Here is a 57,671-nt window from a genome sequence, read left to right on the forward strand (position 1 = left end):
ACAGGCCCTCCGAGGCCAGGCTCCGCTTGAGCTTCTCCAGCCGGGCCAGCAGCTCGCCGATGCCCACGGGCCGTATCTCGGTGGCCCGCAGCGACAGCTGGCCGCGCGGTGCGTACCACTCCGGCTTCGCGAGGAGGACCACCCGGGCGCCCTCCGACACCACGTCCGCGACCTCGTCGAACACCTGCCGGAAGCAGGTCACGCTCACCGAGATGTCGTGCGAGGGGTCGCGCAGCGTCAGGAAGACCACGCCCGCCCCCGGCCGCCGCGACAGCTGGGTGATCTGCCCCTCCACCCACACCTGGCCGAGCCGGTCGATCCAGCCCCCGATGAGCCGGGACACCTGGCCGACGGGCAGCGGCGCCTCGGCCGACGTATTCAGACCCATGCATGCAGGCTAACGGGCGACGCTGACAGGGCCTCAGGACGGCGCGTCGTCCGCCACCCGGGGTCCCGCCCCGAACCCGGCGCGTCGTCCGCGTCCCGGGGTTCTGCCCCCGAACCCGGCGCGTCGTCCGCGTCCCGGGGCTCTGCTCCCGGACTCGGCGCCGCGTCCGTCACGCCGTCCCCCGCCGCCGCTGCACCGCCAGGACGCCCAGCCCCACGGCCAGCCACACCGCCCCCACCACCTGCGCCGTGCCCGAGGCCTCGGCGATCACCGCCACCGTCACCGCCGCCCCCAGCAGCGGTGCGGCCAGGTGCCGCCACCAGTGCGGGCGCCCCGCCATCCGCCGTACGGCGAACCAGCCCACGACCGACGCGTGCAGCAGCGTGAAGGCCGTCAGCGCCCCGATGTCGACCACGGACACCAGCCGGTCCAGCCCGTCGTCCCGCCGGGCCGCCCAGACCGCCGCCGCCAGCGTCACCGCCGCCGCCACCAGCAGCGCCGGCCGCGGGGTGCCCGAGCGGGTGTGCCCCAGTGCCCGCGGCAGCCGCCCCTCCCGGGCCATCGCGAACAGCAGCCGCCCGGCCGCCGCCTGCCCGGCCAGCGCGGCGAAGGCCGCCCCCACCGCCTTGCTCAGCGCGATCAGATCGTGCAGCCAGCCGCCCACCGAGGCCTCCACCGCGTCGTAGAAGGCCGGGCCCTGCTTCGCCGGATCGGCGGCCAGCTCCGCCGCCGACACCGGCTCCAGCAGCGCCGCGAGGTACGTCTGCGCCAGGAACAGCACCCCCGTCAGGGCCAGGCAGAACAGCACCGCCCGGGCCACCCGCGCACTGCCCCCGGTCACCTCCTCCGCGAACGAGGCGATCGCGTCGAACCCCAGGTACGACAGCACCGCCACCGACACCGCCCCGACCACGGCACCGAGGGAGAAGCCCATCGAGCCGTCCCCGGTCAGCGGCGAGAGCCAGCCGCGCTGCGCCCCGTCCCGGACCAGTACGGTCACCGCCGCCACCAGGAACACCGCCAGCACCAGCACCTCCAGCACCAGCACGGCGAAGCCGACCCGCGCGGCCGCCCGTACCCCCCAGAGGTTCAGCGCCGTGGTCACCGCCACCGCCAGCGCCGTCCACACCCACCGCGAGACCTCCGGCACCAGGGCGTGCAGGGCGATCCCGGAGAACAGGTACGCCACCGCCGGGATCAGCAGGTAGTCGAGCATCGCCATCCAGCCGGCGATCATCCCCGCGCCCTCGCCCAGCCCCTTGCGGGCGTACGTGAACACCGAACCGGCCTGCGGGGCCACCCGGACCATCTGGGCGTAGCTCAGGGCCGTGAGGGCCATCGCCGCCGTGGCGAGCACGTAGACGAGGGCGACCGCGCCGTGCGAGCGGGCGTCGAGGGTGCCGAAGATCCCGACCGGGGCCATGGGCGCGATGAACAGCAGCCCGTAGACGACCAGGTCGCGGAAGCCGAGGTTCCGTCGCAGTCGGCCGGCCTCCCGGCCCGCCGTGGCCGTGTCGGCCGCCATACCGCCCCCTCGGGTCCCGGGTACGTGTTTTCGACCCAGTCTGCGGGTCGGACGCGATCTTCGGCGGTCCGGAGACGGCCGTACGATGGACGGCATGACTGCTCCCGCCTCCCGCCGTGTCCTCCTCGCCGCCCCGCGCGGCTACTGCGCGGGCGTGGACCGTGCCGTGATCGCTGTCGAGAAGGCCCTCGAGCAGTACGGCGCACCGGTCTACGTCCGGCACGAGATCGTGCACAACAAGTACGTGGTCCAGACCCTGGAGAAGAAGGGCGCGATCTTCGTCGAGCGGACCGAGGAGGTCCCGCCCGGCAGCATCGTGATGTTCTCCGCGCACGGCGTGGCCCCCGTCGTCCACGAGGAGGCCGCCCGCGGCCGGCTCGCGACCATCGATGCGACCTGCCCGCTGGTCACCAAGGTGCACAAGGAAGCGATCCGCTACGCCAACGAGGACTTCGACATCCTCCTCATCGGCCACGAGGGCCACGAGGAGGTCATCGGCACCTCCGGCGAGGCCCCGGACCACATCACGATCGTGGACGGCCCGCACGACGTGGACAAGGTGACCGTCCGCGACGAGTCGAAGGTCGTCTGGCTCTCGCAGACCACGCTCTCCGTGGACGAGACGATGGAGACGGTCGACGCACTGAAGACCAAGTTCCCGCTGCTGGTCTCGCCGCCGAGCGACGACATCTGCTACGCCACCTCCAACCGCCAGGCGGCGGTCAAGGCCATGGGCTCCGACTCGGACCTGGTCATCGTGGTCGGCTCCAAGAACTCCTCGAACTCCATCCGGCTCGTCGAGGTCGCCCTCGACGCCGGCGCGCGCGCCGCGTACCTGGTGGACTTCGCCAGCGAGATCGACGAGGCCTGGCTGGAGGGCGTCACCACGATCGGCCTGACCTCGGGCGCCTCGGTGCCGGAGGTGCTGGTCGAGGAGGTGCTGGAATGGCTCGCGGAGCGCGGTTACGCGGACGTGGAGATCGTCAAGACCGCCGAGGAGTCCATCACCTTCTCGCTGCCCAAGGAGCTCCGCCGGGACCTGCGGGCGGAAGCCGCCGCACTGGTCGCCGGGGAGTAGCCGCCCCGGGCGGTGGTCTCGCCGGGGAGTGGTCCTTTTCGTACGGTGTGTCCATGCAGATCTTCGGTGTGGACATCGGCGGTTCCGGCATCAAGGGCGCTCCCGTGGACCTGGACCGCGGCGACCTGGCGCAGGAGCGCCACAAGGTCCTGACCCCGCAGCCGGCCACCCCCGACGGGGTGGCCGGCTGCGTCGCAGAGGTCGTGCGGCACTTCGACTGGCAGGGGCCGGTCGGCATCACCTTCCCCGGCGTGGTCGCGGGCGGGGTCACCCGTTCCGCGGCCAACGTGGACGCCGGCTGGATCGGGCTGGACGCGCGGGCCCTGCTCGCGGAGCGGCTGGGCGGGCTGCCGGTGACGGTCCTGAACGACGCGGACGCGGCGGGCGTGGCGGAGATGACGTACGGGGCCGGGCGCGGCCGGGCCGGCACGGTCATCCTGCTCACGCTGGGCACGGGCATCGGCAGCGCGCTCTTCACGGACGGCCGGCTGGTGCCGAACACCGAGCTCGGCCACCTGGAGCTGCGCGGGCACGACGCGGAGACCAAGGCCTCGGTGAAGGCGAAGGAGGACGGGGACCTCAGCTGGGAGCGGTGGGCGAAGCGGGTCCGGCGCTACCTGGCGCACGTGGAGATGCTGTTCTCGCCGGACCTGTTCATCATCGGCGGCGGCGTCAGCCGCAAGGCCGACCGCTTCCTCCCGCTCCTGGACGGCATCCGCGCCGAGATCGTCCCCGCCCGGCTCCAGAACAACGCGGGCATCGTGGGGGCGGCGATGGCGGCACGGGGCCCGGCGTAGGGTCGGGTAGCCGGTCGGTCAGGCGGTCGGGGGCGGGGACGGGTGGCCGGTCGGTCAGGCGGTCAGGGGCAGGGACGGGCGGCCGGCGGTCAGGCGGTCATGGGCAGGGACGGGTGGCCGGTCAGGCGGTCCGGCGGTCGGGGGTGGGGACGGGCGGCCGGTCAGGCGGTCCGGCGGGGCATGCGCCGCTTCCCGATCAGGACCGCCTTGCGGACGATGACGATCAGGGACGCGATGAGCGTCCCCCCGTACAGCCACCCGGCATGCAGGGACAGGGCGGTCACCACTCCCATCAGCTGGCCGCCGAAGCCGCCCGTACCGCCGGCGATGGGCCACACCCCGGCGGCGAAGGCGATCGGCACCGAGACCGGGGCGGTCACCAGGTCCGCCGGCCGCACCCAGAGCGCGGTGGCGGCGGCCACGGGCAGGAACAGCACCCCGTACGCGAGCAGCGAGCCGTCGAAGAGCAGCCAGGCGAGCCCGGCGGCCAGCACCATCGCCACGCAGGCGAACAGTCCGCCGCCCAGCCCGGTCAGCCGGGGTTCGGGCAGCCGGCGCAGCAGCGGCGCCGGCCGGGCCGCCCCCGGGCGGGGGCGCGGCCGGGCGACCCGGGCCCCGCGGGCCGCGGCCTGCGCGGGCAGCGCCGGACGGGCGCCCGGCGGCCGGCGTCTCGGAGGGTGATGCGGTGAACGCGTCCTGTATTGCTCCACGCGACCAAAGTAGGTCCGCAAACGCCCCGGACGGCCTCCGGACACGCGTTTCGGCGTACTTGGCCGGTTCTGGACGCCATGTGCCGCGGCAGGCGGCCCCGGGCGGCCGCACGGGCGGCGGGGGCCGCGGGCAGGGCCCCGTAAACTGGGGGGTGGCCTGACCTCGGGCCGCCCCACCTCCAGCTCACGGGAAGTCGCCAACGTGTCGCTCACGATCGGAATCGTCGGCCTGCCGAATGTCGGCAAGTCGACCCTGTTCAACGCCCTGACCAAGAACGACGTGCTGGCGGCCAACTACCCGTTCGCCACCATCGAGCCGAACGTCGGCGTCGTCGGCGTCCCGGACCCGCGCCTCGCGGTCCTCGCGGGCATCTTCGGCTCCCAGAAGATCCTGCCCGCCACGGTCGACTTCGTGGACATCGCCGGCATCGTCCGCGGCGCCTCCGAGGGCGAGGGCCTGGGCAACAAGTTCCTCGCGAACATCCGCGAGTCGGACGCGATCTGCCAGGTCATCCGCGCGTTCAAGGACGAGAACGTCGTCCACGTCGACGGCAAGGTCTCGCCGAAGGACGACATCGAGACGATCAACACCGAGCTGATCCTCGCCGACCTCCAGTCCGTCGAGAAGGCCATCCCGCGCCTGACGAAGGAGTCCCGCCTCCAGAAGGACAAGGTCGCCGTCCTCGCCGCCGTCGAGGCCGCGCAGAAGATCCTGGAGGGCGGCGAGACCCTCTTCTCGAAGGGCATCACCAAGGGCACCGAGCAGGGCGACCTCCTGCACGAGCTGCACCTGCTGACGACCAAGCCCTTCCTGTACGTCTTCAACGTGGACGAGGACGAGCTGACGGACGACGCGTTCAAGGCCGAGCAGTCGGCCCTGGTCGCCCCGGCCGAGGCGATCTTCCTCAACGCCAAGCTGGAGGCGGACCTGGCGGAGCTGGACGACGAGGAGGCCCTCGAACTCCTCCAGTCCGTCGGCCAGGACGAGCCGGGCCTGGCCACCCTGGGCCGCGTCGGCTTCGACACCCTCGGCCTCCAGACCTACCTGACGGCCGGCCCGAAGGAAACCCGCGCCTGGACCATCAAGAAGGGCGCCACGGCCCCCGAGGCGGCCGGCGTCATCCACACCGACTTCCAGCGCGGCTTCATCAAGGCCGAGGTCATCTCCTTCGCCGACCTGGTCGAATGCGGCTCGGTCACCGAGGCCCGCGCCAAGGGCAAGGCCCGCATGGAGGGCAAGGACTACGTCATGCAGGACGGCGACGTGGTCGAATTCCGCTTCAACGTGTGAGCGGACACCCCGCCTGCCCCGAAGGGGCCGGCCTCTGCGGAGGGCGGCCCCTTCGGGGTGTCCGTGGCGGGTTCAGGTGGTGCGCGGTGGGGTGAGATTGTCGAGGTCCAGGGTGATCTCGAAGGGCACCGGGCGTTCGAGGGTGCCGCGGAAGATGCCGGCGGGTGCGGAGGCGCAGGTCGGGTGGTCGAGCTCGTACGCGTGGACCACCGGCGCCCCGTCCTCGTCCTCGATGCACCAGTAGTGCGGGATCCCGGCCTCCGCGTACTTGCGGAGCTTCACGGTGCGGTCCCGGTGGGCGGGCTCGGGGGAGACGACCTCGATGACGAGCTGGACGTCCTCGGGGGCGTACCAGGTGCGGTCGGGGTCGTAGGGCAGCTCCGTCAGCAGGAGGTCCGGCTCGGGACGGTTGCGGGCATCGAGGCGGATGGTCATCTCCCGTTCGACTTCGAAGCCGGGCGGTGCCTGCGCCATGAGCGTCGTGGTGAGGGCGGTGACGAGGCGGCCGTGCCAGGACCGTTGGGGCGACATCCTGAAGACGAGTGCTCCGTCGATGAGCTCGGTGTGGCGGGGTGCCTCGGGGAGGCGTCCAGGTCCTCCGCGAACCAGCCTTCCGCGCGCGGCGGGCGCATCCAGTCGGGCAGCGCGCTCATGGCTTCACGGTAGCGGCCCGCGACCCGCGCCGGAGAGCCGGCGGTCCGGGTCACGGGGTTTCGGCAGACTGCGCTCCACGGCCGGACTCGCGCCCGGGTCCGGCCATGGAGTCCCCGGACGGCTCAGACGGTCGCGAGGGCGGCGGCCGTGCGGGCCAGCTCGCGCAGTTTCCCGCGGGTTTCGGCGTCGGTCGAGTAGACCACCGTGCCGATCATCCCCCGGGTCAGCAGCACCTTGTACGTGTTGCGGATCAGGCGGTCCACATCCGCGTCCGGGACCGACTTCTTGAAGACCGGGTCCTTGGAAGCCGTACGGTCGGTGATCCAGCGGTCGCCGCGCCACACCAGGTCGGGGCCGATGATGACACCGCTCCAGTCGTACTCGAACCCCTGTGCCGTGTACACGCAGCCGACCTGGCCGAAGCCGGCCGGGTCCGTCGCCCACAGCGCGGCCGGGGGAGCACCCCCGACGGCCCGGTCGCCGAAGACGTTCCAGGGCCGCTCCCAGTCGTCGATGACGACGTCCGCGGGCAGCGCCTGACCGGCGGGGACCTTCTTGGTCCACTTCCAGCAGTAGCCGGCCGACATGCGCGCCCCGTATCCCTGCGCCCGGCGGCCTTCGAGGAACGCCTCCATCTCACGGGGGCTGTCCGCGACCGCGAGCTGCATCCTGCCGTCGGGCTCCCACTCCACCGGGCCGCCCGGTTCGAGTCCCAGCAGCCGCACCACCCAGCGCAGGTACGCGTCACTGCCGCCGCACCGGAACTGGCTGTCCAGAGAGACCACCCGGCAGCCGAGACCCTTTGCCGCGGCGGCCGCCCTGATGTCCGCGACGGTCCCCATTTCGCCGGGCCGGACGACCTGGTGTTCGTCGAGCAGGAAGACCGGGACGCGTGCCGCGTCGATGAGCTCCTCGATCTGGGCCTTTCCGGTGCGGTGGGACGCAGGCGTGTACCGGTTGGCCGAGGTCTCCCGGATGCGGTGGGCCTCGTCGCAGATCAGGACGTCGAGGCCGTTGCGCTCCGCGGTCATGAAGCCGTTGAAGTACTTGAAGAGCTCCTTCACCTCGCGCTTGCGGGCGCCGGCGACCTTCCTCATGGTCGTGGTGAACGAGCTGGAGCCGGTGGCGTGCAGCGCGGTCGTGCCCTGCCGGTACAGCGCGCCGAGCAGGGACAGGGCGATGACGCTCTTTCCCGTGCCGGGCCCGCCGGTGACGACCACGACCTCCTTGTGGTCGGACCGGCCGGCACGCCGGACGGCGTTGAGGACCGTGCGGTAGGCGACCTTCTGTTCGTCGAGGAGGACGAACTGCTCGCGCTCACGGACCTCCTGGGCGGCCACCGCCATGAGCTGCCGTGAGGGGCCGACCTTGCCGTCCACGAGCTCGTCCGCGGCGGCGGCGCCGGGCCCGGCGCCCAGTCTCGAGCGGAGGAACTCGATGAACTCCCCGCGCCTCGCGCCGACGAAGAGCCGGCCGTACGGGCCCTGCTCCGCCTCGAAGAGGCCGCTGACGCCGAACTCGGTGGCGTTGTGCAGGTATGCGGCGCCGCTGAGGCGCTCCGGGTGCGCCGCCAGCGTCCCGTTGAAGGAGACCAGGTATTCGCAGTAGCCGCGCACCTGGTCGACCGGGTTCAGCACGGCCCGGGCGTACGCGTCGACGCGGCACAGCGACGGATCGTCGTCGTCCGGCTCGGCACTGCTCCACTGCTTCAGCTCCACGACGACGTACGAGGGCAGGCCGGTCTCGGGGTGCACCCCCGCCAGCACGGCATCGGCACGCTTGCTGTTCAGCGGCAGTCCGTACTCGAGGAGCATCTCCACCCGGCCGAGCCCCGCATCGTTGAGTGCGCTCGCGAGGACCGGGATGCTCCGCTCCCACGAACGGACTTCGGACGTGGACGGCTTGTGGCCGTGCACGTGCACGAACTGCTCCGTCAGACGGAGGAAGAGGGCACCGGAGAAACACTCGGCGGCGACCGCGGCAGCGGAGTCGCGGAACAGCAAGGGATGCCCTCCAGGCAGCACGAAGGAACTCGTGCGGGTGGGGGCATGTCCTTCGGTGACTCCGTGCAGCGGAGTGGAAGCCCGGCGGGCCGCAGCTACGTCGGGATCAAGGCTACCTGTGGCGTGTGCGGTGAGCGGGCGGCAGGTGGGCCCCTTCCGCGGTGAGCTTGGGCCGGTCCCCGTCGTAGTGCTGCATGCCGATGGTGCCGGGGACGAGCCTGCGCAGTGCGTTCTGGGTCTCGGGGTCGACCGCGTAGACCACGGTGCCGACCACACCGCGGGTCAGGAGCACGTGGTAGGCGTTGAGGACGCACCGGGCGACGATCGCGTCGTCCACCGAGTCGTGGAACGCGGGATCGCAGGAAGCGGCCCGGTCCACCGTGAACTTCCCGTCGCGGAACAGGAGATCGGGGCCGATGATCACGGCGTTCCAGTCGTACTCGAAGGTCTGGGCCGTGTAGACGCAGCCGATCTGCCCGACCCCGCGGTGGTCGGTCGCCCACAGGTCCGACCTGGGCGCGCCTGGGAAGCTGTGTGCCGGCTTGACGTTCCACGGCGAGCTCCAGTCGCCGATCCGCACGTCGTCGACGAGCCGGTCTCCGCCCGGGTTGCTCCACGGCCAGCAGAAGCCGGCGGTGATGCGCGCCGTGGCCCCCTCGTGGTGGCGTTCCAGGATGAACTGCTGCATCTGACCGGGGGAGTCCGCGACCGCGAGGGTCATCCGCCCGTCCGGCTGCCAGGCCGCCGGGTCGGAGGCGTCGAACCCCAGCAGCTGCTGGACCCAGCGCTGGTACCGCTTGCTTCCACCGGCCCGGAACGTGCCCTCGAGGTCGGTCACTTCGACCGCGCAGCCCATGCTCTCGGCGAGCTCCCTGAGGTAGGCGGCAGTGCCCACCTCGTCCGGGCGGATCGACTGGTGGTCGTCGAGCAGGAAGATCGGCACCTTGGCGGCCCTGATCACCTCGGTCGCCTGGGGCCGGTCGTCGTCCCGCAGCTCCGTGGGCATCCAGCGGTGGGTGGAGCTGCGCCGCATGCGGTGCGCCTCGTCGCAGATGAGGACGTCGATCCCGTCCGGAGGTGAGTCGGTGAAGCTGTTGAAGTACCGGTACATGCGGTGCGCCGCACGGCGCTTGCCCGCCACCTGTCCTGGGCGGGCCGTGCCGATCATGATGTCCCGCAGGGTCTCCGTGTAGGCGTGCGAGCCGCTGGCCAGCACGGCCTCCTGGCCCTTCAGTCCGAGGGAGCGTTGCAGCTCCAGGGCCACGGCGCTCTTGCCGCTGCCGGGCCCGCCGCGCAGGATGTGGACGCGTTTGGCGTCCCTCCGGCGGGCCGGGGCGTGTGCCGTCTCCGCGTTGTAGAACAGCCCGACGTTGAAACCGCCGAAGCCCGAGGACCTCTCCAGGTGGCGGGTGATCCGGTCGAAGGCCACGTACTGCTCGTCGAGGAGCGTGAGACCACCGCCGGTGACGGAGCGCTGCCGGGCGACGTCGGTGACCTTGCGCAACGGCTCCCGTCGGGCGTGCCGGAGAGCGTCCGCGGCCCGCTTTCCGGACGCCGCCGAGAAGCGCGAGGTGAGCACCCGGCGGAAGCGGTCCAGGTCGTCGAGCGTGTAGAGGAAGCCGTGGTCGGTCTCGGGGAGGTCGAACAGGGCCTCCACGTCGGCATCGCGCGCGTTGTGGAGCAGGGCCACCCCCATCAGCTGGTCTTCGGCCTCGCGCAGGTGGGGCAGGTAGCGCAGCATGTAGTCGCAGTAGAGCTGGACCTGCCGCACCGGATGCAACTTGTTCTTCCCGCTGCCGAACCCGAGGTCGACGGCGATCGGGCACAGGGGGTCGACCGTGGCGTGGCGCACTTGCTTCAGCTCGACGGCGAGGTACGAGTCCCTGTCCGTGCCGGGATGCCGGCCGCAGAGGACCAGGTCCACTGCGGAGTTGGTGTGCGGCAGGCCGACTTCCACCTGGATCTCGACCGCGCCGAGCCCGCATTCCAGCAGGGCCTGGACCACCACCGGGATGCTGTTGTTCCAGGACGCGACGTCCCCTTGACCGGCCGGCACCCCCTTGACCCGCAGGTGCTCGCGGATCAGCCGGTCCGTGAGCGGGAGGCGCGGCGATCCGGCCGGGGCGGCGAGCAGCCCGAGTTCGGCCGCGGACAGTTGCAGGAGCACGAGGATTCCCCAGGCACGAGATGACTCGTGCGGGTGGGGGCATGTCCTTCGTGACCCCGCCGGAGCGGAGCGGAAGCCCGGCGGGCCGCAATGACAGTGCGTAGGGTAACCCGCCGGTGGGAAATGAGGGCGGGCCCCTGGAGGCCCGCCCGCCGCCCCGGCTCAGCCGAGGCGGTGCACCACGGCCTGCGCCAGCGCCCACATCAGGTTCGAGCCGAAGCCCGCCGTGATGCCCACCAGGACGTCACGGACCCAGGTGCGGTGCTTGGGCGTGTACTCGACGTCGTCAGTCACAGGACGCGTCCCCTTCGGTTGTGACCGGTGACGGTGCCGGGTGGCTCCCGCCGGGAGCGCACCAGTGGCCGACCGCACCGAACCGAAGGGCTGACGACCCGCCCAGGTCACGTCGCGTACATCCTCCGGGGAGGACATTGCGGTGCAGGCCAACGCTAACGCACGTACGGACGTCCCGGCCCGGGTTTCCGGACGGGACATCACCCCCCTGCCCGGCCGGCTGCTCCGCATGCCCCCGCCCCGTGTGGCATTCGGAGGGTCGTCGGGGTGGGGGTGGGAGGGGCGGCATGCCTCGTTGATCTTTGGGTGGGGGTGAGTACGTTCTCTCGGAGCGCGCGGTCTCGACGGCAGACGCGGGGGGCGCGACGGCTCTCGGGAGGCTCAGGCCGTGACCAGATGGCGATGGCGCAGCAGACTGGCGACCGTAGTGACCGCGACGAGCCTGCTGGTGGCGCTCGCCCCCGCGGTGGCCCCGGCGCTCGCCGCGGGGCCCGGGGATCCGGCGGTGCGGCGGGATCCCGCGACCGGGCACGCGCGGATGGTGTTCCGGTCCGGGGGCTACCTCACCGAGCCCTCCAAGGCGGCGCCCGAGCGGATCGCGCTGGGTTACGTGCGTGCGCACCGCGAGGCCTTCGGGCTGTCGGAGGAGCAGGCCGGGCAGCTGGTCGTGGTCGGCACCTACCCCACGCGGCACAACGGGGTCCGGCAGGTGGCGATCGGTCAGGAGGTGGACGGCATGCGGGTGTACGGCGGGCTGCTGACCGCCGCCGTGGACCGCCGGGGACGGCTGGTGCTCGTCGGCGGCCTCGCCGCCACCGGGACCCCGGCCGGCCGTGTCGAGCTCACCGCGCAGGACGCCCTCGACGAGGCCGCCCGTTCGCAGGGGGCCCGGCCGCACCAGCAGCTCAGCGGGGCCGACAACCACCACAAGGGCCGGCAGAGGTTCAAGAACGTCTACGCCGAGCGGCTGAAGAAGCCCGCGGACGTCACCGCCGAGCTGGTGTGGTTCCCCGCGGACGCCGGCCGCGAGCTGCGCCCGGCCTGGCTGACCGACATCGAGACCTCGGGCACCTCCTGGGACCAGACCGTGGTCGATGCCGAGGACGGCCGGATCCTCAGCCGGGACAGCCGCTTCAGCCACTCCGGTCCCGAGGGCACCGTGTTCACCACCCAGCACCCGGACGTGGCCGGCGCGGCCCGCACGGTCACCCCGTTCAGCGGGCGGGACGGCTCCTGGGTGGCGGGCCGCCTCACCGAGGGCAACAACGTCAACGCCTACCGGGACGAGGACAACGACAACAATCCGGACGCCGGCCGGCCGCAGTCCCCGGCGAGCGGGGACCCGGCGTTCCAGCACTTCAATTACGCGTTCGGCGACGTGTGGCGGACCAACCGGAGCCACACCCAGGCCAACCTGGACGCCGACGTCGACGCGAGCGTGACGCAGCTCTTCCACTACGTCAACGTGATGCACGACTACCTCTACGGACTCGGCTTCGACGAGGCCTCGCGCAACTTCCAGACCGCCAACTTCGGCCGCGGCGGCACCGGCGGGGACGCCGTGCTCGCCGAGGCCCAGGACGGCTGGAACTTCGGCTGCAAGAACAAGGCCGGGGCGAAGATCCGCTGCCTCAACAACGCCAACTTCCTGACCCTGCCCGAGGGCACCGCGCCGCGCATGCAGATGTACATGTGGGACGACTCCACCGGGTTCGACTGGCGCGACGGCTCCTTCGACGGGGACGTCATCGCGCACGAGTACGGGCACGGGCTCTCCGAACGCCTCGTCGGCAACGGGGACTTCGGCAGCGGCCCGCAGACCGACTCCCTCGGCGAGGGCTGGGCCGACGCCGTCTCCTTCCTCAAGTGGGGGGACGCGGTGGTCGGGGAGTACGACTCCGGCAACACCTTCTCCGGGCTGCGCTCCCAGCCGTACGACTCCCACACGGGCACGTACGCGGACTACGACGCGGCGGTCGACGTGCACGCGAACGGGGAGATCTGGGCCGCGGCCGTGTACGACGTACGCGCCGCCAAGGGCATCGCCTACACCCAGCAGCTGCTGGTCGACGGCCTGAAGAACACCCCCCGCAGCCCGAGCTTCCTCGATGCCCGCGACGGCCTGCTGGCCGCCGACATGACCAACACGGGCGGGGCCAACCAGTGCCTGCTGTGGCGGGTGTTCGCCGCCCGCGGGATGGGCGAGGGCGCCACCTCCAGCGCGGACCAGAAGACCGTCACGGTCAGCAGTACCGTCCCGGCGGCCTGCCTGCCCACCGCCGCGGCCGGCGGCCCGTACACCACCGACGAGGGCACCGACGCCACCCTCGACGCCTCCGGGTCGGCCCCGGGCACGGCTTCCTCGGCCGGCGCCCTGGTCAGGTACGAGTGGGACCTGGACGACGACGGCCGGTACGACGACGCCACCGGCCGTACCACTGCCTTCCGCGAGGTCGGCCGGGACGGGGTCTTCACGGTCGGCCTGCGGGTCACCGACGCCGCGGGGAACACGGACACCGACACGACGACCGTCACCGTCCGCAACGCCGCGCCCGTACCGGCCCCCGACCCGGTCGCCCCGGGCCCCGAGAACACCGCCGTCTCCCTCACCGGCAAGATCACCGACCCGGGCTGGGAGGACCCGCTGACCGCCACCGTCGACTGGGGTGACGGCAACGGCCCGCAGCCGCTCGACGGCACCCCGGAGAACGGCCGGCCCGACGCGACCCTGTCCTTCGCCACCACCCACACCTACGGGGACGACGGGACCTTCCGGATCGAGGTCTGCGGCAGCGACGACGACACCCGGACCTGCGCCACGACCGACGCCGTGATCGGCAACGTCCGCCCGACGGCCGCGATCTCGGCGGACGGGCAGACGGTGTTCAACGGGCAGAAGGCCTTCATCGCGCACGCCGGGGTGCCGGTGGCCGTCACGGGCTCCACCGCCGACCCGGGCAGCGACGACCTGACCCTCACCTGGGCCTGGGGCGACGGGGCCGCGGACTCCCTGGTCTCGCTGGTGAACCCGCCGGCCGCCGACCCCGACCCGAGCCCGTCGGTCCAGCCGCGCTCGCTCACGGAGACCAGGGCCCACGCCTACGCGCAGGCCTGCCTGTCCACGCTGACCTTCACCAGCGCGGACGACGACGCGGGCAGCGCCTCCGACACCGCCGCCGTGATCATCACGGGCAACGCGAAGCTCGCGCACAACCAGGCGTACTGGATGAACCAGTACGCCGGGCGGGCGCCGACCGGGCAGCTCACCCAGGCGCAGCTGAAGTGCCTGCTGGGCGTGGCCTCGTTCATGAGCGCGGTGTACGGGCCGCTCACCCCGGCCCAGGCGTACGCGATCCTCTCCTCGGGCTCCCCGCAGCCGCGGGCCCTGATGTCCACCCAGCTGCTCGCCGCCTGGCTCAACTTCGCCAACGGCGCGTACGACCTGGGCACGCGGGTGGACACCGACGGGGACTGGGTCAAGGACTCGACCTTCGGGGCGGCGGTCGCCGCGGCCGAGGCGGTCTACAACAACCCCGCCTCGACCGGTCTCCAGCTGGACCGGCAGACGCGGATGCTGCTCTCGTTCAACGTGCGGGACGGTGGCTGACCGCCGCCTGGCCTGCCTCGCCGCCCTCGCACTCTTCACCGGGTGCGGGGGCGGCCTGCCGCAGGCCCCCGAACCGCCGCGGCCGCCGGCCGCGACGGGCACGGCCTCCGCGGGGTCCCCGGTTTCTCCGGGCTCGCCGGCTGTTTCCGACCCGGCTGCGACGGCCCCGGCAACGGCCCCCTCCGCCTCCCGCACCGGTTTCGGAGCCCCGGCGCGCGGGCGGCTGTTCACGGCGGCGGACGACGGTTTCGCCGGGTGGCTCGCGGTGGGGGAGACGGCGCTGCTGCGCGTGCCGGAGCCCGCGGGCGGGGCCGGGGAGGAGCCCGGCACCCGCGGGGGTTCGGTGCTGCTGGGCCGGATCAGGCAGGTGCGGGGGAGCGGGTGGCGGGAGTGGGAGCTCCGGGCGGTGCGGCCGGGGACCACCCGGGTGCTGGTGCCCCGGGCGGGCGGCCCGCGGGCCGTGCTGACCTTCCTCGTGCCGTGAGGCCCGCGCCCCCCGGGGGCTGGGGCGCCGCGGTGTTCAGGGGCGCAGGTCCGTGCGGTCCAGCCAGGTGAAGGTGACGGTGACGGCCTCGCCGGCCGGCACCTTGGCCGCCTGGCGCAGGGTCCGCGTACGGGCCGATTCCACGAGGTCGTTCCAGGGGGCGGTCCAGTCGGGGGGCTGGCCCGGGGGAGCGGGCACGCTGTGCAGTGCGGACGTGCGGCCGTCCTCGGTGCGCCAGAACTGGGTGCCGAGGATCAGCTGCCCGTGGTCGGCGAACTCGTCGACCAGCTCGCCGAAGTGGACGGCGGGCCAGGCGGGGCAGTCCCCGTGCCGGCCGGTCTGGAGCCGGGCCGCGCGCGGGGGCACGAAGGGGGTGCGGGCGCCGAGCCGGGTGAGGGCCCAGCGGATGCCGGCGGGCTCGGTCCGGTCCGGCGGGAGGTTGCGCTCCAGGCAGGCCCGGTAGGCGCGGCGCAGGGGCTCGGCCGCCTCGCCGATGCCGAGTTCGCCGAGGGCGAGGGCGGCCCATTCGCGGACGGTGGCGTTGCCGCCGGAGAGCAGTGCGATCAGGGCGGGGCCGCAGCGGGGGTCGGCGAGTTCGCCGAAGACCTCGATGGCGGTGAGCTGCCCGAAGCCGCCGAGGGAGGGCAGCGCGGCGACGAGCGCGGGTACGCAGTCGGGCCCGGCGGCGATGAGTCCGGCGCGGGCGTCCATCGCATCGGCCGCCCCGCCGTCGAGCCGCCGGACGAGTTCCTCGATGTGCGATGTCCCCGAAGTCATACGGGCGTCCCTCACGGCGCAGTCGGCGGGCAGTTCCGGCGTGCGCAGTGTTGCGGAACCGGCCCGCAGATCGCCATGGAGCTGCGGTGGGCCGCCACGACTTTGTGACAAAGGCGCCGGGGCCACGGCAGCGGCCGGGCCCGATACCGCGTGGGCGGTATGGAAATCGGGGGCGATTCGCACGGATTGTGAGGTGCCCCGGCGGCCGTTTCCCGTGGTCGGAGGGGGTTCTTGAGCGCTCCTCAAGGGCTGGAACTCGCCGATGAATCCGAAGAAATAGGAACGTAGAGGAACATTTCGAAGGCCTTGAGTCGATCGGAACGGCTGATTCCGGGCCGACTTAGGCATCACTAACGGCGAAAACAAGCCAGTCGGAATAAAGGATTCCAATCCAATGGAATAAGAGGTTCCGGTCTGTTCTGTGATGATCATGGCCTCCGCCCGGATCCGCATGGTCCTGGCGGCGCCCGCGGTCACCCGCTCCGCCCCAGGTCGGAAGGGGTTTCCGGCGGTCTGCCCGGCCGCAGCGAAGCAGCTCCGCCCGCCCCGCCCGGATGTCACGGACCGTAACGGCGAGCGGCCCCGGGCCCTGTCTCGATGACTTCTGTCGAGCCCCCCTGCCTGCTGATTCAGTGGTCCGCGTTCGAGCCGGACCGAGCTGAGGAGGCCTACATGGCCGAGATTCGGAAGATCGAGAAGCCCGCGGCCACCGCGGGCCCGCGCCCCTGCGCCTTCGTGTCGCAGGACAAGGGCAACGCCCCCACCATCGTCCCCGCGCACAAGCACCTCGCGGAGGACACGGAGGCCGCCGAGCAGCAGAAGCACGACGCCGAGGCCTGACACCTCGCTGCCGGAAGCCGGGGCCCGGTCCCAGCCGGGCCCCGTCTCCGACAACCCCCCCACGGACCCTTTGGGGCCACTGCGGGCCGCACGCGTCCGCGCCCGAATCCCCCGTCGAATTTCCGGATGCCGCGAGAGCAGGGACATCACCATGTCGAATTCCGTCTACCAGTCCTCCCGTTACGTTCGTACGCTCCGCTCGGGGCAGGACCGCGACTTCACGCGGTTCGGCGGCCGTATCGACGCATTCGACTTCGATTCCCGCGGTGAGACCATCGCCTTCCACTCCCTCTTCGGGAACGCCCGCCTCGTGGACCCGGAGACCATCGCCCTCCTCAACGAGGCCTCCGCCGGCATGGGGATCGAGCAGCTCCGCGACCGGGTGAGCGAGGCCTCGCTGCGCGACCTCATCGAGTCCCGCTACCTCGTCGAGGCCGGGCACGACGAGAGCACCGAGATCGCCGCCCTCCTCGACAGCCGCGAAGAGGTGCTGGGCACCGGGGTGTTCCACTCCTCGATCCAGCTCGTGCTCACCAACGCCTGCAACTTCTCCTGCCAGGGCTGCTTCGCGTACAACTTCGACGGCGGCGTGGAGGAGCGCAACACCTCCGGCGAGTCCGTCAAGCCCGGCCCCGTCCTCGTCGAGCTGCGCACCGCCCGCCAGGACACCGGCCCCACCTTCGCCAAGGGCGACTGGAACAAGGGCGACAGCGAGTCCCGCAACCCCTCCATGCACATGTCCAAGGAGGTCGCGGAGAAGACCATCCGCGAGGCCATCGCCCTGCGCAAGGCCAACGGCGGCGGCCACCTGACCGTCTCCTTCTTCGGCGGCGAGCCCACCCTCGCCCGCGGCACGATCCTGCACGTCCTGCGCACCTTCGGCGACAGCTACGACGGGGTCACCCTCTCCTACGACCTCACGTCCAACGGCTCCCGCATCGACAAGGAGCTGCTCGCCGCCCTCGCCCGCCACAAGGTCGACACCACCGTCTCCATCGACTACCTGGTCCCCGAGACCGGCGAGTTCCGCGGCGGCCAGCAGCAGCGCACCCCCTGGGGCGTGGTCCGGCAGGCGATCCTCGACATGAAGGCGGCCGGGGTCCCGGTCAACATCACCACCGTGCTCTCCCAGTACACCTGGGACAAGTGGGGCACCCCGCTCATCGACTTCGTCGCCGAGGCCGGCATCCCGGTCCTCGACGTGATCGTCTCCTTCCAGGCCAACGAGTTCTTCGCGCAGCACAAGCCGAGCGACGTGGCGCAGCGCCTGCTGGAGGCCGTCGACTACGGCCGCTCCGTCGGCGTCCAGCTCAGCGGCTACTGGTACCAGACCTTCCAGATGATCATCGACGAGTCCACCTGGGCCGAGCACGCCGACTACAAGACCTGCCCGGCCGTCGGCCGCCAGCTCTCCATCGAGCCCAACGGCTCCGTGTTCGCCTGCAAGGCCACCGCCCGCAAGCTCGGCTCGATCGACGACTGGAAGGGCATCTTCACCTCCCCCGCCTACAAGGACTACGGCATGCGGGCCTACACCAACGGCCCCGGCTGCCAGGGCTGCGAGCTCCAGGGCACCTGCTCGGGCGGCTCGGCCGGCGCGCTGGAGGAGGAGAACGGCTCCATCCACCTGATGTCCCCCGGCTACTGCAGCTACATGCGCGAGGTCGTGCAGGGCCTGCTGGAGCGCCACCACGCCCAGGTCGCGGCGGCGTACGTCTGAGAACAGAAGGTCACCAAGGGTCATGGCAACGATAGGAATGCACTTCGGGCACGACGCCGCCGTCGCGCTCACCGACGCGGGCGGGTTCCACGTCATCGAGGCCGAGCGCCGGGTGGGGCAGCGGCACGTCTGCGGGGGCAGCACCGAGGTCGCCGGATCCGTCGCCGACTGGGCGGCCGAGCTGGCCGCCGCGGCGGGCACCGCGGTCACCCGGGTCGCGGTCGCCGACTGGTACACGCCCGTGTGCCCGGTGCTGCCCCCGGCGCTGGTGGACCTCGTGAACCTGGACCCGGCCTGGTCCGCCCCGGGCCGGGACCTGGCCGACGCCGTCGTCCGCCGCATCTCCGCGGAGGACTGGCCCGTCGACCTGACGGCCGCCACCCGGGGCGCCCCGGCGGGCGCCCCCGAGCTGGTCGCCGTACGCCACCACTACGCCCACGCGGCGCTGGCCTACTACGCCTCGGGGGCCGAGCGGGCCCTCGTCGTCGCCCTCGACGGCACCGGTGCGTACGCCGAGTGCGGCATGGTCTGCCTCGGCGACGGGGACCTGCTGACGCCGGTCATGTCCTTCAACAACCGCACCGGGCCCCGCTTCGGCCTGGTCGCCGAGGGCCTGGCCCGCCGCATCCACGGCAGCCAGTTCCACACCGGCAAGCTGATGGGCCTCGCCGCGACCGGCGACCCGCACCGCGGGGTGCTGCCGATCCTGCGGGCCATGATGGTCCCGCAGCAGGCCCGGCGGGCCGCCCCCGACCTGTACGCGCCGCTGGACGACCTGTGGCTGGCCGGCACCGCGCTGCGGTACGAGGACGACTGGTGGGAGTTCGACCCGGACAGCGGGGGCTACCTCGACGGGGGCCTGGCCGACTCCTCGGACGACGACGTGGTGCACTCGTACGCCACCGTGTTCCCCGACGCCTTCCGCACCGCCGAGGGCGAGGTCGTCGAGGTCGGGCACGGCCCGTACGAGCGCAACTGCCGCCACCTCGCCGCCACCTTCCAGGCCGCCCTGGAACTCGACCTGGTGGGCCTGATCACCGGCCTCAGCCGCCGCTACCCCGGCTACCGGGCCCTCTGCTACGCGGGCAGCTGCGCCCTCAACATCAACGCGAACACGGCCCTCGCCGAGTCCGGCCGCTTCGACTGGGTGTACGTGCCCACCTGCTGCGACGACTCCGGAGTGGCGCTCGGCGCGGCACTCGCCGCCGCCGAGCCCGAGGACCGGCCCCGGCTCACCGGCCTGGTCTGGCCCGCCCTCGCGTACGCCGGGCCGCCGCTGGCCCTGCCCGGGGCCGGGGTGCGGAAGGCCGGCGAGGCGGCCGGGCACGAGGTGCGGACCCTGTCCGGCCGGCCGGAGGTCGTCGAAGAGGTGGCCCGGATGCTGGCCGAGGAGAAGGCCGTGGCCTGGCTCGAAGGGGACCTGGAGACCGGCCCCCGCGGGCTCGGCCACCGGGTGCTGCTGGTCTCCCCGCACTGGCTGGGCGCCCGCCGGCACCTGTCCCGCACCGTCAAGGGCCGCGAGTGGTACCACCCGGTGGCACCCGTCTGCCCCGAGGAGCTGGCCGACCGGTACTTCACCGGGCCCCTCGACCACACCGACACCATGCTCTTCACCGCCCGGGTCCGGGACGAGCACGCCGAACTCCTCTCCCAGGCACGGCACATCGACGGCACCGCCCGGGTGCAGACCGTACGCGCCGAGGTGCAGCCCGACCTGCACCGGCTGTGCCACCGGGTGGGGGAGCTCACCGGGCTGCCGATGCTGATCAGCGCGAGCGCCAACGACAACGGCAGGCCCATCCTCAACGGCCTGGACGAGGCGCTGGACCTGCTGGCCGGCACCGTGCTGGACGCCGTCGTCCTGCCCGAACACCACACGATCATCGAAGCGAGGGAGCCCCGTGGCTAGCGTCCAGTTGAGAGACATCCGCAAGACCCTGCCGCTGCGGGCCATGACCCCCGCCGAGTGGGAGCAGTGGATCACCGAGGGCTACGTGATCATCCGCGAGGCGGTCCCGGAGCAGAACGCCGAGAACCTGCGCAACGCCCTCATGGAATTCCTCGACATGCGTCCGGACGACCCGTCGACCTGGACCTCCCCGCACACCGGCAACGACCGGCTGCCCGGCCACAGCGGCCTCGTCGAGATGTACAACCACCAGGCCCAGTGGGACAACCGGCAGACCCGGCGGGTCTACGACGCCTTCGTGGACATCTGGGACCGCCCCGACCTGTGGGTGACCATCGACTTCGCGAACGTCAACCCGCCCAACCACGGCGAGCGCGAGTTCGACGGCTTCATCCATTGGGACGTGGACACCTCCACCGACCCGCTGCCGCTCAGCTGCCAGTCCGTGCTCTCCCTCACCGAGGGCAACGAGAAGATCGGCGGCTTCCAGTGCGTGCCGGAGATCTTCACCCACTGGAAGGACTGGGTGGCCGCACAGCCCGCCGACCGCGACCCGTACACCCCCGACATCACCGGCTACGAGATCACCACGCCGAGCGTGAACCCGGGCGACCTGATCATCTTCAACAGCCTGCTCCCGCACGGGGTGCACCCCAACATCACCGAGGACCAGGTGCGGATGGCCCAGTACCTCACCATGGCCCCCGCCCGCCCCGACATCGAGGGCATGGCCGAGGCCCGGGTCCGCTTCTGGCGGGACCGGGTGCCCCCGCACCCGCCGGAGGGCGGGGTCCGCAAGGAGGAGCACCTGCTGTGGGGGCCCGCCGAACTCAGCCCGCTCGGCGAGCGGCTGCTGGGTTCGCGGGGCTGGGACGAGGAGTGAGCCGGTCCCATGGCTAGCGCCGCCACCGCCGAGAAGGCGCCGTCGTCCGCCGCCGCCCCGCCCCTCGGCCGCCCGTTCGGGTGGCTGTGGGGCTCGTCGGCCGCGTCCAACGCCGGCGACGGCATCACCCGTACCCTGCTCCCGCTGCTCGTGGTCTCCGGACACCCGGACCCGGCGGCGGTGGCGGGGCTGACGGCCGTCAACATGCTGCCCTGGCTGCTGTTCGCGCTGCCCGCGGGCGTGCTCGCCGACCGCTGGGACCGGCGCCGCATCGTGCTGTACAGCAACCTGCTGCGCGCCGCCGCCCTGCTGGCCGCCGTACCGCTGTTCGCCGCCCGGCCGCCCCTCGCCGTGCTGTACGTGCTCGCCTTCCTGCTGGGCATCGCCGAGACCCTCGCCGACACCGCGGCCCCCGCGATGCTCCCGGGACTCGTCGACGACCGGAACCTGGAACGGGCCAACGGCCGGCTCCAGACCGCGCAGACCGTGCTCAACGAGATGGTCGGACCCCCGCTCGCGGGCCTGCTCATCGGGGTGGCCGCGACCGTGGCCCTGGGCGTCGGCGGCTCCCTGTACGCGATCGCCGCCGTGCTCCTCGCCGGGCTGGCCACCGCCGGCGCGGGCCGCCGCCGCACGGGCGGTCCGGCGGAACCGGACGGCACCGGCGAGGGCGTGCAGGAGGGCGGGCAGGAGGGAACGGCGGCAGCCGGCACCCCCGGCGGACCCGCCCCCGAGACCGTCCTCCAGGGCATCCGCGCCGGCCTGCGCTTCGTCCTCGGCCACCCCGTCCTGCGCCTGACCCTGGCCGCCAGCGCCCTGTACGGCCTGGCCTTCTCCGCGACCTTCTCGCTGCTCGTCCTCCTCGGCGAACAGCGCCTGGGCCTCGGAGCCACAGGCTACGGACTCCTGATGGCCGCCGGCTCCCTGGGCGCCGTGGCCGGCAGCTGGCTGGTCCCCTGGGGCACCGACCGGCTGGGCACCGGACGGCTGGCCTGCTGGTCGCTGGCCCTCTCCGGGGCCGCCTACGCGGCCGTGGGCCTGTCCCGCACCGCCTGGCAGGCCGGACTCGCGCTGTTCCTGAACGGCATCGTGATGATGGGCTGGAACATCCCCGTCGTCTCCCTGCGCCAGCGGCTCACCCCCGAGGCCTTCCAGGGCCGGGTGATGAGCGTGTCCCGGCTGTGCGCCTGGGGCGCCATGCCGGTCGGCGCCGCCCTCGGCGGAGCGCTGGCCCGGATCACGTCCGTCCCGGCCGTCTTCGTCACCGCCGGCCTGGCCCTCACGGCCGGCTCCCTGCTGCTGTTCGCGCCCCTGGGCCCGCGGACACCCCGTACCGAAGCTTCCGACAAGGAGTGACCATGACCACCGACCTCTACGACACCATCATCGTCGGAGGCGGCCCGGCCGGCCTGAACGGCGCCCTGTACCTGGGCCGTTCCCGCCGACGGGTCCTGGTCGTCGACTCCGGCGACGCCCGCAACATGGCCGCCGGCACGATGCACAACCTCATCACCAACGACGGCGTCACCATCGCCGACTTCCGCTCCCGCGCCCGGGCCGAACTCGGCGCCTACGACGTGTCGTTCCGGGACGACGAGGTCGTGTCCGTGCTGCCCGGCGACACCTTCGTCGAGGTCACCACCAAGGAGTCCGGCACCTTCCGCGCCCGCACCCTGCTCTACGCGGCCGGCGTCCGCTCCCAGCTGCCTCCCGTCCCCGGCATCGAGGAGCTGTGGGGCAAGGCCGTCTTCGAGTGCCCGTACTGCCACGGCTGGGAGGTGCGCGGCAAGAGCTTCGGCGTCTACGGCGGCACCGTGCCCAGCGAGTGCCTGGCCACCACCCTCACCGCCTGGACCGACTCCATCACCTACCTCTCCGACGGCCGCGAGCTCCCGGCGGACGAGCAGGGCCGCCTCGACGCCGCCGCCATCCCCACCCTCGCCGACAAGGTGACCCGCCTGTCCGCACACGAGGACGGGGTGGCCGTGCACTTCGACGGCGGCGGCAGCGCCGTCTTCGGCGCGCTCTTCCTCCACATGGACACCGAGCCCCGGGTGGAGCCGCTGCGCCCCTGGCTGGAGGCCCCCGACCTGGAGTCCGTACAGACCGACGAGCGCGGCCGCACCAGCCTGCCGCGCCTGTACGTGGCCGGAGACCTCGGCAACAACATGCAGCAGGGCGCCATGGCCGCGGCCAGCGGCGGACTCGCCGCCATGGCCGTCAACTCCGACCTGATCCGCGAGGACCTGCCCGGCGCGCTGTACGACCTGCCGCCGGCCGCCCACTGACCCCTGATCCCCGACCCACCCCGCACACCAGGACCGGGAGGCCCCGCGGCATGTCATCGCCCCGCGCCGAACTCACCCCGCACATGGAGCACTACACCTTCGACCTGGAGGACCAGCCCTACATCGGCTTCTTCCAGCACGGAGACGAGAAGACCCCCGTCTCCACGACGGACGCCCACGGATTCCGGTACACCCGGGGCCCGGCGGACGCCCTCGCCACCGTCGCCGGCGACCGCCCGGCCGGACCGGTACGCGTCCTCGCCGGCAGCTCCGCGATGTACGGGGTCGGCGCCACGGGTGATGCCGCCACCGTGGCCTCCCGGCTGTGGACCGCGCACGCCCCCCGGCTGCCCTGGCTCAACTTCACCGGCCAGAGCCACAATTCGGTCCAGGAGCTGATGCTCGCCACCCTCTTCCGGCAGCTGCTGCCGCAGGTCGAGGACATCGTGCTCTGCTCCGGGGTCAACAACCTCGTGCTCAGCCGGCTGCCCGCCGAACAGCAGGGCCGGCACGGCGCCTTCTTCGACTGCGGCGCCGCCCCCGAAACCGTCCCGAGCGCAGCCGAACGCATCGCGCACGCCGCTGAACTGACCGTCCGCCACCTCGGCACGTGGAAGGCGCTGGCCGACGGCATCGGCGCCCGGCTCCACTACGTCCTCCAGCCCCTCGCCCCCTGGGTGCGGGAGACGCCCACCGAGGAGGAGCAGGCCCTCTTCGACGAGCTGGACGGAGTGTCCAACTTCCTGCGCTACCACAACGACATCTCCACCATGGCCGTCGGCCGCGCCTACGCGGACGCGATCGCCGCGGGCTGCGCCGAGGCCGCAGTGCCCTTCCTCGACCTGAACCCGCTGCTGGGTGCGGCCGCCGCGCCCACCGACTGGCTGTTCATCGACCGGGTGCACTGCACGGACCTCGGCTACGACACGGCGGCCCGGCTGATCGCCGAGCACCTCGACCTCGACTGAGACCCGGAAACAGGAGCAGGAGCACCCATGTCCGTACTGAAGGGACTGCCGGACCGGCTGCTGCGCCGCACCGCGGACCGCCGGCCCGAGGAGGCGGCCGGGACCGGCCCCGAGGCGGAGGACGCGGCCGGAGCCGAAGCCGGAGCCCCCGCGGCCGGCGCCCGGCGCGGCGGCGGCCGCATGCGCCGCCAGCCCGACGACGACGCCTCGGTCTACCCCCTGTTCTGAGGCCCGCGGGGCAGGACGAGGCACCACGAAACGAGACGAGGAGGAGGTCCGCCCGTGCCGGAACTGATCCTGGGCATCTCGGCGTACTACCACGACAGCGCCGCCGCCCTCGTGGCCGACGGCGTGCCGCTGGCCGCCGCGCAGGAGGAGCGCTTCACGCGCCGCCGCCACACGCCCGAGTTCCCCGCCCGGGCGGTCGACTACTGCCTGCGCGAGGCCGGGGCCGGCTTCGGCGACCTGGCCGGGATCGCGTTCTACGAGGACCCGGCGCTCAAGTTCCGCCGGGTGCTGGCCACCTGGCTGGCCGCCTCGCCCGGCGGCCGGCAGGTGTTCGGCGACACCCTCCCCCAGTGGCTGCGCTGGAAGCGGAAGGCCGGCGAGGAGGTGGCCCGGACCCTGCGGGAGCAGTCCGGCGGGCTGCACCTCCCGCCGGTGTCCGTGCACCGCCACCACTTCACCCACGCGGCCTCCGCCTTCTTCCCCAGCCCGTACGAGTCGGCGGCCGTGCTGTGCATCGACGGGGTGGGGGAGTGGGCCACCACCACCATGTGGCACGGCAGCGGACGGCGGCTGCGCCCGCTGGGCGAGCTGCGCTTCCCGCACTCGCTGGGCCTGCTGTACTCCGCGTTCACCTACTTCTGCGGGTTCAAGGTCGACTCCGGCGAGTACAAGCTGATGGGCCTCGCCCCGTACGGCACCCCGCGCTACGCCAAGCTGATCCGCGAGAAGCTCGTCCACGTGAAACCGGACGGCTCCTTCCGGCTCAACATGCGCCACTTCACCTTCCTGCACGGCCGCACCATGGTCGGCGCCGGCTTCGAGGAGCTGTTCGGCGGCCCCCGCCGGGAACCCGAAGGACCGCTCACCGACCGCGAGTTCGACCTCGCGGCCTCGGTGCAGCAGGTCACCGAGGAAATCGCCTTGAAGCTGGCCCGCACGGTACGGGAGCGGACCGGCGAGCGGCGGCTGTGCCTGGCCGGCGGGGTGGCCCTCAACTGCGTGGCCAACGGCCGGATCGTCGCCGAGGGCCTCTTCGACGAGGTGTGGATCCAGCCCGCCGCGGGCGATGCGGGCGGCGCCCTGGGCGCGGCCCTGGCCGAGTCGCACCGCCGCGGCGCCCCCCGGCCGCACGTGGCGCGGGGCACGGACGCCATGGCGGGCTCCCTCCTCGGCCCGGAGTACGGGCCCGAGGAGATCGAGGCCTTCCTGACCGGCCGCGGGATCCCGTACACCCGGCTCCCCGCCCGGGAGGTCCCCGGGCGGGTGGCGGCCGAGCTGGCCGCGGGCCGGGTGGTCGGCTGGTTCCAGGGCCGGATGGAGTTCGGGCCCCGGGCCCTGGGCGCCCGCTCGATCCTGGCCGACCCGCGCGATCCGCGGATGCACTCCACGCTCAACCTCAAGACGAAGTTCCGGGAGTCCTTCCGGCCCTTCGCCCCGGCGGTGCTCGCGGAGGACGCCAAGGACTGGTTCGACCTGCCGCAGGAGAGCCCGTACATGCTGATCACGGCTCCGGTGGCGGAGGCCCGGCGGCTGGCGCAGCCCGGCACCGGGCACCTGCGGGGGATGGACCTGCTGCGGGTGCCGAGGTCCGAGGTGCCGGCCGTGACCCACGTGGACCTGTCCTCGCGGGTGCAGACCGTGGGGGCGGACCGCAACCCGCGCTTCCACCGGCTGCTCACCGAGTTCCGCGAGCGCACGGGCTGCCCGGTCCTCGTGAACACCTCCTTCAACGTGCGCGGCGAGCCCATCGTGAACACGCCGGAGGAGGCCTACACCTGCTTCATGCGCACCCACATCGACCTGCTGGTGCTCGGCGACTTCCTGCTGGAGAAGCCGGCCCAGCCCGAATGGCGCGAGGAGGGGGACTGGCGTGCGTCCATCCCCATGGACTGAACCGGCACGGCGGGCGGGGCTGGCCCTGCTCTACCACCTGGTGGTCGTCCCGGCCGGGGCCCTGCTGCGGCTGGTGCACGATCCGCTGACCCGGGCCCGCGACGACCGGGTGCCGAGCTACTGGCGGCACTGAGCGGCGGGCGCGAGTGAGACTCCGGTCATGTTCCGGGCGGGATTGCAACCCTTTGGGCGCAGATCGCATCAGGTAGGGCGGGGATGCCCAGCCGATCTGTCCCGTGGGGGGCAGGCATGACCGTTCGGAGCGAGTTCCGTGCACCAGTACCCGCCAGGCCCGCGGCCCGATGACCAGCCGTACCCGAATTCCCACGGGGACCAGGGGCAGGGCCACGAGCCGCAGCAGCAGTGGTACGGGCAGCAGCCGCAGGCGCCGGCCGGGCCTCCGCAGCAGCCGCGGCAGCCGCAGGGCGCGCCCTGGCCCGGCGGGCCGCAGTCCGGCCCCCCGCAGGCACCGCCGCCGTACGGCCACCCGTACCAGCAGCAGGGGTACGGGCAGCAGGCCGCGCCGCGCCCGTACGCGGACCGGCCCGGGCCGGTCCCGCAGCCGTACGGGGAGCAGGCCTACGCGGACCGTCCGTACGGCGGGCAGGCCTACGCGGACCGCCCGTACGGCGGGCAGGCCTCCGCGGACCGTCCGTACGGGGAGCAGGCCTACGCGGACCGTCCGTACGGCGGGCAGCCGTACCCCGCGCCGCCGCAGTACGCCGGGCCGCCGCAGCCGCCCCGCGGCGGGGCCGCCCCCTACGGCGGGCAGCCCGGGCACCCCGCCGCGCCCGCCCCCGCGGGCGGCGGCGAGGAGCCGCCCGCCCCGCGCCGGGGTTCGCGCCGCCGGATCTGGATCAGTGCGGTGCTCGCCGCGGCGGTGCTCGCGGGCGTCGGCTTCACCGGCTGGAAGCTCGACTGGTTCAACGACAACGGGGAGCCGGTCACCTTCGGCCGGCCCCCCGCCGCAGCGGGCGGGGACGGCGCGGGCGCGACGGGCAGGGCCAAGGAGGAGGACAAGGCCTCCGGGGTCTCCATGCCCACCGGCCCGGCCGCCGAGTTCCGGCGCACCACCCGCCTGGACGACGGCACCTCCATAGCCAAGACCCGGCTCACCGGCGCGAAGTCCGGGTTCACCGGCGACGTGTGGGTCTGGGTCCCCAAGGAGTACGACGACCCGAAGTACGCGAAGAGCGCCTTCCCGGTCCTGATCTCCCTCCCCGGCGGCAACGGCTACCCGACGAACTACTGGGCGGACCGCAGCCTCGGCCTCCAGAAGGCCGTCACGGAGGGGGTCAAGGACGGCACCAGCCTGCCCTTCATCCTGATCATGCCGGTGCTCAACCCGGACGAGAAGAACTACTACGACGGCTCCGACATCCCGGGCCAGCCCAAGATGGGCACCTGGATGGCCGAGGACGTCCCCGCCTTCACCAAGGCCAACTTCCGCACCTTCACCTCGCGCGACGGCTGGGCCTTCATGGGCAACTCCTCCGGCGCGTTCGTCGGCCTGAAGATGGTCATGCAGCACCCCGACCGCTTCAAGGCGGTCATCGCGAGCGGCGGCGAGACCGCCCCCGACTCCCCGCTGTGGCGCGGGGACAAGAAGCTGATGGACGCCAACGACCCCGGCAAGCTCGCCGAGAAGCTCAGCCGCGGCACCGGCCCCGAGGTGTACGTCAACTTCCAGATCGGTACCAAGGAGGGCAGCCAGGACCTCGCCCGCCTGAAGAAGTTCGAGAAGGACTACGGCAAGGGCCCGGTGAAGATCACCACCCGCGTCATCCAGAACGGCGACCACAACGGCTGGGACTACGTCCGGGGCATGAAGGAAGGCTCCCTGGAGTGGATCAGCAAGGTCATGGCCAAGCCCGTACCGGACGCGGGGTGACCGCCGTGCCCCCGTACCCCCCGTACACCGGCCACGGCCACCCCGCCCCGCCGCCGCCCGCCCCCCGGCGGCGGCGCGCCCGGCGCCTGCTGCTGGTCTGCGGGGTGCTCGTCGGCGCCCTGCTCGCCTCCGGCGGCGCGGCCTGGAAGCTCGGCCTGCTCTCCGAGAACGGCCGGCCCATCTCCTTCGGCCGCCCCGACCCCGCGCAGGAGCCGCTGCCCGGGCGTCCGGGCGTGAGCATGCCCAAGGGCCCCTCCGCCGACTTCGTACGGGCCTCGCGGCTCTCGGACGGGACGGAGATCGGGCGCACCACCCTCGTCGGGGCGAAGTCCGGGTTCACCGGCGACGTGTGGGTGTGGGTGCCCAAGGAGTACGAGGACCCGCGGTACGCGCGCAGCGCCTTCCCGGTGCTGATCTCGCTGCCCGGCGGCCGCGGCTACCCGAAGAACTACTGGATGGGCACCGGCCTCGGCCTCCAGAAGGCCGTCACGGACGGGGTCCGCAACGGCACCAGCCTGCCGTTCATCCTCGTCATGCCGGTGCTGAACCCCGACAAGAAGTTCTACTACGACGGTTCGGACATCCCGGGGCAGCCCAAGATGGGCACCTGGATGGCCGAAGACGTCCCGGATTTCGTGAAGGCCAACTTCCGGACCTTCGAGTCCCGCGACGGGTGGGCCTTCATGGGCTCCTCCTCGGGCGGGTTCGTGGCCCTCAAACAGGTCATGAAGTACCCCGAGCGCTTCAAGGCGGTCATCGCCTCCGGCCCGGAGACGGCACCGGACTCCCCGCTGTGGAAGGGCCACCGCAGGGAGATGGACGCCAACAATCCGGAGCTGCTCGCCCGCCGGCTGATCGCGGCGAAGGGCCCGGCCGTCTACGTGAACTTCCAGATCGGCACCCGCGAGACCGGGCGCGCCAAGCTGGAGCGCTTCATGCGCCTGTACGGACGCGGTCCCGTGCACACCCGCCTCCAGGTGATCGAGGATGGGGAGCACAACGGGAAGTCCTACGTCCGCGGCATGAGGGAGGGTTCCTTGGAGTGGATCAGCAGGGTGCTGCTCGCCCCGACCCCCGACCCGGTTCCGGCCGCCGGCCGTGAAGACGCACCCGACGTCTGATGGGCACCTGGTTCAAGGGCCTGGCCGCGGCCGCGGCCGGCACCGCCACCCTGTTCGCCGTGGCCGTGCTCAAGTACGACGAGACGGCCCCGCTCGCCTTCCCCACCGTCGGCGTGCTCATGGCCGACGGGGAGCACTGGTGCACGGCGAGCGTGGTCGACAGCCCGAAGGGCAACGTGGTCGCCACCGCCGCGCACTGTGTGAGCCCCGCCGGGGAGGACGGCGAGCCGGGGGAGCTGGCGCACGACGGGCTGGCCATCGGCAAGCTCTCCTTCGCCCCCGGCTTCTCCGGTGAGGGGGCCGGGCGGCGGCCGCTGGGCACCTGGAAGGTGGCCTCGGTGCACGTGGACGACCGCTGGCGGCTCTACGGGGACGACACGGCCGACTTCGCCTTCCTCACCATCGAGCCCGACGGGGACGGCCGCAGCGTCCAGGACGCGGTCGGCCACGGGGCCGCCCCCTCGCCCGACTGGGACTCGGCGGCCGAGCGGGACGTCACGGTGGTCGGCTACCCGCAGGAGGAGCACAACCCGGAGAACCGGCCGGTGTCCTGCACCACGCAGACCTCCGAGGACGAGGACGAGGAGGGCATGCTCTACATCAACTGCGCCGGTTTCTGGACGGGCACCAGCGGCAGCCCCTGGGTGGCCGACCGGGGGGCCAAGGGCAGCGCCGGCCGCCTGATCGCCGTGCTGAGCGGCGGGGACACCGATGCGGACTCCACCGCCGCCCGCTTCGACGACCGGGCCAAGGCCCTGTACGAGGCGGCCGCGAAGGGCTGACCGCCCGCACGGGGGCGGACCCGGCGGCGCGCGCCGGGCCGGACCGGGATCGGCCTGGCGCCGGGCCTTTTGCGGTCACCGCACTAGCCGCGCCGCTCGGTGCTCACGATCACGCAGACCCCGGCCACCACGATCGCGCCGCCGACCAGGATCGGCCAGGTCAGCGCCTCGTTCAGGACCAGCGCCCCGAGGAAGACGGCCACGACCGGGTTCACGTACGCGTACGTGGACACCAGTGACAGCGGGGCCGACTGGAGCAGCCAGGCGTACGCGGTGAAAGCCACGAGGGAGCCGACGAGCACCAGGGCGGCCAGGGCCACCCAGGAGCGGGCGGAGAAGTCCCCCGGGTGCAGGCCGTGGTGCTCGCCCCGGACCAGCCCGGTCAGCAGGGCCGCGATCCCGCCGAACACCATCTCGTACGCGCTCGCCGTGAACGGGTTGCCCGGCATCGGCAGCTTGCCCGCGGAGAAGGAGCCGAGCGACCACAGCAGGGCGGCGACCAGGATCATCAGCACACCGGACAGCCGCACCTCGCCGCTGAGCCCCGGCAGGGTCAGCACCGCCAGCCCCGCCATGCCGACGACCACCCCGCCCAGGGTGGGCAGCGGCGGCCGGTCCCCGGTGGCCGTCCGCATCAGCACCACCCACATCGGCACGGCGGCCACCAGCAGGGCCGCCAGCCCCGAGGGCACCGACTGCTCGGCGAGCACCACCAGCCCGTTGCCGCCGAGGATCAGCATCAGGCCCACCAGGGCCGCCGAGCCGAGCTGCGCCCGCGTGACGCGGAGGGCCGCCGGGCCCTGCCGCCAGGCCACCAGCCCGGCGAGCAGCAGGCCCGCCGTGACGAAGCGGGCACCCGCGGAGAGGAACGGGGGCATGGTCTCGACGACGATCCGGATGCCCAGGTACGTCGAGCCCCAGACCACGTAGACGATGCCGAGGGCGGCCCAGACGGCTCCGGTGACCCGGCGCGCAGGGGCGCCCGGGACGGGGTCCGTCCTCGGGGACGGCTGGTCCGTTTCCGCGGGTTTTGATATGCGCATGATCCAAGATCCTAGGGACCGGAGGGTCTTCGGGCCAGGATCCTGCCCGCTTTCGGGCAGGATCCCCGGGAAACCCTTCTGGAGCCGGGCGGCAGGGGGGCGGCGCAGGGGCCGCCGGAGGGGGGCGGCTCCCCTCTTCTCAGCCCTTCAGCAGCCCGTTCAATTCCCCGTACGGCACCCCGTCCTCGACCGCCGTGTAGGTGCCCGCGGTCAGCAGCTCCCGGGTGGCCCGCGCGGCCACCGCGTACGCGGCCGAGGCCACGGCCGAACCCAGGGTGATCCGGGCCGCGCCCAGGGCGGCGAGTTCGGCCACGCCCGGGTCCCCGGGGCCGACCAGCAGGTTCAGCGGGGCGTCGATGCCCTTGGCCAGCGCGGCCACGGTGTCCGGGTCGGTGGTGCCGGGCACGAAGATGCCGCTGGCCCCGGCGGCGAGGTAGCGCTCGGCGCGCGCCAGGGTCTCGCGCAGCCGGGCGGGGCCCGGCTCGCCGAGCCCGAACAGGTAGGTGTCCGTGCGGGCGTTGATGTAGAGCGGGATCCCGCTCGCGTCGGCGGCCGCCCGGGCCGCGGCGATCCGGTCGGCGAGCTCGGCCGGGTCCCGGTCGGCGTCCTCGATGTTGATGCCGACCGCGCCGGCGGCGATCACCTGGGCCACGGTCTCCCCGACGGCCGCCGCGTCCGCGCCGTGCCCGCCCTCGATGTCGGCGGTCACCGGCACCCACACGGCGGCGGCCACCCGGGCCACCAGCTCCACCGCCCGGTCCCGGGCGATCGCGTCCCCGTCCGGGGAGCCCAGGCTCCAGGCCACTCCGGCACTGGTCGTGGCCACGGCCGGGGCCCCGGCGGACTCGACGACCCGGGCGCTGGCCACGTCCCAGGCGTTGGCGAGGGCGAGCGGGGTTCCGGGGACGTGCAAGGAGCGGAAGGTCTCGGCGAGTTCGGCCTGGGTGCGCTGCTGCGGGCGGTGAGTGGTCATGGGGGCAGTCCATCACCCCGGGGGCCCGGTGCGCGCGCGAAAATCCGACACCTGCGTGGCGGGCGGGGCGGTCCGACTTCGGGGAGTAGCCGCATCTTCGCGCTGCGGGGACCCGGGGGGCGGCCGGGCGGGGCGATCTTCCGGGTGCGGGCTGCGGCGGCGGAGGCCCAGTTCATGGCGGCTGCGAGCCGGGTGCGGGTGCCCGGCCGCCGGTCCGGGGCCTTTCGTGACCGCCGTGTGGCGTGCCTGTGAAGCGTCGGCTGTCCTCTTGTGGGATCTCGGTGAGGTGGGTCAACCTTTCGGATGCAGGCGGGAGTTGGCCGCACAGCGTTGTCATGTCCATGCCTGCATCACCCCCCGCAGCGCACCACCTATGAGGAGGACCCCTCACATGACCGTGATGCGTCCATCACGCCGGAAGATCGCCGGCCTCAGCGCGACCGCCGTCGTCGCGCTCGTGCTCGGCGCGGCCTCCGCGCTCCCCGCCTCGGCCGCCCCCGGCGCCGCGGCGGAAGGCGTCATCGAGAACGCCGGCGCCCCCGGATCCGTCCCCAACAGCTACATCGTGACCCTGGACGGGGCCGTCGCCGACTCCGCCGCCGGCCGGGCCCTGGCCCGCGAGTACGGGGCGCAGATCCGCCGGACGTACAAGACGGCCCTCAACGGCTACTCGGTGCAGGTCTCCGAGGCGCAGGCCCGCAAGCTGGCCGCGGACCCCGCGGTCAAGTCGGTCGTCCAGAACCGCAAGTTCACGATCGACGGCACCCAGCCCAGCCCGCCGTCCTGGGGCCTGGACCGGATCGACCAGAAGGCGCTGCCCCTCAACTCCAGCTACACCTACCCGGACAAGGCCGGCGAGGGCGTCACCGCGTACATCATCGACACCGGTGTGCGCATCACGCACTCGGACTTCGGCGGCCGGGCCTCGTACGGCTACGACGCGATCGACAACGACAACACGGCGCAGGACGGCCACGGCCACGGCACGCACGTGGCCGGCACGGTCGCGGGCACCTCGTACGGCGTCGCGAAGAAGGCGAAGATCGTGGGCGTCCGCGTCCTCGACAACTCCGGCTCCGGGACCACCGAGCAGGTCGTCGCGGGCATCGACTGGGTCACCCGGAACGCGGTGAAGCCGGCGGTGGCGAACATGTCCCTCGGCGGCGGCGCCGACTCGGCACTGGACACGGCGGTGCGCAACTCCATCGCGAGCGGCATCACGTACGCGGTGGCGGCGGGCAACGAGTCCACCAACGCGAACACCAAGTCCCCGGCCCGGGTCACCGAGGCGATCACGGTGGGTGCGACCACCAGCAGCGACGCCAAGGCCAGCTACTCCAACTACGGCACCGTGCTCGACCTGTTCGCCCCCGGCTCCTCCATCACCTCGTCCTGGAACAGCGGGGACTCGGCGACGAACACCATCTCCGGCACCTCGATGGCCTCCCCGCACGTCGCGGGCGCGGCGGCCGTCTACCTGTCGCAGAACCCCTCCAGCACCCCGGCCCAGGTGAGCACCGCCCTGGTGAACGCGGCCACCCCGAACGTGGTCGGCAGCCCCGGCACCGGCTCCCCGAACCGCCTGCTGTTCGTGGGCGGCGGCACCACCGTCCCGCCCGGCCCGCGGTTCGAGAACACCGGCGACTACGCGATCAACGACAACGCCACGGTGGAGTCCCCGATCACGGTCAGCGGGGTCCCGGGCAACGCGCCGGCCACCCTCAGCGTCGCGGTCGACATCAAGCACACCTACATCGGCGACCTGAAGGTGGACCTGGTCGCGCCGGACGGCTCCGTCTACACCCTGCACAACCGCAGCGGCGGCAGCGCGGACAACATCCTCCAGACCTACTCGGTCAACGCCTCCTCCGAGGTGGCGAACGGGACCTGGAAGCTCCGCGTGAACGACAACGCCAACGTCGACACCGGCAAGATCGACTCCTGGGCCCTGCAGTTCTGAGCCCCGGGGCCGGTTCCCCGGCGTCGCGAAGGTCCTGAACGTCCTGCGCATCCCGGACGTCCGGAAAGCTCCGGAGTGAAGGGGCGGCCGCCCTCCGCGGCCGCCCCTTTGCGCTGCTCCCGGCCCCGCTGCTCCGTACGGGCCTCTTCGGCCATCACATCGGGTGAAGCCATGGCCTTTGCTTGCGGTCTTCAACCGTAGGTTGCCAGGCTGTCGCTGTCTGTCAACCTGATGGGAGTGGCCCGTGACTTTCGGTGAGCAGCCGGCCTATCTGCGTGTCGCAGGGGATCTGCGGCGGAAGATCGTCGATGGGTCCCTGCCCCCGCATACCCGGCTGCCCTCGCAGGCCCGGATCCGCGAGGAGTACGGGGTCTCCGACACGGTCGCCCTGGAGGCCCGCAAGGTCCTCATGGCGGAGGGGCTCGTGGAGGGCCGCTCGGGCTCCGGAACCTACGTGCGCGAGCAGCCGGTGCCGCGCCGGGTGGCCCGCTCCGGGTACCGCACCGGGGGGGTCTCGACCCCGTTCCGGCAGGAGCAGGCCGACGCGGCCGCGCGCGGCACCTGGGAGTCGCGCAGCGAGCAGACGACGGCCGGGGCCGAGGTGGCCCAGCGGCTCGGCATCGAGCCCGGGGACAAGGTCATGTGCACCCGGTACGTCTTCCGCGACGCGGGCGAGGCCATGATGCTGTCCACGTCCTGGGAGCCGCTCGCCGTCACGGGCCGCACCCCCGTGATGCTGCCCGAGGAGGGCCCGCTGGGCGGCTGCGGGGTGGTGGACCGGATGGCCGCCATCGACGTGGTCGTGGACAACGTCGCCGAGGAGGTCGGCGCCCGTCCCGGCCTCGCGGAGGAGATCCTCACCCTGGGCGGGGTCCCCGGGCACGTGGTGCTGGTCATCAGCCGCACGTACTACGCCTCGGGCCGGGCCGTGGAGACGGCCGACGTGGTGGTCCCGGCGGACCGCTACCGGGTCTCGTACCACCTTCCGGTCCGGTAGCGCGGCCGCCGGGCCCGGCCCTCCCCCTTTCCCTCTCCTTCACTCCCGTCGCGGCGCCGGCGTGCGCCCGGGGGGTGCGTGCACGGCGCGTCCGTACGCATGGCCGGATGCGTACGCCGTGGGGTACCTCTTCGTGAAAACCCGTATCCGCTCCGTGAAGGTCGGGCGTAAGCTCAGGCATATGCGTATTGCGGTTTCCTGGGCGAGGACGTCAGCGGAGGGTGAAGCGCGATGAACGACAGCGGTGCCGAGCTCCCGTGGCTGGTCATACGGCAGGACGACAACGGCAACCGCTACCGGGTGGGCAGGTACCCGAGCCAGGCCGAGGCCGAGAAGGTGGCGGCCAGCCTGGAGGACCACGGGCACCGGCAGCTCTACTGGGTCGAGCGGATCGGTCAGACCGCCACGACGAACTGAAGGACCCCAACGGGGGGTGCCATAGGCTCCGTCCATGACTGTACGAGTGGTCGTGGGCGGAGCCGTCTGCCATGAGGGGCGGCTGCTCGCCGCCCGCCGCAGCGCCCCGCCCGAGCTGGCAGGCCGCTGGGAGCTCCCCGGGGGCAAGGCCGAACCGGGCGAGACCGTGCCCCAGGCCCTGGTGCGCGAGCTGCGCGAGGAACTGGGCGTGGAGACCGAGGCCCTGGAGAGGATCCCGGGGGAGTGGCCGCTGAGGCCCGGACTGGTCCTGCACGTGTGGACCGCCCGCCTGCTCTCCGGGGAGCCGCAGCCGCTGGAGGACCACGACGAGCTGCGCTGGCTGGGCCCGGACGAACTCGATGCCGTGGACTGGCTCGACCAGGACCGCCCCGCGGTCGCCGAGGCCGGCCGCCGGCTGCGCGCCGCCGCTCCGACCGCCGCCCCGACCGCCGACTGAGACCGGCGACTCGGACCGCCCGGCCGCGACCGCCGACGCACGCTGCTGCGACCGCCGACCGCCGACCGCCGACCGCCGACCGCCGACCGCCGACCGCCGACCGCCGACCGCCGACCGGCGCCGCCCCGGCCGCGACCGCCGACCGGCAGCGCCCCGGCGCCGCCCGCCGGCTGCGGGCCGGGCGGGGACCGCGCCCCGGGGTGCTCCCGTGCGCCGCGCTCGGGCGGGCGCACGGCTGCCGCCGTGTACGCCGCACGGGGCGCATGGGGCCGGGGGTGTACGCCGTTCGTGCCACAGTGCGCCGGTGGGTGGGTGGCGGGGCGGTACGACGCCCCGGATATCGGGTATGTCGCTATTAATCCACATCTCATCCCCCTGACGAACCGGACTGGGGTCCCCCTGCTGGCCCGGGAAGTGATCGGCGTGATCGATTCCGAATCCGACTGCGCCGACAGCGCCGAATGGGCTTTCCCCGCCGAGCCCGGCGCCGTACGCACCGCCCGGCACGCCGTGCGCGGCGCCCTCCGCTCGTGGGGCCTCGACGCGGTCGGCGACGTGACCGTCCTGCTGGTCAGCGAGCTGGTGACCAACTCGCTGCGCTACGCGTCCGGGCCCATCGGCGTCCGGCTGGTACGGCAGAATCCGGCCACGGGCCAGGTCGCGCACGGCCCCGCCCTGCTCGTGGAAGTCTCCGATCCGCTTCCGGATCCGCCCCGGGAGCGGGTCGCCTCGCCCGAGGACGAGGGCGGCCGCGGGCTGCACCTGGTCGCCGTCTCCGCGCAGCGCTGGGGGACCCGGCACGGGAAGACGGGCAAGACCGTGTGGTTCGAGTTGGCCCTGCCTGGTGAGTAACAGTGTGAGGACAAGCCGACGATCACCGGACCGCGGAAGGCCGCGGCGGGGCGCCCGGGGCCCGGTGCATCACAGGCGGAAAACGAACGAGACCTTGCTGTGATCGTGAACGCCGTGCCGTCCGTGGCCGTGGTGCTGAATACTTCGTCCAAGGCCGGTCCGGTTGCGGTGAGCTGGAGGGGACGGTCGCGTGAGCGAAATACCTGCGCAGGCACAGCACGTAGAAGTGCCCGGAGCGCCGTGGCGCGAAGCCGTGTGGCACAGCAGTCCGCCTGGCTCGATCTATGACCACATACGCGTTGCGTCCTTCTCGATCGGCCCCGACGGGCTGGTCGACCAGTGGAGCCGGCGCGCCGAGGAGCTCTTCGGCCTGCCCGCCTCCCAAGTGGTCGGCCGGGACCCCGTGGAGGCCTTCATCCCCGCGGAACTGCGCCCCGGCGGCCGCCGCAGGATGTCCGAGATCCTCGACGGCAAGGAATGGACCGGCCTGGTTCCGTTCCGGATGCCTTCCGGCACGGACGGGGTCCACGGCCCCGAGGCCGTGGCCGAGATCTATGTGATGCCCACCGAGACCGAGCTCGGCGAGCGGGCCGCGCTCTGCGTCGTCGTCGACGTACAGGCCCTGCGGCGGATCGAATCCGACCTCGCCGCCTCGCAGGCGATATTCGGCCAATCTCCCTTCGGCTTTCTTCTCTTCGGTACCGACCTCACCGTCCAGCGCGCCAACCGCCGCTTCGCCACCGTCTTCGGCGGGGCCGCCGAGGACCACCGCGGCCGCACCGTCCACGACTACCTCCCCCGCCGCGAGGCCGACCGGATGGCCGCCGCCCTCCGCCGGGTCCTCGAAACCGGCGAGGCCGTCACCGACCTCCAGATCAGCGGCGCCGCCCCCGGCAGCCGCGAACACCGCCACTGGTCCATCAACCTCTACCGCGTCCACGGCGCCTCCGGCCGCCCCGTCGGAGTCGCCGGCCTCGGCACCGACGTCACCCGCCGCCACCTCGCCGCCCGCGAGGCCGCCGGGGTCCGCCGCAACCTGGCCCTCCTGAACGAGGCCGGCGCCCGCATCGGCAGCTCCCTGGACCTGGAGACCACCGCGCGCGAACTCCTCGACGTCACCGTCCCCGGCTTCTGCGACCTCGCCGCCGTGGACCTGTACCACGGGCTGCTGCTCGGCGACGACGACCGGCCGGTGCGCACCGCGGGCGCCCCCGCCCGGCCCTCGGCCGCGGGCGGCGGCGGGCTGCGGATGCCCTCCGCGAAACTCCGCCGGGTCGCCTTCGCCAGCGCGGTCTCCGACGCCCCGCTGTCCGGGCCCGGCAGCGTGGGCCCCGTCGCCGTCGGCGAGACCCACCGCTACCCGGCCACCTCGCCCGCCGCCCTCGCCCTGCGCACCGCCCGGCCCCGCCTCGTCCTGGGCGGCGGACCCGACGACCTCGTGCAGTCCACCCTCGTCGTGCCGATGGTCGCCCACGACACCGTGGTCGGCCTCGCCCAGTTCTCCCGCACCAAGGGCAGCGAGCCCTTCGGGGAGCGGGACCGCGCCGTGGCCGTGGAGCTGGCCGCCCGGGCCGCCGTCTCCATCGACAACGCCCGGCTCTACCGGCGCGAGCACGAACGGGCCCTGATCCTCCAGCGCAGCCTGCTGCCCCCCGGCGACCCGGAGGCGGCCGGTCTGGACATCGCGTGCCGCTACCTGCCCGGGAACGCGGCCACCGAGGTCGGCGGGGACTGGTTCGACGTCATCGAGCTGCCCGGGCACCGCACCGCACTCGTCGTCGGCGACGTGATGGGCCGCGGCCTGCGCGCCGCCGTGGCCATGGGCGAGCTGCGCACCGCCGTCCGCACCCTGGCCCTGCTCGACCTGGAGCCGGCCGAGGTGCTCGCCGCCCTCGACGAGGTGGCCCGCGGCCTCGGCGCCTCCGGCAGCCGGCAGTCCCGCAGCCGCGAACGCGAGGCCGACCTCTCCGAGGTCTACCTCGCCACCTGCGTCTACGCCGTCTACGACCCCGTGACCCGGCGCTGCACCATCGCCAACGCCGGCCACATGCCGCCCGTGCTCGTCGAACCCGGCGGCGAGGGCCCGCTGCTGCTGGAGATACCGCCCGGCATGCCGCTCGGGGTGGGCGGCGAGCCCTTCGAGGAGACCGAGGTGGAACTCCCCGAGGGCGCCCTGCTGGCCCTCTACACCGACGGGCTGGTCGAGTCCCGCGACCACACCCTCGACGAGGGGCTGCGCGGCCTGCGCGAGGCGCTCACCGACCCGGTCCGCCCGCTGGAGGACGTCTGCGACCACGTCCTCGGCAGCCTGGAGACCCGGCACGGGGAGGACGACATCGCCCTGCTCATGGCGAGGGTCCAGGGGCTGCCGGCGGACGCCGTCGGCGACTGGCAGCTGTCCCGCGAGGCCCGCTCGGTCGGCCGGGCCCGCGAACTGGCCCGCGCCAAGCTGGTCGCCTGGGGCCTGGAGGCCCTGGTGGACACCACCGAGCTGCTCGTGAGCGAACTGGTCACCAACGCCCTGCGGTACGGGGAGGGCGAGATCCGGCTGCGCCTGCTGCTGGACCGGACCCTGGTCTGCGAGGTCTGGGACGCCGGCCTGGTGCAGCCCCGGCGGCGGCGCGCCCGCGACACCGACGAGGGCGGCCGCGGACTCCAGCTCGTCGGGCTGCTCTCGGCGGGCTGGGGCTCCCGGCGCACCCCGCGGGGCAAGACGGTCTGGTTCGAACTGCCCCTCCCGGGGGCCGAACCGCTCGCCGAACTGTCCGCGGAACAGCTCCTCAGCATGTACGGCTGACGAGCACGCCATGCCCGGCTGACGCGTACGGGCGTACGGGCGTGCGGGCCGGCCGGGCGGGTCAGGCCGCCCGGCCGGACTTCAGGGCCGCGAGCCGGGCCTCGACCTCCGCGTCGCGGCCCAGGTCGTCCAGCGCCTCGAACTGGGCGTCCAGCGAGGAGGCCGCCAGCTCCTGCCTGCCCAGCGCCCGGGCCTCCTCCCGCCGGACCTTGTCCTCGAAACGGCTCAGCTCGCTCGTCGGGTCCATCACGTCGATGCTCTTCACCGCGTCCAGCATGGTGTTCTGGGCCTCCGCCGTCTTCGCCCGGGCCACCAGCTCGTCCCGCTTCGTCTGGAGGTCCGCCAGCTTGGCCTTCATCGACTCCAGGCCGGCCTTCAGCCGGTCCACCACCTCGGTCTGCCCCGCGATCACCGGCTCCGCCGCCGCTGCCTCCTGCTCCGAGCGGAGCTGCCGGCCCAGCGCGACCTTCGCCAGGTTGTCGAAGGTGTCGGCCTCCGCCTGCTGCCCGGCCGCCCGCAGCTCGTCCCCCTTGCGGCTGGCCGCCAGGGCCTTGCCGCCCCACTCGGCCGCCGCGTCCACGTCCTCCCGGTGGTCCTGCTCCAGCATCCGCAGGTTCCCGATCGTCGTGGCCACGGCCTGCTCGGCCTCCGAGATGTTGTTCGAGTAGTCGCGGATCAGCTGGTCCAGCATCTTCTGCGGATCCTCCGCCTGGTCCAGCAGCGCGTTGATGTTCGCCTTCGCGAGCTGGGTGACGCGGCCGAGGATGGTCTGCTTGCTCATGAGCACGCTCTCCTGGGAGGGGAGGGGGGACTGTGTGTGAGGGGAGGGGCGCGGACGCCGGGGCCCTCCTACGGCCGGCGGCCGCGGCCCGGGGCGCGCGCCGGGGTCAGAAGCGGCCGCCACCGCCCAACCGGCCGCGGGTGCCGCCGCCCCCGAACGAGCCCGGCCCCAGGCTCCCGCCCCCGCCGAAGGACCCGCCGCTCCCGAAGCCCCCGCCGCCGGAGGAGCCGCCCCCGCGCCCCGCGCCGAGCAGCTCGCCCAGGATGATCCCGCCGAGCACCGCGCCGCCCATGCCCCCGCGCTGCCCGCCGCCCCCGTACGGGTTCCGGTACCCCTGCACGTCCTGCTCGGCCAGCTCCCGCGCCTGCTGCGCCAGGGCGTCCGCCTGCTGGGCCTCCGCCAGGGCGGCCTGCGGGTCCTGCCCCGCCAGCGACCGGGAGCGGGCCAGACGGCGTTCCGCCTCGGCCAGCCGGGTGCGCGCCCGGCTGCCGACCGCCCCGCGGCTGGTCGTCACGTAGTCGGCGGCCGCACCGATCGTGGAGCGGGCGGCCAGCTGCGCCTGCTCCAGCAGGGCCGCGGCCCGCTGCCGTCCCGACTCCCGCTCCCGGGCACCCGCCAGGGCCTCGTCCAGGGCCGCATCGGCCTCCTCCACCCGGCGCAGCGCGTCGATCGGGTCGTAGCGGCCCGCCGCCACCTGGGCCCGCACATCGGTGAGCACCGCCTCCGCCCGGCTGATCCGGCCGCTCAGGTCCGCGGTGGAGACGCCCTGGGCGGTACCCGAGAGCAGCCCCCGGGCGTCCGCCAGATCGGCGTCCGTCTCGGTGAGAGCCCCGTCCAGCCGCCCGGCGGCCTCGGCGAGCTCCTGCGCCCGCCGGTCCACCGCCGCCACGAGGATCGCCGCCTGGTCCACCGCCCCCTCCACCGCCCGTACGTGCACGGCGGCCCGGGCGTTGTCCCCGGCGGCCAGGGCCGCACGGGCCTCGCCCAGGCCGGTGGTCGCGAACAGCAGGCGGTCCTTGGCCTGTTCGGCGTTGCCCGCCACCGGGGCCGCGGCCGAGTCCGCGTACCGGCCGGCCAGCGCGGTCAGCACGGCCTCCGCCGTGCCGGTCCGCCCGGTCAGGTCCCGGAACCGCTCCTCCACCGCGGCCAGCGCCTGCGGGGCGTTCCTCTCCAGCGAGCGCAGCCGGTCGAAGTCCGCGGACTGCGCGTCCAGCCGCCGGTTGGCCTCGGAGCAGCGGGCCACGATCTCGTCGAGCAGCCGCCGCCGGGTCGGGTCGTCCTCCGGATAGGCGTCGTCGAGCTGCTGGCGCAGCCGGAAGGCGTGCACCAGCTCGTCCTTCGCGTGCGCCAGGGCCTCGGCGAAGGGCCGGGCCGCCTCCTCGCCGAACTGTGCGGTCGCGAAGCCGAGCTCCTCCGTGCTGGTGCGCACCGCGTCGTCGGTCCCCACCAGCAGGGCCCGGGCCCGCGCGTCCAGCTCGGGCAGCGGCACCTGGCCCGGGGGAGCGGCCGGGGTGCCCCAGCCGGGCGGTCCCGGGGTGGTGGCGGGAGCCTTGCGGCGGCGGCTGCGGCGGTAGGCGTACGCGCCGAGGGCCCCGGCGGCGCCGACCGCCACCACGGGCAGCACGTAGTCCCCGGCCCCGCTCTCCGTCCCGGCGCCGCCGCCGGGGTCGGGATCGCCCGGGGTGATCTCCGGCACCGGGACCGGGCGCCCGCCCAGCACCGCGTCGTACCCGGCGGCCGCGCCCGTCGCGGCGCCCGCCCAGTCGTTCTGCCGCAGGGCGGGCTCGATGGCGTTGCGGGCCACCTCGGCGAGCTGCGCGGCGGTGAGTCCGGCGGCCGGGCCGGCGGAGTACGCGTACTGCCGGTCCCGGGTGGCGACCGCGAGCAGGACGTCGTCGTCGCCCAGGCCGTTGCGCTCGGCGGTGGCGTCGGCCCAGCTCTGGGCGGAGCGGTCGCCGAAGTCGCGTACGTAGGTGACGAAGAGCTGGATGCGGCGGGCCGTGTACAGGCGGTCGAGTGCGGCTGCGACCGCCTGGCTGCGGGGGCCGAGGGCGTCTACGCGGTCGGTGATCTGGCCGTCGCGGGAGAGGGTGACGGGGTCCTCGGCGGGGGCCGCGTGTGCCTGCGCGGGGGTGGCTGCGGTGGCGGCTGTGCCGCCGGCCAGGGTCAGCAGGGCTGCCGCTGCTGCCGGGGCGAGTGCGGTGCGCAGGGGTATCCGCGGGCGGGGGCGTCTCTTCGGCGGCGTCACATTTGGGAGGGTATGGGTGGGGGTGCGGGGGCGCGACCGGAGCGGCCGTGACCCCGCGGGGGCCTTCTCCCCACCCCGCCCCTTCCCCGCACCGGGGCTCCGCCCCGGACCCCGCGCCTCGAACTCCCCCGGCCCCAGGGGGCCGGGAGATGCGGGCGGAATCAAGCCCCGCCGGCGATTGAGGCGCGGGGGTCCGGGGGCGGAGCCCCCGGAAGGGCTACAGCTCGGGCCGCCTCCGGATCCGGTTGCCCAGCCAGACCAGGGGGTCGTACTTGCGGTCGACCGCCCGCTCCTTCAAGGGGATCAGCGCGTTGTCCGTGATCTTGATGCCCTCCGGGCACACCTCCGTGCAGCACTTCGTGATGTTGCAGTAGCCGAGGCCGTGTTCCTCCTGGGCCGTCCGCTTGCGGTCCAGGCCCTGTTCGGACGCCGCGTCCAGCGGGTGCATGTCCAGCTCGGCCACCCGCATCAGGAACCGCGGCCCCGCGAAGGCGGGCTTGTTCTCCTCGTGGTCGCGGACCACGTGGCACGTGTCCTGGCACAGGAAGCACTCGATGCACTTGCGGAACTCCTGCGAGCGGTCCACGTCCACCTGCTGCATCCGGTACTCGCCCGGTGCCAGCCCGGCCGGCGGGACGAACGCCGGGACCTCGCGGGCCTTCGTGTAGTTGAAGCCCACGTCCGTCACCAGGTCCCGCACCACCGGGAAGGCCCGCAGCGGGGTCACGGTGATGGTGTCCGCCCGGTCGAAGACCGACATGCGGGTCATGCACATCAGCCGCGGCCGGCCGTTGATCTCCGCGCTGCACGAACCGCACTTGCCCGCCTTGCAGTTCCAGCGGACGGCGAGGTCCGGGGCCTGGGTGGCCTGCAGGCGGTGGATGATGTCGAGGACCACCTCCCCGTCGTGCACCTCGACCGTGAAGTCCCGCAGCTCCCCGCCCTCGGGATCGCCCCGCCAGACCCGGAAGCTCGCGTCGTAGCTCGTCACTCGTACAGCTCCTCTTCGGCGAGGTACTTGACCAGCTCTTCCTTCTCGAACAGGGCGAGCAGGTCGGAACGGATGGGCTCGGTGGCGGTGCGGACCAGCTCGATCCGGTCCGCCGCGGGATCCGCGGGTGCGGGGACGACGGGCCGGCACAGCAGGTTCACCGGGCGCCAGGCCCGGTCCATGGCCGGGCAGTCCTCCCGGGTGTGCCCGCCGCGGCTCTCCGTACGCTCCAGGGCCGCCTTCGCCACGCACTCGCTGACCAGCAGCATGTTCCGCAGGTCCAGCGCCAGGTGCCAGCCGGGATTGAACTGCCGGTGCCCCTCCACCCCCGCCCGGGCCGCCCGGGCGCGCAGCACCGAGAGCCGCTCCAGGGCCTCGCGCATCTCCGCGTCCCGCCGGATGATCCCGACCAGGTCGTTCATCGTCTGCTGGAGCTCCTGGTGGAGCGTGTACGGGTTCTCGGCGCCCTCCTCGGCGTGGAAGGGGGCCAGCGCCTCCGCGGCCGCCGCGTCGATCTCCCGCTGCGCCGGCGCGGGCCGGCCGCCCGGACCGCCCGCGTGCTCGGCTGCGTACGCGGCGGCGTGCAGGCCCGCCCGCCGCCCGAAGACCAGCAGGTCGGACAGGGAGTTCCCGCCCAGCCGGTTCGAGCCGTGCATGCCGCCGGCCACCTCGCCCGCCGCGAACAGGCCCGGCACCCCGACCGTGGCGGCCGTCTCCGAGTCCACCGCCACCCCGCCCATCACGTAGTGGCAGGTCGGGCCGACCTCCATGGGCTCGGCCGTGATGTCCACGTCCGCCAGCTCCTTGAACTGGTGGTACATGGACGGCAGCCGGCGCCGGATCCGCTCCGCGGGCATCCGCGTGGACACGTCCAGGAACACCCCGCCGTGCGGGGAGCCGCGGCCCGCCTTCACCTCGGAGTTGATCGCCCGGGCCACCTCGTCGCGGGGCAGGAGTTCGGGCGGGCGCCGGTTGTTGTCCGGATCCTCGTACCAGCGGTCGCCCTCCTCCTCGGACTCCGCGTACTTCTCCTTGAAGACGTCCGGCACGTAGTCGAACATGAACCGCTTGCCCTCGGAGTTGCGCAGCACCCCGCCGTCGCCGCGCACCGACTCGGTGACGAGGATGCCCTTCACGGACGGCGGCCAGACCATGCCGGTCGGGTGGAACTGCACGAACTCCATGTTCAGCAGCGGGGCCCCGGCCAGCAGTGCCAGCGCGTGCCCGTCCCCCGTGTACTCCCAGGAGTTGGAGGTGGTCTTGAAGGACTTGCCGATGCCCCCGGTGGCGAGCACCACCGCGGGCGCCTCCAGCACGAAGAACCGGCCGGACTCCCGCTCGTAGCAGAACACCCCCGCCACCCGGTCACCCGCGGCGGGTCCGCTGCCGGAAGCAGTCTTGAGGACGCGGGTGACCGTGCACTCCTGGAAGACCTTCAGCCCGGACTCGTGGTCCCCGGTCTCCTTGAAGTCCTCCTGCTGGAGCTGGACGATCTTCTGCTGGAGGGTGCGGATCAGCTCCAGGCCGGTGCGGTCGCCCACGTGCGCGAGGCGCGGGTACTCGTGCCCGCCGAAGTTGCGCTGCGAGATCCGCCCGTCCGGGGTGCGGTCGAAGAGCGCCCCCCAGGTCTCCAGCTCCCAGACCCGGTCCGGGGCCTCCTTGGCGTGCAGCTCGGCCATCCGCCACTGGTTGAGGAACTTCCCGCCGCGCATGGTGTCGCGGAAGTGCACCTGCCAGTTGTCGTGCTCGTTCACGTTGCCCATGGAGGCGGCGATCCCGCCCTCGGCCATCACCGTGTGGGCCTTGCCGAACAGCGACTTGCAGATGACCGCCGTACGGGCGCCCCGCTCGCGGGCCTCGATCGCGGCCCGCAGTCCGGCGCCGCCCGCCCCGACGACGATCACGTCCCACTGCTGCCGGTCGACTTGCGTCATGGTGGAAGGCACCTTTCGTCAGAAGAAGCGCGGGTCGTCGAAGGCGCCGGTGGCCAGCAGGTAGACGTAGAAGTCGCACAGGGCCACGCTCACCAGGGAGGACCAGGCGAGCAGCATGTGCCGGGAGTTGAGCTTCCCGACCAGGCCCCAGAGCCGGTAGCGGACCGGGTGCTTGGAGAAGTGCCGCAGCCGGCCGCCGATGATGTGCCGGCAGGAGTGGCAGGAGAGGGTGTACGCCCAGATCAGCACGATGTTCGCGAGGAAGATCAGGGTGCCCAGGCCCATGTGGCCCCAGGCGTAGTGCGCATCCCGGAAGGTCAGGACCGTGTCGTACGTGAGGATGCCGGCGACCGGGAGCGCCGCGTAGAAGAAGTACCGGTGCATGTTCTGGAAGACCAGCGGGAAGCGGGTCTCGCCCGTGTACTGCGCGTGCGGCTCGGCGACGGCGCAGGCGGGCGGCGAGGCCCAGAACCCCCGGTAGTAGGCCTTGCGGTAGTAGTAGCAGGTCAGCCGGAAACCGAGCGGGAAGACCAGGATCAGCAGCGCCGGGGACAGGCCCCACCAGCTGCCGAAGAGCTCCCAGTTGGGGCCGCCGCGCATCGGGACGCAGTTCTCCGCCAGGCAGGGCGAGTAGAAGGGCGACACGTACGGGGCCGCGTAGTAGTCGGCGTTCGCGAAGGCCCGCCAGGTGGAGTAGACGACGAAGGCGAGCAGGCCGGCCGCGGTGCCGGCCGGGGCCAGCCACCAGCGGTCGGTGCGCAGGTGGCGGGCCGGGATCGAGGCCCGCGAGGCGTGGTGCACGCCGGTGAGCCGGGCGGGTGGTTCGGTGCCTGTGGCCAAAGGTGACTCCGGGGGTGACTCCGGGTGGAGTGGTCAGGAGTGGCCCAGGAGACCCAGCCGCCCGGCGCGGGCCGGACGGCTGGGTCTGATGGGTGGGTCGATGCGGTTCCGGTACGGGTTCTGCACGGGTACGGCTCCGGCCGGTCCGGTTCCGGCCGGGTCCGGCGGGCGGGCGGACGGGCGGGCCGCCGGCGCGGGGGCGCCGGCGGCTTCCGGATCAGGGGGCCCGGCGGTCGCGGGCGCCGAGGCCCTCGTCGTCCGAGTCCGCCCAGAGGCTGCTGTCGTACGGGGTGTCGGGGATGGTGACCATCCCCGACCGGTCGGGCGGAGCCGCCCGGCCGCCCGGCTGCTGCCGCTGCGCCTTCTCCTTGCGCTCCAGCTGCTCCACCTTGCGGGTCAGCTCGTCGAGGTTGCGGCGTACGGCATTCAAATCGTCTTGCAGGGACATGACTTGCCCTCACTTCCGCAGGTTGCGGTGGCAACGCTCATGTGCGCCTGCGAGTGTCGCGCCTCCCGTCCCCGCTTGTGAAGGGACGTGCAGCGATTCCGGGCGCGCAGGCGCAACCTGTGCGCCCCTCCCGGCTCCATTCTCGTCCCTCGCCCGAGGGAACGCCCTGCGCGGCCGGCCCGCCCCGGTTGGTCCGCACGGGTGGGGTTCGCGGCGTGGCGCGGCCCGGCTCCGGAGGCCGCGGCGGGCGGTCGTTTTGAGTGGGTCCGGTCACCAGTGTGATCAGCTCCAAATACCGCCATCCGTGATCATGCACGGCCCGCCCCGGAGGTAGACACCCATGTCGCAGCGACGGCGCAGCTCCCTGGCGCTCCTGGCCTCCGGCGTACTCGCGCTGCCCCTGCTCGCCGGCTGCGGTTCACCGGACCCCGCGGCCGGGCCCGCCGCCGCGCCCCCCGACATCCGCGCCTCCGCGCGCGACCAGATCGCCGACGGCGGGGTGCTGCGCTGGGCCGTGGACGCACTCCCGGAAACGCTGAACACCTTCCAGGCCGACGCCGACGCCACCACCTCCCGGATCGCGGGCGCCGTGCTGCCCGCCCTGTTCACCCTCGACGCCCGCGGCCGTACGGTGGCCAACCCCGACTACCTGGAGAAGGCCGAGGTCATCGAGACCGAGCCGCAGCAGGTGGTCCTCTACAAGCTGAACCAGCAGGCCGTCTGGAGCGACGGGCGGGAGATCGGCGCACCCGACTTCGTCGCCCAGTGGCGGGCCCTGAACGGCAAGGACTCGGCCTTCTGGACCGCCCGCAACGCCGGCTACGAGCGCATCGAGAAGATCGAGCGCGGGGCGAACGACCTGGAGGTCAAGGTCACCTTCGCCAAGCCGTACGCCGACTGGCAGTCCCTCTTCACCCCGCTCTACCCCAAGCAGGTCACCGGCAGCCCCGAGGCCTTCAACGAGGGCGCGCGCGGCGCCCTGAAGGTCACCGCCGGCCCCTTCACCCTCGGCGCCATCGACAAGAAGGCCGGCACCGTCGCCCTCTCCCGCAACCCGCGCTGGTGGGGGGCCCCCGCCAAGCTGGACACCCTCGTGCTCACCGCCGTGCCGCGCGCCGAGCGGGCCGCCGCCCTGGCCGCCGGGAAGGTGGACCTGGCCGAAATCGACCGCTCCGGCGCCGAGCGGATCGCCCTCGCGGCCCGTGACCGCGGCCGGTCCGGGGCCGGCGGTCCGCTGCGCCACGGCCCGGGCGCCCGCACCACCGCCGGCCAGGCCCTGATGTCCTGGGCGATCGCCCACGGCTCGGCCCCGGAGCAGGCCGAGGCCGAACGGGCCGCCCGGCTCAGGAACGCGGCGGCGGTCCGCACGTACGCCGCCGAGCAGGCGGCGCTGCGCGGTTACCAGGTCCGCAAGTCGCTGGAGCCCGCCTACACGCAGCTCGCCCTCAACGGGGCCTCCGGACCCCTCGGCGACGAACGGGTCCGCCGGGCCATCGCCCGGGCCCTGGACCGCAAGGAGCTCGCCGAGGCCGTCCTCAAGCCGCTCGGGCTGCCCGCCCGGCCCGTCGGCAGCCACCTCGCCCTGGCCGGGCAGAAGGTGTACGCCGACAACAGCGACGCCCTCGGCGGCCGGGACCCGGAGGCGGCCCAGGCCCTGCTCGCCGACGCGGGCTGGCGCCGCGGCGGACCGCTGAGCAGCACCCCCGAGGAGGCCAAGGCGGGCGCCGAGGCCGACACCGCAACCGGCGACGACGGGAAGACCCCCGCGGCGGGCCCCGGCACCGGCAACGACGGGCTGTACATCGTGGGCCAGGACGACAAGAACGAGGGCGGGGGCGGCCGCGGCGCGGCGGACGGCAAGAACCTCCGCGGCCGCCCCGAAGGGCCCGTACGGCAGTCCCGCGCGCTCCCCGAGGGGGAGTACGGGCCCGGCTCCGGCGGCGCCCCGGACGGGGAGGTCGTCGATGCGGACACCGCGAGCGAGCGGGCCGGCGGCCCGGCCGCGATGGCCCCCGCACCCCTCGCCGAGGGCCAGGGCGCGGCTTTGATCGCCCAGGCCGAGGCGCTCGGCCGGGCCGGGGCGGACAGCGGCCGCGACGACGGCAAGAAGCCGGCCGACGAATCCGCGGACTCGTCGGCCGGGCTGCGCGCCGCGGCCCGGGAGCCGCGGGCCGGCGCCGCCGAGCCGCTCGCCGGGGCCTACGCCCCCCAGGGCACCAGGGCCCCGGTCCCGGCCCGGCAGGTCCGCACCTCCGGGCAGCTCCTGGCCAAGGACGGCAAGGCGCTCACCCTGCGCTTCGTGCTCCCCGCCGGGCCCGGCTCCGAGTCCCTGCGGACGGTCGGCGAGCGGATCGCCCGGACCCTGCGGAAGATCGGGATCGGCACGGAGCTGACCAAGGTCGCGGACGAGTCCTTCTTCAAGGACCACATCGCCTCCGGCCAGTACGACCTGGCGCTGTACTCGTGGCCCGCGAGCGCCTTCCCGGCCACCGACGCCCGGCCGATCTTCGCCAAGCCGGAGCCCGCGGCCGACGGCTCGCTGCTCGTCGAGCAGAACTACACCCGGGTCGGCACCGACCACATCGACCAGTTGTTCGACCAGGCGATCGGAGAGCTCGACGAGGAGGAGTCCCGCGAGCTGATGCGGAAGGCGGACGCCCGGATCTGGGCGGCGGCCGGGTCCATCCCGCTCTACCAGCGGCCCGAGCTGGTGGCCGTCCGCCCGGCCGTGGCCAACGCGGGCGCCTTCGGCCTCGCGACCCCGCGCTACCAGGACATCGGCTGGCGGAAGCCCGCGGCCGGAGCCGAGCGGCGCTAGCCGGCGCCGGCAGGCGCCGGCCGGCGCCGGCCGGCCGGGGTCCGGCCCGGCGCCCCGGAAGCTCAGAAGTGGCTCAAGTTCCTTGCCCGCCGGAGGCCCCGGCGGGCAAGGTCGGTCCCACCATTGACCCGGTAGCCCGTACGACCCGTACCGCCGCTCCACCCCGTGAACGCAGGGCCCACCCCGCCCGAACACCAGGCCACGCCCGGCCGTCGCCCCGGCGCAACAACCTCCGTCCGGCCTCTTGACAGACCCCCCGGCGAGCGGTTCCCGCCATTCGGCGTACGATGGGGTAAGGCCGTGGCAGGTTTTCCGCCCGGCGGGCTCGCGTGCCGGACCGTACGCGACGCCAATCCACGATCCGGGAGAAGCGCCGAAGTATGCCCACGCGCCACGATATTCGTAACGTCGCCATCGTCGCCCACGTCGACCACGGCAAGACGACCATCGTCGACGCCATGCTCAAGCAGGCCGGTGCCTTCGCCGCCCACCAGCAGCTCGACGACCGCATGATGGACTCGAACGACCTGGAGCGTGAGAAGGGCATCACGATCCTCGCCAAGAACACGGCGGTGAAGTACCACCCCAAGGACGGCGGGGCGCCCATCACGATCAACATCATCGACACCCCCGGCCACGCCGACTTCGGTGGCGAGGTCGAGCGCGGCCTGTCGATGGTCGACGCCGTCGTCCTGCTGGTGGACGCCTCCGAGGGGCCGCTGCCGCAGACCCGCTTCGTGCTCCGCAAGGCCCTCCAGGCCCGGATGCCCGTCATCCTCTGCATCAACAAGACGGACCGCCCGGACTCCCGGATCGACGAGGTCGTCAACGAGACCTACGACCTGTTCCTGGACCTGGACGCCGACGAGGACCAGATCGAGTTCCCGATCGTCTACGCCTGCGGCCGTGACGGCATCGCCTCGCTGACCAAGCCGGAGGACGGCACCGTCCCCGCGGACAGCGACAACCTGGAGCCGTTCTTCTCCACCATCCTGGAGCACGTCCCGGCCCCGACGTACGAGGAGGAGGCGCCCCTCCAGGCGCACGTCACCAACCTCGACGCCGACAACTTCCTCGGCCGCATCGCGCTGCTCCGCGTGGAGCAGGGCGAACTGCGCAAGGGCCAGACGGTCGCGTGGATCAAGCGCGACGGCACCATCCAGAACGTCCGCATCACCGAGCTGATGATGACCGAGGCGCTCACCCGCAAGCCGGCCGAGGTGGCGGGCCCCGGTGACATCTGCGCCGTCGCCGGCATCCCGGACATCATGATCGGCGAGACCCTGGCCGACCCGGAGAACCCGGTCGCGCTGCCGCTGATCACGGTGGACGAGCCGGCCATCTCCATGGTCATCGGCACCAACACCTCCCCGCTCGTCGGCCGCGGCGGCAGCGGCAAGGGCGCGGACGCCAAGGCCGCGGTCAAGGACCGCAAGGTCACCGCCCGCCAGGTCAAGGACCGCCTCGACCGCGAGCTGATCGGCAACGTCTCCCTCCGCGTGCTCGACACCGAGCGCCCGGACGCCTGGGAGGTCCAGGGCCGCGGTGAGCTCGCGCTCGCCATCCTGGTCGAGCAGATGCGCCGCGAGGGCTTCGAGCTCACCATCGGCAAGCCGCAGGTCGTCACCAAGGAGGTCGACGGCAAGACCCACGAGCCCGTCGAGCGCATGACGATCGACGTGCCCGAGGAGCACATGGGCGCCGTCACCCAGCTCATGGGCGTCCGCAAGGGCCGCATGGACAACATGTCGAACCACGGCTCCGGCTGGGTCCGCATGGAGTTCGTCGTCCCGTCCCGCGGCCTCATCGGCTTCCGTACGGAGTTCCTGACCCAGACCCGCGGCACCGGCATCGCGCACTCGATCCACGAGGGCCACGAGCCCTGGTTCGGCCCGCTGCAGACCCGCAACAACGGTTCGCTGGTCGCCGACCGCGCCGGTGCGGTCACCGCCTTCGCGATGACCAACCTGCAGGAGCGCGGCGTGCTGTTCACCGACCCCGGCACCGAGGTGTACGAGGGCATGATCGTCGGCGAGAACTCGCGCTCCGACGACATGGACGTGAACATCACCAAGGAGAAGAAGCTCACCAACATGCGCTCCTCCTCCGCCGACTCCTTCGAGGCGATCGTCCCGCCGCGGAAGCTCTCCCTGGAGCAGTCCCTGGAGTTCTGCCGCGACGACGAGTGCGTCGAGGTGACCCCGGAGGCCGTGCGCATCCGCAAGGTCGTCCTGGACCAGAAGGAGCGTTCGCGCACCGCCTCGCGCGCCAAGAAGTAAGCTCCACCCGGATCCCCGCGGATCCACGCGTTCCTGCAGCCCGCCCCCGCACGGTCTCCGTGCGGGGGCGGGCTGTTCGCGTCTGTCAAACGGATTATTGCGTTCACGTGTCCGCTCGTGTCCGACTATCGGCCGTCACGCTCCGGAACGTGCGCTAACCGTCCGTTTCGGGTGTGTCTGTCTGTGATCCATATGTCCGGATTTCGGTTTTCGGCCATGGGTTGATGTTGTGAAAACGAGACCACTTAAGTGTGGTTTACGGTCCGGGTTGTCCTTGAGGATGGCTCCATTGAGCTCGGGTCAATGGGTCAAGCGCTGTGGGGAGCGCCGACTCACGAGCACACTCGGGACATCGGTCCACTTGCCGTCAGGGGTGTCGGCAGAAGACCGGGGTCCCTCATGTCGAACAGTGGACTCATGAGGAGGAAACCCATGCGCGGTGCCAAGAGCGCCAAGTGGGTAGCGGGCGCGATCGTCGTGGCCCTGGCAGCAACCGCCTGTGGCGGGGGCAACAACGAGGGCAAGGGCTCCGACAAGGGCGCCGTTGACCCCAACGGCATCTTCTCGGTCGAGACGGGCGAGCCGGAGAAGCTCCTCCACCCGGCCGACACGATGGAGTCGAACGGCTCGATCGTCCTGAGCGGTCTCTTCTCGCAGCTGGTCGACTACACCGAAGACGGCAAGCTGACCATGGTCAACGCCGAGTCGGTCGACACCAAGGACAGCAAGCTCTGGACCGTCAAGCTCAAGAAGGGCTGGACGTTCCACGACGGCACCCCGGTGACCGCCGAGTCCTACGTCAAGGCGTGGAACTGGGCCGCGACCATCACCAACAACCAGGGCAACGCCTCCTGGTTCTCGGACATCAAGGGCTTCGAGAAGGTCCACCCGGAGAAGGAGGGCGCCAAGCCCACCTCCGACAAGCTGGACGGCCTGAAGGTCCTCGACGAGAACACCTTCACCATCGAGCTGACCGCGGCCATCCCGTACTTCGCGTACAAGCTCGGCTACGAGGTCTTCTCCCCGCTGCCGGAGTCGTTCTACAAGGACCCGAAGGCCGCCGGCGAGAAGCCGATCGGCAACGGCCCCTACAAGTTCGACTCGTGGGAGCACAAGAAGCAGATCAAGATCGTCCGCTACGACGGCTACAAGGGCGACAACAAGGCGAAGAACGGTGGTGTGATCTTCAAGAACTACACCACCCTCGAGACCGCCTACGAGGACCTGAAGTCGGGCAACCTCGACGTCCTGCGCCAGCTGGCCCCGAAGGACCTGCCGGTCTACCGCCAGGACCTCGGCGACCGCGCCGTGGACCAGGCGTACTCCGCCGTCCAGACCCTCGCGATCGCGTACTACGCGCCGCAGTGGAAGACCAAGAAGGTCGACCCGAAGGTCATCCAGGGCCTGTCGATGGCGATCGACCGCGACACCATCACCAAGACGGTGCTCCAGGGCACCCGCGAGCCGGCCACCGGCTGGGTCGCCAAGGGCGTCCTCGGCTACCAGCCGAACGCGGCCGAGATCACCAAGTTCGACCCGGCCAAGGCCAAGGAGCTCATCAAGCAGGGTGGCGGCGTTCCCGGCAACGCCATCTCCATCCAGTTCAACTCCGACGGCGGCCACAAGGAATGGGTCGAGGCTGTCTGCAACAGCATCACCCAGTCCACCGGCGTCAAGTGCGTGGGCGACGCCAAGCCCGACTTCCAGGCCGACCTCCAGGCCCGCAAGTCGAAGCAGGTCAAGTCGATCTACCGCTCCGGCTGGGTCCTCGACTACCCGGTGAACGCGAACTTCCTCCGCGACCTGTTCCAGACCGGCGCCTCGGGCAACCAGGGTGACTTCTCGAACAAGGAGCTGGACGCCGCCATCACCAAGGCGGACACCGCGGCCACCCTCGACGAGTCGGTGAAGGCGTACCAGGAGATCGAGAAGAGCCTGGTCAACTACATGCCGTCGATCCCGCTCTGGTACTACAAGGTCAACGCGGGCTACTCCGAGAAGGTCTCCGGCGTCAAGTACGCGCAGGACGGCGACCCGATCCTCGAGACCGTCGAGGTCAAGAAGTAGTCACTGACGTAGTCCGCTGTACGGATGTGGGCTGACGGGGAGTCAGCCCGCATCCGGCCTATACGCAGTGAACGGGGGGCCCTTCCGGGGTGCGGCGTGCGGGAAACCGGCACGCGCACCGGGAAGGGCCTGCCCTGGCTCCTGCCGCATTCTCAATCGGAGGCACGATGGGGCGCTATGTCGCACGACGACTGCTCCAGATGATCCCGGTCTTCTTCGGGACAACCCTGCTCATCTTCCTGATGGTGTACAGCCTGCCCGGTGACCCCGTGGCCGGCCTGTTCGGGGACAAGGGCACCGACCCGGCCACTCTTGCCAGACTCCGGCACGAGTACGGCCTGGACCAGCCGATCCTTCAGCAGTACTGGAACTACATCTCGAACATCATGTTCGAGTTCAACTTCGGTACGCAGATCCGCAGCGGACGTGAGATCACCGAGGTCATCGGGGCGGCGTTCCCGGTCACCCTGCGGCTCGCGATGTTCGCGTTCCTCATCGAAATGGTGCTGGGTCTCGGGCTGGGCATCGTCGCCGGCCTCAAGGCCGGCCGTCTCGCCGACAACCTGGTCCTGATCTTCACGCTGCTGATCATCTCGGTCCCGGTCTTCGTGCTCGGCTTCATCATCAAGACGGTCTTCGCCTTCCAGCTCGGATGGATCGAGCCGAACGTCAGTGAGGATGAGACCTGGGGTGAGCTCCTTGCTCCGGCCATCGTGTTGGGTGCGCTGTCCCTCGCATACGTGGCCCGTCTGACGCGCACCTCCCTGGCCGAGAACCTGCGTGCGGACTACATCCGCACCGCCGTCGCCAAGGGTCTGCCCAAGAACCGCGTCATCGGCGTGCACCTCATGCGCAACTCGATGATCCCCGTCGTGACCTTCCTGGGCACCGACATCGGTGCTCTCATGGGCGGCGCGGTCGTCACCGAGGGCATGTTCAACGTCAAGGGTGTCGGCGGCCTGATCTACGACTCGATCGTGCGCCGCGAAGGCCTGACCGTGGTCGGCATCGTCACCGTCCTGGTCGTCGTGTACCTCATCGCCAGCCTGCTCGTCGACCTCCTTTACGCGGTCCTGGACCCGAGGATCCGTTATGCCTGACATCACCAAGACCGCGGACAAGACGTCCGCCGAGGCCGTGCCCGTCGCCGTCCCCGCGCAGAAGCCCGAGAAGGCCCGCAGCCTCTGGGGTGACGCGTGGGTGGACCTGCGCCGCAACCCGTACTTCGTCGTGTCCGCGGTGCTGATCTTCCTCCTGCTCCTCATCACCGCGTTCCCGAGCTGGTTCACCAGCGCCTCGCCCACCACGGGCGACCTGGTCAAGCACTTCCTGAGCAAGCCGGAGCTGAGCAAGATCGGTTCGCCCGAGTGGCTCGGCTACGACGGCCAGGGCCGCAGCGTGTACGCGCGTCTCATCTACGGCACCCGTGCCTCGGTGATCGTGGGTGTGGCCGTGACGCTGATCGTCACCTTCGTCGGAAGCGTCGTCGGTATGATCGCCGGCTACTTCGGCGGCGTCGTGGACGCGGTGCTGTCCCGCATCACCGACATCTTCTTCGGCATCCCGTTCCTGCTCGGCTCGATGGTGGTCCTCCAGGCCTTCACCAAGCGGACCGTCTGGACCGTGGTCTTCGCGCTGGCCTTCCTCGGCTGGACCCAGATCACCCGCGTCATGCGCGGTGCCGTGATCACCGTCAAGGCGTCCGACTACGTGCACGCCGCCCAGGCCCTGGGCGCCGGCACCGTCCGGATCCTGTTCCGGCACATCCTTCCGAACGCCATGGCCCCCGTGATCGTCGTCGCGACCATCGCGCTCGGCGGCTACATCGGCGCCGAGGCCACCCTGTCCTACCTCGGTCTCGGCCTCGCGTCGCCGACCGTCTCGTGGGGTGTGGACATCTCGGGCGGTGCCAACCAGATCCGCGTGGCCCAGCACATCCTGCTGTACCCGTCGATCATGCTCAGCATCACCGTGCTGGCGTTCATCATGCTCGGCGAAGCAGTGCGCAACGCCCTCGACCCGAAGATGCGCTGAGGAGGGCGTACGTGACCACCATCGACAAGACCGCGACGGTCCCGGCCCCGCGTAACGGCGGGGACCACGAGGGTCCGCTCCTCGAAGTCCGCGACCTGCACGTGGAGTTCCACACCCGCGACGGCGTGGCCAAGGCCGTCAACGGCGTCAACTACAGCGTCTCGGCCGGCGAGACCCTCGCCGTCCTCGGCGAGTCCGGCTCCGGCAAGTCCGTGACCGCGCAGGCGATCATGGGCATCCTGGACATGCCTCCCGGCAAGATCCCGCAGGGCGAGATCTTCTTCCGCGGCCAGGACATGCTCAAGATGAGCAACGAGGAGCGCCGGAAGATCCGCGGCTCGAAGATCGCCATGATCTTCCAGGACGCGCTCTCCTCCCTGAACCCGGTGCTGACCGTCGGCTACCAGCTCGGCGAGATGTTCCGCGTGCACCAGGGCATGTCCAAGAAGGACGCCAAGCTCAAGGCCATCGAGCTGATGGACCGGGTGAAGATCCCCGCCGCCAAGGCGCGCGTGGACGACTACCCGCACCACTTCTCCGGCGGTATGCGCCAGCGCATCATGATCGCCATGGCGATGGCCCTGGAGCCGGACCTGATCATCGCCGACGAGCCCACCACGGCTCTCGACGTGACCGTCCAGGCCCAGGTCATGGACCTGCTCGCGGAGCTCCAGCGCGAGATGAACATGGGCCTGATCCTGATCACCCACGACCTCGGCGTGGTCGCCGACGTCGCGGACAAGATCGCGGTCATGTACGCGGGCCGGATCGTCGAGACCGCCCCGGTCCACGAGATCTACTCGCGCCCGGCGCACCCGTACACCAAGGGTCTGCTGGAGTCGATCCCGCGCCTGGACCAGAAGGGCCAGGAGCTCTTCGCGATCAAGGGCCTGCCGCCCAACCTGCTGCGCATGCCGTCCGGTTGCGCGTTCAACCCGCGCTGCACCGCCGCGCAGGACATCTGCAGCTCCGAGATCCCCGTGCTGCACGCGGTGACCGAGCAGGACGGCCGCGAGCTGCCGGGCCGCAAGAGCGCCTGCCACTTCTGGAAGGAGACGATCCATGGCTGACCTGACCAAGGGCGAGCCGATCCTCCAGGTGCGCAACCTGGTCAAGCACTTCCCGCTGACCCAGGGCATCCTGTTCAAGAAGCAGGTCGGCGCGGTCAAGGCCGTCGACGGGGTCTCCTTCGACCTCTACCAGGGCGAGACCCTCGGTATCGTCGGCGAGTCCGGCTGCGGCAAGTCCACCATCGCCAAGCTCCTGATGAACCTGGAGCGGGCGACGGCCGGCGAGGTCTTCTACAAGGGCCAGGACATCACCAAGCTGTCCGGGCGCGCGCTGAAGGCCGTCCGCCGCAACATCCAGATGGTGTTCCAGGACCCGTACACCTCGCTGAACCCCCGTATGACGGTGGGCGACATCATCGGCGAGACC

The 57,671-nt window shown here is 72.5% G+C and carries 46 protein-coding genes and 1 pseudogene (2 of these 47 only partly in view); 31 read left to right on the forward strand and 16 right to left on the reverse strand.

Annotated features, from left to right (window positions below):
* A protein-coding gene (gene xseA, locus ACZ407_RS18010; protein WP_468129173.1) for an exodeoxyribonuclease VII large subunit crosses the window boundary here: on the reverse strand, window positions 1-388 show its 5' portion. Its footprint begins 881 nt before the window's first position; 388 of the gene's 1,269 nt are visible here — the first part of the coding sequence; the start codon lies at window positions 386-388; the stop codon falls past the left edge of the window.
* 169 nt (window positions 389-557) lie between these two features.
* A complete protein-coding gene (locus ACZ407_RS18015; protein ID WP_468129175.1) occupies window positions 558-1,913 on the reverse strand; it encodes an APC family permease in 1,356 nt (451 codons plus the stop codon).
* 85 nt (window positions 1,914-1,998) lie between these two features.
* Here ACZ407_RS18015 and ACZ407_RS18020 point away from each other — a divergent pair, with 85 nt between their 5' ends.
* Together ACZ407_RS18020 and ppgK are read left to right on the forward strand one after the other, a co-directional pair.
* A complete protein-coding gene (locus tag ACZ407_RS18020; protein WP_468129177.1) occupies window positions 1,999-2,991 on the forward strand; it encodes a 4-hydroxy-3-methylbut-2-enyl diphosphate reductase in 993 nt (330 codons plus the stop codon).
* A 53-nt stretch (window positions 2,992-3,044) separates the two neighbouring features.
* The gene (gene ppgK, locus ACZ407_RS18025; RefSeq protein ID WP_468129179.1) at window positions 3,045-3,788 is read left to right on the forward strand and encodes a polyphosphate--glucose phosphotransferase; all 744 of its coding nucleotides are present in this window, start codon (window positions 3,045-3,047) and stop codon (window positions 3,786-3,788) included.
* A 161-nt stretch (window positions 3,789-3,949) separates the two neighbouring features.
* Here ppgK and ACZ407_RS18030 read toward each other — a convergent pair whose 3' ends face one another.
* On the reverse strand, window positions 3,950-4,498 hold the full coding sequence (locus ACZ407_RS18030) for a DUF6542 domain-containing protein (RefSeq protein ID WP_468129181.1): 549 nt from the start codon (window positions 4,496-4,498) through the stop codon (window positions 3,950-3,952).
* 202 nt (window positions 4,499-4,700) lie between these two features.
* Here ACZ407_RS18030 and ychF point away from each other — a divergent pair, with 202 nt between their 5' ends.
* Window positions 4,701-5,789 carry a redox-regulated ATPase YchF gene (ychF, locus tag ACZ407_RS18035; protein WP_468129183.1) on the forward strand — a complete coding sequence of 363 codons (1,089 nt, stop codon included), beginning with the start codon at window positions 4,701-4,703 and terminating at the stop codon, window positions 5,787-5,789.
* Window positions 5,790-5,861: 72 nt separating this feature from the next.
* On the opposite strand, the pseudogene ACZ407_RS18040 reads toward ychF, so the two are convergent.
* The 4 genes and pseudogenes from ACZ407_RS18040 to ACZ407_RS18055 all read right to left on the reverse strand — a co-directional run bounded on the left by ACZ407_RS18040 (window position 5,862) and on the right by ACZ407_RS18055 (window position 10,907).
* A pseudogene (locus ACZ407_RS18040) lies at window positions 5,862-6,442 on the reverse strand (Uma2 family endonuclease).
* A 123-nt stretch (window positions 6,443-6,565) separates the two neighbouring features.
* On the reverse strand, window positions 6,566-8,446 hold the full coding sequence (locus tag ACZ407_RS18045) for a DNA/RNA helicase domain-containing protein (RefSeq protein ID WP_468129185.1): 1,881 nt from the start codon (window positions 8,444-8,446) through the stop codon (window positions 6,566-6,568).
* 112 nt (window positions 8,447-8,558) lie between these two features.
* Complete coding sequence (locus ACZ407_RS18050) at window positions 8,559-10,613, reverse strand: DNA/RNA helicase domain-containing protein (protein ID WP_468129187.1); 2,055 nt, start codon at window positions 10,611-10,613, stop codon at window positions 8,559-8,561.
* A gap of 162 nt (window positions 10,614-10,775) precedes the next feature.
* Complete coding sequence (locus tag ACZ407_RS18055; RefSeq protein ID WP_468129189.1) at window positions 10,776-10,907, reverse strand: DUF6408 family protein; 132 nt, start codon at window positions 10,905-10,907, stop codon at window positions 10,776-10,778.
* A gap of 427 nt (window positions 10,908-11,334) precedes the next feature.
* Between ACZ407_RS18055 and ACZ407_RS18060 the strand changes: the two genes are divergently transcribed.
* On the forward strand, window positions 11,335-14,514 hold the full coding sequence (locus ACZ407_RS18060; protein WP_468129191.1) for a M36 family metallopeptidase: 3,180 nt from the start codon (window positions 11,335-11,337) through the stop codon (window positions 14,512-14,514).
* Window positions 14,507-14,998: a hypothetical protein gene (locus tag ACZ407_RS18065; protein WP_468129193.1), complete on the forward strand. Its 492-nt coding sequence runs from the start codon at window positions 14,507-14,509 to the stop codon at window positions 14,996-14,998. The genes ACZ407_RS18060 and ACZ407_RS18065 overlap by 8 nt, the downstream gene beginning before the upstream one ends.
* A gap of 36 nt (window positions 14,999-15,034) precedes the next feature.
* Here the strand turns inward: ACZ407_RS18065 and ACZ407_RS18070 are convergent, their stop codons facing one another.
* On the reverse strand, window positions 15,035-15,775 hold the full coding sequence (locus tag ACZ407_RS18070; protein WP_468129195.1) for a HEAT repeat domain-containing protein: 741 nt from the start codon (window positions 15,773-15,775) through the stop codon (window positions 15,035-15,037).
* Window positions 15,776-16,447: 672 nt separating this feature from the next.
* Here ACZ407_RS18070 and ACZ407_RS18075 point away from each other — a divergent pair.
* The 13 genes from ACZ407_RS18075 (at window position 16,448) to ACZ407_RS18135 (ending at window position 30,298) form a co-directional block, all read left to right on the forward strand.
* Entirely contained in the window at window positions 16,448-16,615 is a 168-nt protein-coding gene (locus tag ACZ407_RS18075; protein WP_468129197.1) for a hypothetical protein, read from the forward strand.
* Between the two features lie 151 nt (window positions 16,616-16,766).
* The gene (locus ACZ407_RS18080; protein ID WP_468129199.1) at window positions 16,767-18,335 is read left to right on the forward strand and encodes a radical SAM protein; all 1,569 of its coding nucleotides are present in this window, start codon (window positions 16,767-16,769) and stop codon (window positions 18,333-18,335) included.
* Window positions 18,336-18,357: 22 nt separating this feature from the next.
* Window positions 18,358-20,244 (forward strand): carbamoyltransferase C-terminal domain-containing protein, encoded by a 1,887-nt coding sequence (locus ACZ407_RS18085; RefSeq protein ID WP_468129201.1) that lies wholly within the window; start codon window positions 18,358-18,360, stop codon window positions 20,242-20,244.
* Window positions 20,237-21,127, forward strand: a complete 891-nt coding sequence (locus ACZ407_RS18090) for a phytanoyl-CoA dioxygenase family protein (protein WP_468129203.1) — start codon at window positions 20,237-20,239, stop codon at window positions 21,125-21,127. Before ACZ407_RS18085 ends, ACZ407_RS18090 begins: the two co-directional genes overlap by 8 nt.
* A gap of 9 nt (window positions 21,128-21,136) precedes the next feature.
* Window positions 21,137-22,483, forward strand: coding sequence for an MFS transporter (locus ACZ407_RS18095; protein WP_468129205.1), 1,347 nt, complete (start codon window positions 21,137-21,139; stop codon window positions 22,481-22,483).
* Window positions 22,484-22,485: 2 nt separating this feature from the next.
* Window positions 22,486-23,415, forward strand: a complete 930-nt coding sequence (locus tag ACZ407_RS18100) for an NAD(P)/FAD-dependent oxidoreductase (RefSeq protein ID WP_468129207.1) — start codon at window positions 22,486-22,488, stop codon at window positions 23,413-23,415.
* 50 nt (window positions 23,416-23,465) lie between these two features.
* A complete protein-coding gene (locus ACZ407_RS18105; protein ID WP_468129209.1) occupies window positions 23,466-24,383 on the forward strand; it encodes a GDSL-type esterase/lipase family protein in 918 nt (305 codons plus the stop codon).
* A 27-nt stretch (window positions 24,384-24,410) separates the two neighbouring features.
* On the forward strand, window positions 24,411-24,611 hold the full coding sequence (locus tag ACZ407_RS18110; RefSeq protein ID WP_468129211.1) for a hypothetical protein: 201 nt from the start codon (window positions 24,411-24,413) through the stop codon (window positions 24,609-24,611).
* Window positions 24,612-24,665: 54 nt separating this feature from the next.
* Window positions 24,666-26,504 carry a carbamoyltransferase family protein gene (locus ACZ407_RS18115; protein WP_468129213.1) on the forward strand — a complete coding sequence of 613 codons (1,839 nt, stop codon included), beginning with the start codon at window positions 24,666-24,668 and terminating at the stop codon, window positions 26,502-26,504.
* Window positions 26,482-26,637: a hypothetical protein gene (locus tag ACZ407_RS18120; protein WP_468129215.1), complete on the forward strand. Its 156-nt coding sequence runs from the start codon at window positions 26,482-26,484 to the stop codon at window positions 26,635-26,637. The genes ACZ407_RS18115 and ACZ407_RS18120 overlap by 23 nt, the downstream gene beginning before the upstream one ends.
* A 138-nt stretch (window positions 26,638-26,775) precedes the next feature.
* Window positions 26,776-28,395, forward strand: coding sequence for an alpha/beta hydrolase (locus tag ACZ407_RS18125; RefSeq protein WP_468129217.1), 1,620 nt, complete (start codon window positions 26,776-26,778; stop codon window positions 28,393-28,395).
* Between the two features lie 5 nt (window positions 28,396-28,400).
* Window positions 28,401-29,516 carry an alpha/beta hydrolase gene (locus tag ACZ407_RS18130; RefSeq protein ID WP_468129219.1) on the forward strand — a complete coding sequence of 372 codons (1,116 nt, stop codon included), beginning with the start codon at window positions 28,401-28,403 and terminating at the stop codon, window positions 29,514-29,516.
* Entirely contained in the window at window positions 29,516-30,298 is a 783-nt protein-coding gene (locus ACZ407_RS18135) for a trypsin-like serine peptidase (protein WP_468129221.1), read from the forward strand. Before ACZ407_RS18130 ends, ACZ407_RS18135 begins: the two co-directional genes overlap by 1 nt.
* 83 nt (window positions 30,299-30,381) lie before the next feature.
* Here ACZ407_RS18135 and ACZ407_RS18140 read toward each other — a convergent pair whose 3' ends face one another.
* The gene (locus ACZ407_RS18140) at window positions 30,382-31,341 is read right to left on the reverse strand and encodes an EamA family transporter (RefSeq protein WP_468129223.1); all 960 of its coding nucleotides are present in this window, start codon (window positions 31,339-31,341) and stop codon (window positions 30,382-30,384) included.
* A 139-nt stretch (window positions 31,342-31,480) separates the two neighbouring features.
* Window positions 31,481-32,314, reverse strand: a complete 834-nt coding sequence (locus ACZ407_RS18145) for an isocitrate lyase/PEP mutase family protein (protein WP_468129225.1) — start codon at window positions 32,312-32,314, stop codon at window positions 31,481-31,483.
* A gap of 391 nt (window positions 32,315-32,705) precedes the next feature.
* Between ACZ407_RS18145 and ACZ407_RS18150 the strand changes: the two genes are divergently transcribed.
* The 6 genes from ACZ407_RS18150 to ACZ407_RS18175 all read left to right on the forward strand — a co-directional run bounded on the left by ACZ407_RS18150 (window position 32,706) and on the right by ACZ407_RS18175 (window position 39,794).
* Window positions 32,706-34,274 (forward strand): S8 family peptidase, encoded by a 1,569-nt coding sequence (locus ACZ407_RS18150; RefSeq protein WP_468129227.1) that lies wholly within the window; start codon window positions 32,706-32,708, stop codon window positions 34,272-34,274.
* A 244-nt stretch (window positions 34,275-34,518) separates the two neighbouring features.
* Window positions 34,519-35,271 (forward strand): GntR family transcriptional regulator, encoded by a 753-nt coding sequence (locus ACZ407_RS18155; protein ID WP_468129229.1) that lies wholly within the window; start codon window positions 34,519-34,521, stop codon window positions 35,269-35,271.
* 231 nt (window positions 35,272-35,502) lie between these two features.
* Window positions 35,503-35,688 (forward strand): SPOR domain-containing protein, encoded by a 186-nt coding sequence (locus ACZ407_RS18160; protein WP_468129231.1) that lies wholly within the window; start codon window positions 35,503-35,505, stop codon window positions 35,686-35,688.
* A 34-nt stretch (window positions 35,689-35,722) separates the two neighbouring features.
* Complete coding sequence (locus ACZ407_RS18165) at window positions 35,723-36,145, forward strand: (deoxy)nucleoside triphosphate pyrophosphohydrolase (protein ID WP_468129233.1); 423 nt, start codon at window positions 35,723-35,725, stop codon at window positions 36,143-36,145.
* A 414-nt stretch (window positions 36,146-36,559) separates the two neighbouring features.
* Window positions 36,560-36,997: an ATP-binding protein gene (locus tag ACZ407_RS18170; RefSeq protein WP_468129235.1), complete on the forward strand. Its 438-nt coding sequence runs from the start codon at window positions 36,560-36,562 to the stop codon at window positions 36,995-36,997.
* Between the two features lie 190 nt (window positions 36,998-37,187).
* Window positions 37,188-39,794 (forward strand): SpoIIE family protein phosphatase, encoded by a 2,607-nt coding sequence (locus ACZ407_RS18175; RefSeq protein ID WP_468129237.1) that lies wholly within the window; start codon window positions 37,188-37,190, stop codon window positions 39,792-39,794.
* A 61-nt stretch (window positions 39,795-39,855) separates the two neighbouring features.
* Here ACZ407_RS18175 and ACZ407_RS18180 read toward each other — a convergent pair whose 3' ends face one another.
* From ACZ407_RS18180 to ACZ407_RS18205, 6 genes are all read right to left on the reverse strand, one after another.
* Window positions 39,856-40,575 carry a PspA/IM30 family protein gene (locus ACZ407_RS18180; protein ID WP_468129239.1) on the reverse strand — a complete coding sequence of 240 codons (720 nt, stop codon included), beginning with the start codon at window positions 40,573-40,575 and terminating at the stop codon, window positions 39,856-39,858.
* Between the two features lie 106 nt (window positions 40,576-40,681).
* Entirely contained in the window at window positions 40,682-42,823 is a 2,142-nt protein-coding gene (locus tag ACZ407_RS18185; RefSeq protein WP_468129241.1) for a TPM domain-containing protein, read from the reverse strand.
* A gap of 217 nt (window positions 42,824-43,040) precedes the next feature.
* Entirely contained in the window at window positions 43,041-43,814 is a 774-nt protein-coding gene (locus ACZ407_RS18190) for a succinate dehydrogenase/fumarate reductase iron-sulfur subunit (protein ID WP_468129243.1), read from the reverse strand.
* On the reverse strand, window positions 43,811-45,748 hold the full coding sequence (locus ACZ407_RS18195) for a fumarate reductase/succinate dehydrogenase flavoprotein subunit (protein ID WP_468129245.1): 1,938 nt from the start codon (window positions 45,746-45,748) through the stop codon (window positions 43,811-43,813). Before ACZ407_RS18195 ends, ACZ407_RS18190 begins: the two co-directional genes overlap by 4 nt.
* Before the next feature lie 18 nt (window positions 45,749-45,766).
* Window positions 45,767-46,588 carry a hypothetical protein gene (locus ACZ407_RS18200; protein ID WP_468129247.1) on the reverse strand — a complete coding sequence of 274 codons (822 nt, stop codon included), beginning with the start codon at window positions 46,586-46,588 and terminating at the stop codon, window positions 45,767-45,769.
* Between the two features lie 217 nt (window positions 46,589-46,805).
* Window positions 46,806-47,036: a hypothetical protein gene (locus tag ACZ407_RS18205; protein WP_468129249.1), complete on the reverse strand. Its 231-nt coding sequence runs from the start codon at window positions 47,034-47,036 to the stop codon at window positions 46,806-46,808.
* Window positions 47,037-47,376: 340 nt separating this feature from the next.
* Between ACZ407_RS18205 and ACZ407_RS18210 the strand changes: the two genes are divergently transcribed.
* The 7 genes from ACZ407_RS18210 to ACZ407_RS18240 all read left to right on the forward strand — a co-directional run.
* Complete coding sequence (locus tag ACZ407_RS18210; protein ID WP_468129251.1) at window positions 47,377-49,854, forward strand: ABC transporter family substrate-binding protein; 2,478 nt, start codon at window positions 47,377-47,379, stop codon at window positions 49,852-49,854.
* A 380-nt stretch (window positions 49,855-50,234) separates the two neighbouring features.
* Window positions 50,235-52,133 carry a translational GTPase TypA gene (gene typA, locus ACZ407_RS18215; protein WP_468129252.1) on the forward strand — a complete coding sequence of 633 codons (1,899 nt, stop codon included), beginning with the start codon at window positions 50,235-50,237 and terminating at the stop codon, window positions 52,131-52,133.
* Between the two features lie 432 nt (window positions 52,134-52,565).
* Window positions 52,566-54,200: a peptide ABC transporter substrate-binding protein gene (locus tag ACZ407_RS18220; protein ID WP_468129254.1), complete on the forward strand. Its 1,635-nt coding sequence runs from the start codon at window positions 52,566-52,568 to the stop codon at window positions 54,198-54,200.
* A gap of 167 nt (window positions 54,201-54,367) precedes the next feature.
* Window positions 54,368-55,300 (forward strand): ABC transporter permease, encoded by a 933-nt coding sequence (locus tag ACZ407_RS18225; RefSeq protein ID WP_468129256.1) that lies wholly within the window; start codon window positions 54,368-54,370, stop codon window positions 55,298-55,300.
* Entirely contained in the window at window positions 55,293-56,234 is a 942-nt protein-coding gene (locus ACZ407_RS18230; protein ID WP_468129258.1) for an ABC transporter permease, read from the forward strand. Before ACZ407_RS18225 ends, ACZ407_RS18230 begins: the two co-directional genes overlap by 8 nt.
* Before the next feature lie 11 nt (window positions 56,235-56,245).
* On the forward strand, window positions 56,246-57,304 hold the full coding sequence (locus ACZ407_RS18235) for an ABC transporter ATP-binding protein (protein ID WP_468129260.1): 1,059 nt from the start codon (window positions 56,246-56,248) through the stop codon (window positions 57,302-57,304).
* On the forward strand, window positions 57,297-57,671 hold the start of the coding sequence (locus ACZ407_RS18240; RefSeq protein WP_468129262.1) for an ABC transporter ATP-binding protein. 666 nt of this gene lie beyond the right edge of the window; 375 of the gene's 1,041 nt are visible here — the first part of the coding sequence; the start codon lies at window positions 57,297-57,299; the stop codon falls past the right edge of the window. Before ACZ407_RS18235 ends, ACZ407_RS18240 begins: the two co-directional genes overlap by 8 nt.

This window comes from Streptomyces sp. NPDC030809, assembly GCF_055572195.1.

Bases quoted from the DNA above. Each gene is read 5' to 3' on its own strand.
- ACZ407_RS18205 (WP_468129249.1), bottom strand. From the start codon at position 47,036: ATGTCCCTGCAAGACGATTTGAATGCCGTACGCCGCAACCTCGACGAG.
- ACZ407_RS18075 (WP_468129197.1), top strand. From the start codon at position 16,448: ATGGCCGAGATTCGGAAGATCGAGAAGCCCGCGGCCACCGCGGGCCCG.
- ppgK (WP_468129179.1), top strand. From the start codon at position 3,045: ATGCAGATCTTCGGTGTGGACATCGGCGGTTCCGGCATCAAGGGCGCT.
- ACZ407_RS18110 (WP_468129211.1), top strand. From the start codon at position 24,411: ATGTCCGTACTGAAGGGACTGCCGGACCGGCTGCTGCGCCGCACCGCG.
- ACZ407_RS18225 (WP_468129256.1), top strand. From the start codon at position 54,368: ATGGGGCGCTATGTCGCACGACGACTGCTCCAGATGATCCCGGTCTTC.
- ACZ407_RS18160 (WP_468129231.1), top strand. From the start codon at position 35,503: ATGAACGACAGCGGTGCCGAGCTCCCGTGGCTGGTCATACGGCAGGAC.
- ACZ407_RS18140 (WP_468129223.1), bottom strand. From the start codon at position 31,341: ATGCGCATATCAAAACCCGCGGAAACGGACCAGCCGTCCCCGAGGACG.
- ACZ407_RS18210 (WP_468129251.1), top strand. From the start codon at position 47,377: ATGTCGCAGCGACGGCGCAGCTCCCTGGCGCTCCTGGCCTCCGGCGTA.
- ACZ407_RS18230 (WP_468129258.1), top strand. From the start codon at position 55,293: ATGCCTGACATCACCAAGACCGCGGACAAGACGTCCGCCGAGGCCGTG.
- ACZ407_RS18135 (WP_468129221.1), top strand. From the start codon at position 29,516: ATGGGCACCTGGTTCAAGGGCCTGGCCGCGGCCGCGGCCGGCACCGCC.
- ACZ407_RS18195 (WP_468129245.1), bottom strand. From the start codon at position 45,748: ATGACGCAAGTCGACCGGCAGCAGTGGGACGTGATCGTCGTCGGGGCG.
- ACZ407_RS18100 (WP_468129207.1), top strand. From the start codon at position 22,486: ATGACCACCGACCTCTACGACACCATCATCGTCGGAGGCGGCCCGGCC.
- ACZ407_RS18220 (WP_468129254.1), top strand. From the start codon at position 52,566: ATGCGCGGTGCCAAGAGCGCCAAGTGGGTAGCGGGCGCGATCGTCGTG.
- ACZ407_RS18145 (WP_468129225.1), bottom strand. From the start codon at position 32,314: ATGACCACTCACCGCCCGCAGCAGCGCACCCAGGCCGAACTCGCCGAG.
- ACZ407_RS18150 (WP_468129227.1), top strand. From the start codon at position 32,706: ATGACCGTGATGCGTCCATCACGCCGGAAGATCGCCGGCCTCAGCGCG.
- typA (WP_468129252.1), top strand. From the start codon at position 50,235: ATGCCCACGCGCCACGATATTCGTAACGTCGCCATCGTCGCCCACGTC.
- ACZ407_RS18165 (WP_468129233.1), top strand. From the start codon at position 35,723: ATGACTGTACGAGTGGTCGTGGGCGGAGCCGTCTGCCATGAGGGGCGG.
- ACZ407_RS18095 (WP_468129205.1), top strand. From the start codon at position 21,137: ATGGCTAGCGCCGCCACCGCCGAGAAGGCGCCGTCGTCCGCCGCCGCC.
- ACZ407_RS18080 (WP_468129199.1), top strand. From the start codon at position 16,767: ATGTCGAATTCCGTCTACCAGTCCTCCCGTTACGTTCGTACGCTCCGC.
- ACZ407_RS18015 (WP_468129175.1), bottom strand. From the start codon at position 1,913: ATGGCGGCCGACACGGCCACGGCGGGCCGGGAGGCCGGCCGACTGCGA.
- ACZ407_RS18070 (WP_468129195.1), bottom strand. From the start codon at position 15,775: ATGACTTCGGGGACATCGCACATCGAGGAACTCGTCCGGCGGCTCGAC.
- ACZ407_RS18105 (WP_468129209.1), top strand. From the start codon at position 23,466: ATGTCATCGCCCCGCGCCGAACTCACCCCGCACATGGAGCACTACACC.
- ACZ407_RS18020 (WP_468129177.1), top strand. From the start codon at position 1,999: ATGGACGGCATGACTGCTCCCGCCTCCCGCCGTGTCCTCCTCGCCGCC.
- ACZ407_RS18085 (WP_468129201.1), top strand. From the start codon at position 18,358: ATGGCAACGATAGGAATGCACTTCGGGCACGACGCCGCCGTCGCGCTC.
- ACZ407_RS18180 (WP_468129239.1), bottom strand. From the start codon at position 40,575: ATGAGCAAGCAGACCATCCTCGGCCGCGTCACCCAGCTCGCGAAGGCG.